The following is a 57,671-nucleotide window of genomic DNA, read 5'->3' as shown; positions in this document are numbered from 1 at the left end:
TTTATGGTCAGGATCGCGCATCGGAAAGTCCTGAGACGACCACCTGGGTCTTTGCCAGAAATCGCCAGTCGTGATCGCCCGCCCCAGAGCCCCCGCAAAGGTAAATATCATTCCCACTGATATTTACCTTCGTCGCATTCGATTCGTGCAATAAAACCCCCGAGAACAGAATCCGCCAATCTCAATAAACATCGGCGGATTTTCCCATGGTTCAGTCACTTACTCCTTTGCGCTACCCCCTTGCCGCGCTGGCACTGGTGGTGCTCAGTGCTTGCGGGAAAGGCCCGGAATCGGCAGCACAGGCGCCCGCAGCGGCCAAGGTCAATGTGGCCAAGGTGCTCGAGCAGCCGGTCAACGAATGGGATGAAGTTACCGCACGTCTTGAAGCCCCGGAAACCGTTCAGGTGCGTCCACGGGTTTCCGGCCAGATCGACTCGGTGGCCTTCACCGATGGCGAGCTGGTGAAGAAAGGCGATCTGTTGTTCCAGATCGACCCGCGTCCGTTCGAAGCCGAAGTGCATCGTCTTGAAGCCCAGCTGCAACAGGCCAAGGCGGCGTCGGTGCGCAGCAACAACGAAGCCCAGCGTGGCGAGCGTCTGCGTACCAACAACGCGATCTCGGCGGAGCTGGCGGACTCGCGGACCACCACCGCACAGGAATCCAAGGCCGCCGTGGCTGCCATTCAGGCCCAGCTGGACCTGGCGAAACTGAACCTGAGCTTCACCCGAGTCACCGCACCGATCACCGGCCGCGTCAGCCGCGCGGAAATCACCGCCGGCAACATCGTCACCGCCGATCAGTCGATCCTCACCAGCGTCGTCTCCACCGACAAGGTGTACGCCTACTTCGACGCCGACGAGCGCGTGTTCCTCAAGTACAACCAGTTGGCTCGCGACGGCAAACGTGGCGCGACTACCCCGGTGTACATGGGCCTGTCCAACGAGGCTGAAAACCCGCACCTGGGCCAGATGAACTTCGTCGACAACCAGGTCAACCCGCGCACCGGCACCATCCGTGGCCGCGCCGTGTTCGACAACAGCAAGGGCGAATACACCCCGGGCCTGTACGCACGCCTGAAACTGGTCGGCAGCGCCACCTACTCGGCGATGCTGATCAAGGACGAAGCCGTGGGCACCGACCTTGGCAAGAAGTTCGTGCTTGTCGTCGACAAGGACAACAAGGCGGTCTATCGCAACGTTGACCTGGGGCCGAAACTCGAAGGCCTGCGCATCGTGCGCAGCGGCTTGCAGAAGGATGACCGCATCGTGGTCAACGGCCTGCAGCGTGTGCGCCCGGGCTCGCCGATCGACCCGCAGGACACCCAGATGGCCAGCCCCGAGACGCTCGCCGCCCTGCAGCAACAACGCCAAGCACTTGAAGCCAGCAACCAGCCTGCCGCCCAGAAGAAAGTGGACGCCAAGGTTGCCGCTGCCGCTTCGCCACGCGGTTAAGGGACAGACTCGATGAATTTCTCCAAATTCTTTATTACCCGGCCGATCTTCGCAGCGGTGCTCTCGCTGCTGATCCTGATCGCCGGTGCCATTTCGCTGTTCCAGCTACCGATCAGCGAATACCCGGAAGTCGTGCCGCCGACCGTGGTCGTGCGCGCCAACTTCCCCGGCGCCAACCCCAAGGTGATCGGCGAAACCGTGGCCGCGCCACTGGAGCAGGCCATCACCGGTGTGGAGAACATGCTGTACATGTCCTCCCAGGCCACCGCCGACGGCAAACTGACCCTGACCATCACCTTCGCCCTGGGTACCAACCTGGACACCGCGCAGGTACAGGTGCAGAACCGCGTGACGCGGACCGAACCCAAGCTGCCAGAAGAGGTGACGCGCATCGGTATCACCGTGGACAAGGCCTCCCCCGACCTGACCATGGTGGTCCACCTGACCTCGCCGGATCAGCGTTACGACATGTTGTACCTGTCCAACTACGCGGTGCTGAACATCAAGGATGAGCTGGCTCGTCTGAACGGTGTCGGCGACGTGCAGCTGTTCGGTATGGGCGACTACTCGCTGCGCGTCTGGCTGGACCCGAACAAGACTGCTTCGCGCAACATTACCGCCACCGACGTGGTGACCGCGATCCGCGAGCAGAACCGTCAGGTTGCGGCCGGTCAACTGGGTGCACCGCCCTCGCCGAGCGCCACCAGCTTCCAGATGTCGATCAACACCCAGGGCCGTCTGGTCTCTGAGGAAGAGTTCGAAAACATCATCGTGCGCACTGGCGAGAACGGCGAGATCACGCGCGTCAGGGACATCGCCCGGGTCGAGCTGGGCTCCAGCCAGTACGCCCTGCGCTCGCTGCTGAACAACCAGCCGGCGGTCGCGATCCCGATCTTCCAGCGCCCGGGCTCCAACGCCATCGACATTTCCAACGAAGTGCGCGATGAGATGGAACTGCTCAAGAAGAACTTCCCCGAAGGCATGGACTACAGCATCGTCTATGACCCGACCATCTTCGTGCGCGGCTCCATCGAGGCGGTGATCCACACCCTGTTCGAAGCACTGATCCTGGTGGTGCTGGTGGTGATCCTGTTCCTGCAGACCTGGCGCGCCTCGATCATCCCGCTGGCCGCTGTGCCGGTGTCGTTGATCGGTACATTCGCGGTCATGCACCTGTTCGGCTTCTCGCTCAACGCCCTGTCGCTGTTCGGTCTGGTACTGGCCATCGGTATCGTGGTGGACGACGCCATCGTGGTGGTGGAAAACGTCGAGCGGAACATCGAACTCGGCCATCAGCCGATGGAAGCCACGCAGATCGCCATGCGCGAAGTGACCGGCCCGATCATCGCGACCGCACTGGTGCTGTGTGCGGTGTTCGTACCGGCGGCTTTCATCTCCGGCCTCACCGGGCAGTTCTATAAACAGTTTGCGCTGACCATCGCCATCTCGACGGTGATCTCGGCCTTCAACTCGCTGACCCTGTCGCCTGCCCTGGCTGCGGTGTTGCTCAAGGGCCACGACACGCCGAAGGACGGTTTCTCGCGCTTCCTCGACAAGCTTTTGGGCGGCTGGCTGTTCCGTCCGTTCAACCGCTTTTTCGTCAAGGCCAGTAACAGATACGTCGGCACGGTCGGCCGGGTAATCCGTATCAGCGGCGTCGCGCTAGTGGTCTATGCCGGTCTGATCGTCCTGACTTGGCTGGGTTTCTCGACCACGCCGACCGGCTTCGTGCCGCAGCAGGACAAACAGTACCTGGTCGCCTTCGCGCAACTGCCGGACGCCGCCAGCCTCGACCGCACCGAAGCGGTGATCAAGGAGATGTCCGACATCGCCCTGAAGCAGCCAGGCGTGGCCAACTCGGTGGCCTTCCCGGGCCTGTCGATCAACGGTTTCACCAACAGCCCCAACTCCGGCATCGTGTTCACCCCGCTCAAGCCGTTCGACGAGCGCAAGGACCCGAGCGAGTCGGCCGGTGCGATCGCCGCTGCCTTGAACCAGAAGTTTGCCGGTATTCAGGACGCCTACATCGCGATCTTCCCACCGCCGCCGGTACAGGGCCTGGGCACCATCGGCGGGTTCCGCCTGCAGATCGAGGACCGTGGCAACCTGGGTTACGACGAGCTGTATAAAGAGACGATGAACGTCATCGCCAAGAGCCGCAGCGTGCCGCAACTGGCTGCCCTGTTCACCAGCTACACCGTGAACGTGCCGCAAGTGGACGCCGCCATCGACCGCGAAAAGGCCAAGACCCACGGCGTGGCCATCAGCGATATCTTCGACACCCTGCAGGTGTACCTGGGTTCGCTGTATGCCAACGACTTCAACCGTTTCGGCCGTACCTATCAGGTCAACGTCCAGGCTGAGCAGCAGTTCCGTCAGGACGCCGAGCAGATCGGCCAGCTGAAAGTGCGCAACAACCTGGGCGAGATGATTCCGCTGGCGACGCTGATCAAGGTCAGCGACACCTCAGGGCCGGACCGCGTGATGCACTACAACGGCTTCATCACCGCCGAGATCAACGGTGCCGCAGGCCCCGGCTACAGCTCGGGCCAGGCCCAGGCGGCGATGGAAAAACTGCTCAAGGAAGAACTGCCCAACGGCATGACCTACGAGTGGACCGACCTGACCTACCAACAGATCCTGTCGGGCAACACCGCGCTGCTGGTCTTCCCGCTCTGCGTACTGCTGGCCTTCCTGGTACTGGCGGCACTGTATGAAAGCTGGAGCCTGCCGCTGGCGGTGATCCTGATCGTACCGATGACCCTGCTGTCGGCCATCGCCGGTGTGATCATTGCCGGTAGCGACAACAACATCTTCACCCAGATCGGCCTGATCGTACTGGTGGGCCTGGCGTGCAAGAACGCGATCCTCATCGTCGAGTTCGCCAAGGACGAACAGGACAAGGGCAAGACCCCGCTGGAAGCCGTACTGGAAGCCTGCCGCCTGCGTCTGCGTCCGATCCTGATGACCTCGGTGGCGTTCATCATGGGCGTGGTGCCTCTGGTGCTGTCCAGCGGTGCCGGTGCCGAGATGCGTCATGCCATGGGCGTGGCGGTGTTCTCCGGGATGCTGGGGGTGACCTTCTTCGGTCTGTTGCTGACGCCGGTGTTCTACGTCCTGATCCGTAATTACGTGGAACGCAAGGAGGCCCGCAAGGCCGCCAAGGCAGCACGCGTTCAGTCCATCGCTCCGGAGGCTCATTGATGAAGGCTGTAAAACTCTTCCTGCCGAGCCTGTTGGTCCTGGCGCTGGCGGCCTGTGCCGTCGGCCCGGACTACAAGAAGCCGGACACCGCAGCGGCCAACATCCCGGCCGCAGCGCAGGGCAACTATGACCGCAGCCACATCGAAAGCATCTGGTGGCAACAGTTCGAAGACCCGACCCTGAACAAACTGGTCGCCCAGTCGCTGCAGGGCAACCGTGAACTGCGCGTGGCGTTCGCCCGCCTGAAAGCCGCTCGCGCCATCCGCGACGACATCAGCAACGACGCCATGCCAGTGGTCACCAGCCGTGCCAGCAGCCAGATCGGTCGCGCCCAGGTGCCGGGTGAAACCGAGCACCGGGTCAATCAGGAGCGCTACGATCTGGGCCTGGACATGGCCTGGGAGATCGACCTCTTTGGCCGCATCCAGCGCGAGCTGGAAGCCAGCGAAGCCGATCAGCAGGTCGCCGAAGCCAACCTGTATCAGCTGCAGGTGACCATGATCGCCGAGCTGGTCGACGCTTACGGCCAGCTGCGCGGCGCGCAACTGCGTGAGGACATCGCCCGGGCCAACCTGAAGAACCAGCAGGAATCCCGTGGCGTCACCGTGCAGCTGCGTGACGAAGGCGTGGGCAACGAGATCGACGTGGTGCGCGCCGATGCGCGTCTGGCGGCGGTCGAGGCGACCATCCCGCAACTGCAGGCCGAACAGACCCGCGAACGCAATCGTATCGCTACCCTGCTGGGCGAACGCCCGGAGGCGATGGCTGTGCTGCTGGCGCCGGCCAAACTGCCGGCGATCTCCAAGGCACTGCCGATCGGTGATCCGACCAAACTGCTGGAAAACCGCCCCGACGTGCGCAGCGCCGAGCGGCAACTGGCGGCACAGACCGCGCGGATTGGCGTGCAGACCGCCGACCTGTTCCCACGGGTCAGCCTCAGCGGCTTTCTGGGCTTCACCGCCAGCCGCGGCTCGCAGATCGGTTCCAGCGCCGCACAAGCCTGGGGCCTTGGCCCGAGCATCACCTGGGCGGCGTTCGACCTGGGCAGCGTGAAAGCGCGGATCCGTGGCGCCAACGCCGATGCCGAAGGCGCACTGGCCAACTACGAGCAGCACGTGCTGCTGGCGCTGGAAGAAACCGACAACGCTTTCAGCGACTACGACAAGCGTCAGCAGCGTCTGGTCTCGCTGGTGCGTCAGAGCGAATCCAGCCGCAAGGCCGCGGACCTGGCCAACATCCAGTACCGCGAAGGCACGGCGGACTTCCTCGTCCTGCTCGACGCCGAACGCGAGCGTCTGGCGGCCGAAGACAGCCAGGCCCAGGCGGAGATCGAGCTGTACCGCGGCATCGTCGCGATCTACAAGGCCCTGGGTGGCGGCTGGCAGCCGAACGCCTGATCCACGCGTCAACTGCGCAGCGCTCGACCAGCGCTGCGCTCAAGCCCCGGACTCACAAGGTTCGGGGCTTTTTATTGCGTGCAAGGCAAACCTTGATAACGCTGTCGCTGGCAAGCCGGACTGCTACGGTTCACACCATTTACGAGTTGCCTCGTACCCGTAGCAGCCGAGCTTGCTCGCGGGACGATTTCAAGGTCGGCGGCGATCTTGAGATTGTCCCGCCGGCAAGCCGTGCTGCTACGGGGGTAAAGCGTTCGCGGAATTGACGGTATACCTCGCCCTTGTAGGAGCCGTTTACCGCTTTGCCACACGATTGCCGTTTGACACCTGGCCATCGCTCCCCGAAGCTTCCCCTTCATGCAGAAACGGAAATCGGTATGTCCAAAGCTTCGCCGCAACTCGCCCCCTTGAAGGTCCGCCGTCGCAGGCAAGCTGCAATCGCCCTGTTTGTCTTGCTGCTGCTCGCTGGCGCCGGCTGGCTGGTGCGCGGCTGGTACGCGCCCCCTGCCCCAGTGGTGGTTAATCACAGCTATGCCGAGGCGCTGGAGCAGGCCCACAACGGCAAGCCAGGCGCGGCGCGGGTGCTGTATCAGCAACTGAGCCGCACCGATCTGTCGGACATCCGCCGCGCCGGCCTGCTGGCCGAACTGAGCAACTACCCCAGCGCTCAGGCACTGAAGATCCTCGACGGCGACCTCAAGCGGCCCGTGCCACTGGTGCAGCAAGCCGCCATCGACGCCGTGGCCAACATGGTGCCCAACGCCCAGCGCAGCATGCTGATCGGCCCGCTGCTGGAAGATGCCGACCAGAACGTGCGCTTCAGTGCAGTTCGCGCCTTGACCGGCCTGAACCCGGATGATCTGGGCTTGTATTTCAGCAACTTCCAGGAAGCCGCCGAGCAGTATCAGAACACCCTGGCCTCCCAGCCGCCCAGCGGCCAGAGCCAGATCCAACTGGCCAGGGTGCTGGCAAGCCAGGGCGATACCCATAAAGCCCTCGACGCGCTGGACCTTGCACTGAAACTCGAACCCAACAACATCGAAGCCGGGGTCGCCCGGGTGCAATTGCTCGATCGCCAGGGGCAGATGGAGCAATCACGCCAGCAACTGGCACTCTTGCTCGACAAACGCCCGCAGTCCTCCTTCCTGCAGCACGAACTGGGCATGTGGCTGCTGCGCCATCAACAGAATGAGTACGCCCTGCTGGCATTGGCCAAGGCGGTGGAGCTGGAGGCCGACAACACGCAGTATCGCTACGACCTGGCCGTGGCGCTGCATGACCTGCAACAACTCGAACCGGCCCAGCGCCAGCTGGAAGACATTCTGCAACGGCAACCGGCCAATCGCCGCGCCAGGACCCTGCTGATCGACTACTGGAAAGAGAACGGCCAGTTGCAGAAAGTGCAGGTGCTGCTGGCTGAGCTCGAGCAGCTCAATCCGGACGATCCCGCGCTGCAACAGGGCCTGTAATCTCTTACCAGCGCCTGTGGCAACAGTGATCTTTTCCGCAAATTGCCTAGTTTGGGAAATGACTTACAAGGTTTTTTCCCTGAGACGGTGTTTTCTGTCAGACCTGTTAATTTCACATAGATGTTTCATCTAACAATTGCCCCCTGGCTATTTTACAACTCGCAAAAAAAGTGCATTATTTACCCGTCGCGCATCACAACTACCCCATCGCTGATGTTGAGCTGACCGCTTGACGTTATTTTTTTGATGTATGACGTTCAAGGCACGGGGTAGCCATAAAACGAGCGCAGGGCACATGTAGCGTGTCCATGTTGCTTGCGTTGGGCTGACAACAGCCACTAATTGCCGGAGTACTATTTTTGTCCAGACTTGCCGAGTTTCGCGCAGCAGAACGAGCCCTTCAGGAACAGCTGGCCCAGCTGGAAAGCCTGAAAAACGATGCCGGACTGAAAAAGGAGATCGAATTCGAACAGAAGCTCCAGGACCTGATGAGCAGCTACGACAAGAGCCTGCGTGACGTCATCGCCATCCTCGATCCCAACCCTTCGGCCGCGACCGCCGCGCCAGCCGGCCCGAAACGCCGCCGCGCCCGCGTCGTCAAGGTCTATCAGAACCCGCACACCGGTGAGCTGATCGAGACCAAGGGCGGCAACCATCGTGGCCTGAAGGCCTGGAAAGAGCAGTACGGCGCGCAGACCGTCGACTCCTGGCTGCGCGGCTGATTATCGCCCGCAACGCCCGGATGTTCTAAAAAGCCCCGCTCGTCGGGGCTTTTTTTATAAGCGCTTAGTAAGTAGTCAACATTGCCGGATCGGGCCATTCAACTTCATACAAAGGCCTCTCGGCGACATCCTCCTTTCGACTAGTTGCCTGGCAGAGATTCATGCATTCGAAAGCAGTAATGAGTGGGTGTTATTGCTGACACTGATAGTGGCGACAAAAGAACGTCACCCACAGACTATTGACGTCAAATGACGAGCGGTCAGCAAATATCGGGTTTATCTGCCCAAGGGAAGCGCTCTTCACGTTTTTTTCACAAGGATTTGTACAGGATGAAGACTGCTAAAGGATTAGCGCCCCACGCCCGCTTCGGCGGGCTTCTTTATGCCTGATGCCTGGAACTCGAGTGTCGAGTGGCGAGCGTTGCGCTCACGGCGCTACATTGAGTTTCAGGCTGTCGCGGATGCGCTGGACTTCATCCTTGTTGGCCGCGTAGCCGTCCGCAGACCCCGCGTAAGACAACGACCAGGCCGTCTCCTTGTTGGCAGCAGCCACCAGGGTCTGGGTCATAACGTGGGCGCCGTTCTGGGTGATGGTACACGTGGTTTCCATCGCCGGCACCTCGCTCAGGGTGCTTTCCTTCATGCGCGTGCACACGCTCTGAAAACCGCCGTGGACGAAATTGACCTGCACGGCCTTGCGCATCTCCAGGAGCACGCCTTCGACGTTCACTTCGTGGCCCGGCTGCAGGCGGGTCTGGGTCAACTCCACGACCATCGCCGGATCGCCATTGTCGTCGTTCTTCACCGCGCGCTGGCGCACCTGCACCGAGGGGCCCTGAGGGCTCGGCGGCGGAGTCGGCAGTGCTTCGACTTCCCAGTCGCTGGGCCAGACGATCATGGCGTCTGCGGCCAGCGCATGACCGCCACACAGCGTCAGAGCCAGGCCCGCCAGACCCACCCGAATCAGAGAAACCGCACGCAACCTGGAAACCATGACCAATACCCGAACCTTGAGCGGCGCAGTGTGGGCCTGTCATCGCGGCGGTACAAGCGCTGGCGCACGCTTTGTGCACATTTGCGGTTTGGCTCGGGCGCCGCGTCCCGTATCATTGTGCAACATTTACAGGACCTATCCGGAGCCATCCATGAGTCTGCAAGAACTGAACACCTTCCCGGGCGTGACCGCCCAGCCGGACGCCGCCACTGCGCAATTCGTGTTCAACCACACCATGCTGCGGGTCAAGGACATCACCGCGTCGCTGGATTTCTACACCCGCGTGCTGGGCTTCAGCCTGGTGGAGAAGCGCGACTTCCCTGAAGCCCAGTTCAGCCTGTACTTCCTGGCGCTGGTCGACAAGGCACAGATCCCAGCCGATGATGCCGCGCGCAATGTCTGGATGAAGGGCATTCCGGGCATTCTGGAGCTGACCCACAACCACGGCACCGAGAAGGACCCGGAATTTGCCTACCACAACGGCAACACGGATCCGCGCGGTTTTGGCCACATCTGTGTGTCGGTGCCTGACGTGCATGCCGCCTGCGCACGTTTCGAGGAGCTGGGCGTGGAGTTCCAGAAGCGCCTGAGCGACGGGCGCATGAAGAGCCTGGCGTTCATCAAGGACCCGGATGGCTACTGGGTCGAGATCATTCAGCCGACGCCGGTAGCTGAATAAGAAGCGCGAGCTTGCGAGCCTCACACCTGTGGGAGCCGGCTTGCTGGCGAATGCGGCGTGCCATGCAGTACAGCATCGAATGACACACCGCTTTCGCCAGCAAGCCGGCTCCCACAAGGAACATCGCGAAGCTGACACAAAAAAACCTCATGATCGCTCATGAGGTTTTTTGTTTTGCGCCGCCGTATCAGCCCGGCATCACGCCGGTGCGCTGATGCGGATCAGGTGGTCGAATGCGCTCAGCGATGCCTTGGCGCCCTCGCCCACCGCGATCACGATCTGCTTGTACGGCACGGTAGTGACGTCGCCCGCCGCGAAAATACCCGGAATCGAGGTTTCACCGCGGTTGTCGACCACGATCTCGCCACGGGGCGACAGCTCGATGGTGCCCTTGAGCCACTCGGTGTTGGGCAGCAGGCCGATCTGCACGAAGATCCCTTCCAGCTCGACGCTGATCTCTTCGTTGGTGACCCGGTTCTTGTAGCGCAGGCCGTTGACCTTCTGGCCGTCGCCGGTCACTTCGGTGGTCAGCGCGCTGGTCAGCACGGTCACGTTCGGCAGGCTGTGCAGCTTGCGTTGCAGCACGGCGTCGGCACGCAGCGAGCTGTCGAATTCCAGCAGGGTCACGTGAGACACGATGCCCGCCAGGTCGATGGCCGCCTCGACACCAGAGTTGCCGCCGCCGATCACCGCCACGCGCTTGCCCTTGAACAGCGGGCCGTCGCAGTGCGGGCAGTACGCCACGCCTTTGTTGCGGTATTGCTGCTCGCCCGGCACGTTCATTTCGCGCCAGCGGGCGCCGGTCGCCAGGATCACGGTCTTGCCTTTGAGCACGCCGCCGCTGGCGAATTTGACCTGATGCAGCTCGCCATCCTTGCCAGGAATCAGCTGATCGCCGCGCTGCAGGTTCATGATGTCGACTTCGTATTCCTTGACGTGCTCTTCAAGGGCCACGGCCAGTTTCGGGCCTTCGGTGTGCTGCACCGAGATGAAGTTCTCGATGGCCATGGTGTCCAGCACCTGGCCGCCGAAGCGCTCGGCGGCGACGCCGGTGCGGATGCCTTTGCGCGCCGCGTAGATCGCCGCAGCTGAACCGGCCGGGCCACCGCCGACCACCAGCACGTCGAAGGCGTCCTTGGCGTTGAGTTTCTCGGCCTGGCGATCACCGGCGCTGGTGTCGATCTTCGCCAGAATCTCTTCCAGGCCCATGCGGCCTTGGCCGAACAGTTCGCCGTTCAGGTAGATGCTCGGCACCGACATGATCTGACGGTCGGTGACTTCCTGCTGGAACAGGCCGCCTTCGATAGCCACGTGCTCGACGTTCGGGTTGAGCACGGCCAGCAGGTTCAGCGCCTGGACCACGTCCGGGCAGTTCTGGCAGGTCAGCGAGAAGTAGGTTTCGAACTTGAACTGGCCGCTCAGGGAGCGCGCCTGTTCGATGGTCTCCGCGCTGGCCTTGGACGGGTAGCCGCCCACTTGCAGCAATGCCAGTACCAGCGAGGTGAATTCGTGGCCCATGGGCAAGCCGGCAAAACGCAGCTTGATGTCCTGGCCCGGGCTGTTCAGGGCGAAGGATGGGGTGCGTGCGTCAGTGCCATTGGTGTTCAGGGTGATCTGGCTGGAGCTTGCAACGATGTCGTTGAGCAGGGCCAGCATCTCCTGGGATTTCGCGCCGTCATCGAGGGACGCGACGATATCGATCGGGCGAGTGATTCGCTCCAGGTACGATTTCAACTGGGCTTTGAGATTGGCGTCCAACATGATCGGCTTTCCTTTTCTACTGTTTCAGGTCTTCAAAAAAAAACGCCCAGGCGATGACCGCCCGGGCGTTTTTTGGGGGCGATGCGGCTTACGTGCTCAAGAGCTCATCGCTCCCGGTCCAGTCACGCGTGACATGGAGTTAGATCTTGCCAACCAGGTCCAGGGACGGAGCCAGAGTGGCCTCGCCTTCCTGCCATTTGGCTGGGCAGACTTCGCCCGGGTGAGCAGCGACGTACTGAGCAGCCTTGATCTTGCGCAGCAGCTCGGAAGCGTCACGGCCAACGCCGCCGTCGTTCAGCTCGACGATCTTGATCTGACCTTCAGGGTTGATCACGAAAGTACCGCGGTCAGCCAGGCCAGCTTCTTCGATCAGCACGTCGAAGTTGCGGGAGATGGTCAGGGTCGGGTCGCCGATCATGGTGTACTGGATTTTGCCGATGGCTGGCGAGGTGTTGTGCCAGGCAGCGTGGGCAAAGTGGGTGTCGGTGGAAACGGAGTAGATTTCTACGCCCAGCTTTTTGAAGGCTTCGTAGTTGTCAGCCAGGTCTTCCAGTTCGGTCGGGCAGACGAAGGTGAAGTCGGCTGGGTAGAAGAACACCACAGACCATTTGCCTTTGAGGTCAGCATCCGAGACGTCAACGAAAGAACCGTTTTTGAAAGCGGTGGCTTTGAACGGCTTGACTTGGCTGTTAATGATAGGCATCGGGTGGATCTCCTTAGGGTTGAATGAATCAGGTCATAAATTCGATAGGGAGGATCTTACGCACAATCACTGGCATCGGCTCATTGGCAAACCTGATGCCGGTAATTGGTTTTCGCTATAAGGGGACTCTATTAATAGAAGAAATCGCTTCATAGCAGTATTCGGTTACAGCATTGCGACGCACGTTCCGCGCAGCGCGGCTCCACACGCAAACCAATGCCCAGCCTACCCAGATCACACCCGGCACTTCAACCCGCAGCAGACATGAGGCGAAGAATGGCGCACAATGCGCGGCTTCAGTAGTACGTAATACTTAGTACGTACTCGTTACGAATCGATGGATTGTTTATGGCAAGAACCGGCATCAACAGAGCTGAAGTGCAGGCTGCGCGTAGTGCGATCATCGCCCGGGGCGAAAACCCCAGTATCGATGCAGTACGAATCGAGATGGGCAATACCGGGTCCAAGACCACCATCCACCGGCTGATGCGCGAGATCGACGCCGACCACAACGACGCCCCGGCCTCGGTTATCGATGAGGAGCTGACTGCTCTGGTGGCGCGACTGGCCCAGCGCCTGAAAGAGCAGTCCCGCGAACAGCTTGACCAGGCACAGGCCCGGCTGGATGCCGAGCGCAAGGCGATGCAGGAGCAATTGCAGGATACGCAGCGTCAATTGAACGAGCTGCGCGAGCGTCACGCGGCGCAGACCACGACACTGGGCAGCCAGACCGCCACCCTGCTGCAGACCCGCGAAGCACTGCAGAGCGAGCAGAAAGATAACGCGCGCCTGACACAAGCCGCCCAGGATGCCGCCACTCGCCTGCAGGACAAGGACGCGCAGATCCAGTCACTCAAGGAGCAGCATCTGGAAGCCCACGGCCAATGTGCGCTGCTCAAGGAGCGGGTACGCAATGCCAAGCTGGAAACCGAGAAGCTCAAGCAGCAGCTGACCGAACGCGATCAGCAGAACCGGGTGCTGGAGCTGATCCTGATCAAGACCGAACTGGCGCTGGAAAACCTCAAGGGCGAGAAGCCCGCCCCGCTTCAGGACTGATCGGCGCGCTCGATCAGGCCCCGCACCCGCTGCGCCAGGTCGTCGATGCTGAACGGCTTGGTCAGCATGTCCATGCCTTCCTCCAGCACCTCACCCTGGGCCAGCGCGTTGCCTGCGTAGCCGGTCATGAACAGCACCCGCAGGCGCGGCCGGTGCTGCCGGGCGATTTCCGCCAGCTGACGGCCGTTGAGCCCCGGCAGCCCGACATCGGTGACCAGCAGATCGATGCGCCCGCCATCCTGCAGGAACGGCAGTGCCGCGGGACCATCCGCCGCCACCTCGACGCGGTAACCCAGCTCGCGCAGCACGTCGACCACCAGCATGCGCACGTCCGGCTCGTCTTCTACCACCAGCACCCGCTCGCCCTGGCTGGCCCGTGGCGGCGCAGCGTCTTCGTCATCGACCCGCGAATCACCCGCAGACTCGAAGTGGCACGGCAGATACAGATCGATCCGCGTGCCCTGCCCTTCGGCGCTGTCGATCAGCACCTGGCCTCCAGTCTGATTGATGAAACCGTAGACCATCGACAGCCCGAGACCTGTACCCTGGCCGATAGGTTTGGTGGTGAAGAACGGATCGAACGCCTTGGCGATGACCTGCGCCGACATGCCAACACCGGTGTCCTGCACCCGCAGGCGCACATAATCACCCGGCGCCAGCGCGTCGTGCAGCACCGCCACGTGCACGACTTCGGTCTGGATTAGCAGCCGCCCGCCATCCGGCATGGCGTCCCGGGCATTGATCACCAGATTGAGCAGCGCGTTTTCCAGCTGATGCTCGTCGGTATGGGTCAGGCGCAGCGCGTTGTTAAGGTCGATTTCCAGCTCGATGCTTTCGCCGGTGGTGCGGCGCAGCAACTCCTCCATGGACATCACCATGCGGTTGATATCCACCGGCTGGGTGTTGAGCGACTGACGCCGGGCAAAGGCCAGCAACCGGTGGGTCAGCGACGCGGCACGATTGGCCGAGCTCATGGCCGCATCGATGTAACGGTCGATCTCGGACACCCGCCCGGCTGCGACGCGGCGCTGAATCAAGTCCAATGCGCCCAGCACGCCAGTGAGCATGTTGTTGAAGTCGTGGGCGATGCCGCCGGTCAACTGGCCGATGGCGTCCATCTTCTGCGCATGGCGCAGCGCCTCTTCCGCCTGGGCGCGCTCGCTGATTTCCACTTGCAGGCGCTCGTTGATCTCGGCCAGCTCACGGGTACGCTCGGCCACCCGCCGCTCCAGGCTTTCATTGAGCTCGCGCAACGCGTCCTCGGCCTTGACCTGCGCCGTGATGTCGGTGCTGGTGCCGAGCCAATAGGTGATATTGCCCTGGGTATCGCGAATGGGCAGCGCACGGCAGAGGAACCAGCGATACAGGCCGTCATTGCCACGCAGCGGAAAGGTGTCTTCCCAGATCGAGCCGGTGGCAAAGCATCGCCGCATCCGCGCATCGACCCGCTCCAGGTGATCGGGGTGGTGCAGCGAGCGCCAGCCCAGCGCCATCATCGCCTCATGGGAGGTGCCGGTGTAGCTGTACCAGCGAGCGTTGTACCAGTAGATGCGCCCACTCGGATCGGCAATCCAGGCCAGCTGGCTCATGTTGTCGGCCAAGGTACGAAACTGGCGCTCACTTTCGCGCACTGCCTGGGCCTGCTCGGCGCTTTGCTCGCCAGGTTCTGCGGGATTCAGAGGCATGGATGCCGAAAAACTCTTTCTGGTCAAAAACTGGGTCCATCCCTGTCAAACATGATCAGCCCGGCCCCCATCCATGGGGCCGGACCCATTACCTTGATGCCGTCAGCCGATCAGCGAGTGGCCGTGCGCATGGTGACGAACTCTTCGGCGGCGGTCGGGTGCACGCCGATGGTGTCGTCGAAAATCTGCTTGGTCGCCCCAGCCTTCAGCGCAATGGCCAGGCTCTGAACGATCTCGCCAGCGTCCGGCCCCACCATGTGGCAGCCCAAGACGCGGTCGGTCTGCTTGTCGACCACCAGCTTCATCAGGGTGCGTTCCTGGTTGTCGGTCAGGGTCAACTTCATCGGGCGGAACGTGCTTTCGAAGATCTGCACATCGAAGCCCTCCTTCTTCGCTTCCTCTTCGGTCAGGCCCACGGTGCCGATGTTCGGCAGGCTGAACACGGCCGTTGCGATGTGCCGGTAATCCACGGGACGGTACTGCTCAGGCTTGAACAGACGGCGGGCGACCGCCATGCCTTCGGCCAGCGCCACGGGGGTCAATTGGACACGTCCGATCACATCGCCCACGGCGATGATCGACGGCTCGGTGGTCTGGTAGTTGTCGTCGACCTTGATGAAGCCCTTGTCGTCGAGTTCGACATTGACCGTTTCCAGCCCCAGGTTATCCAGCATCGGACGCCGACCCGTGGCATAGAACACGCAATCAGTGTTGAAAGAGGTGCCGTCATTGAGCGCCAATTGCAGCGTCCCGTCGGCGAGCTTTTCGATGCTGTCGATCTCGGTCTTGAAGCGGATATCCATGCCACGCTTGGCCAGCTCTTCGTGCAGGTGCGTGCGCAGGCTGCCGTCAAAACCGCGCAGGAACAGCTCGCCGCGATACATCAGCGAAACGTCCGAACCCATGCCATTGAAGATCGAAGCGAACTCGACTGCGATATACCCGCCGCCCACCACCACCACGCGCTTGGGCAGTTGCTCCAGGAAGAACGCTTCCTGGGAAGTGATGGCATGCTCGCGACCTGGAATCTCCGGCACCTGCGGCCAGCCACCGGTGGCGATCATGATGCGCTCGGCGGTGTGCACCTGACCGTTGATCTCGACCTCATGAGGGCCGCGCAATTTCGCATGCCCTTCCATCAGCGTCACGCCACTGTTGGCCAGCAGCTTGCGATAGATGCCGTTGAGGCGCTGAATTTCCTGATTCTTGTTGGCGATCAAGGTCGACCAGTCAAATTCGGCCTCGCCTGCCGACCAGCCGAAGCTCCTGGCGTTTTCAAAGTCTTCGGCGAAATGGGCCCCGTACACCAGCAATTTCTTGGGGACGCAGCCGACGTTGACGCAGGTCCCGCCCAGGTAACGGCTTTCGGCAACCGCCACGCGCGCGCCGAAGCCTGCACTGAAACGGGCAGCACGGACGCCGCCAGACCCGGCACCGATGACGAAAAGGTCGAAGTCGTAGCTCATGTGTTTATCCTTGGCAGGCATGAATAAGTGCGAGTTCACAGCGAATCGCAACGCTGGCCGGGCCAGCAAAAGAGCCTAAGCATAACCGCTCCAGCGCACCGGGCAAGGGCCGGCAGCCAGAAACGAAAAAGCCACCCGAAGGTGGCTTTTTGCTTTGCTACAGTTACTTGGCTTTTTTCGGTGCAGTCACCGGATCCAGCGAAGTGCCTGTCTTGTAGAAGTGTTCGAAGCAGAAGTTGGTCGCTTCGACGTAGCCTTCGGCGCTACCGCAGTCGAAACGCTGGCCCTTGAACTTGTACGCCAGCACGTCGCCTTTGGCGGCCTGCTTCATCAGGGCGTCAGTGATCTGGATTTCGCCGCCCTTGCCTGGCTCGGTCTCTTCGATCAGCTTGAAGATGTCCGGGGTCAGGATGTAACGGCCGATGATCGCCAGGTTCGACGGTGCGTCTTCCGGTTTTGGCTTCTCGACCATGTGCGAGACGCGGATCAGGCCAGGCTTGATCTCTTCACCGGCGATCACGCCGTACTTGTTGGTTTCGTTCGGGTCGACTTCCTGGATCGCCACGATCGAGCACTTGTACTTCTTGTACAGCTCGACCATCTGCGCCAGCACGCCGTCGCCTTCCAGGTTCACGCACAGGTCGTCCGCCAACACCACGGCGAACGGCTCGTCACCAATCAGCGGACGGCCGCTGAGAATGGCATGGCCCAGACCTTTCATTTCGGTCTGGCGAGTGTAGGAAAAGCTGCACTCATCGATCAGTTGACGGATGCCGACCAGGTATTTTTCCTTGTCGGTGCCCTTGATCTGGTGCTCCAGCTCGTAGCTGATGTCGAAATGGTCTTCCAGGGCGCGCTTACCGCGACCGGTGACGATGGAAATTTCATTCAGACCCGCAGTCAGTGCTTCTTCCACGCCGTACTGGATCAGTGGCTTGTTGACAACTGCCAGCATCTCTTTGGGCATGGCTTTGGTCGCTGGCAAGAAGCGAGTGCCGTAACCGGCTGCAGGGAACAAGCATTTCTTGATCATATAAGTCCTTGATGGGGCTGGGGTGTTGCGGCGCAGTCTAATCAGGCGGCGATAACCTTACAATGCCCCCGACACTGGCCGTTTGCTGACTTGGTAGAGGAACGGATGCGCAGATAGTTCCGCGCGCGTCCCGGATTTGCGACCACCGTGTGTCCGCGTGCTGTCATTGGACAGTTCGCAAACGTTTTACCGCTCGGTGATCGCCTGTTGTCCTTCACATCATCCGTACGAGGACATCCGATTCCTCGAAACGACCGTGCGATGACTGGAGCAAGCGTAGCCGGATTCACTCGATTGCGTAGGAAAAATGCCCGATTGCGCCGTATCATGGCGGCCTGAATCCATGATCGAGAGAGATCGATGTCGCAAGTCAAAGTGGTAAACGGGTACGAGATCAAGAAACTGCACGACGGTTGGTGGCTGATCGGCCATGACGGCGAACAGGTTGCCGGCCCCTTCCCCAGCGAAAGCAGCGCAGTGGAAGTCGCCTCGGTGTTCGAAGACAGCGCCGCCCCTGCCCGCCGCTCGCAGAAGAAGCCCTGAGCGACGTTCAACGGGTTCAGCCCCGGCGTTATGGGGGCTGGACCGCTGAAAAGTTTCAGTGATGCCGGAACGATGGCACCGTCCGCCAGTCTTAGCAGAGCCATGCGCACACCCTGTGCGCACCCAGGCATTCTCTGGCCCTCATCGTGAAGCATCCGAAAATGATCAAGATCCTGTCCGTCATCGCTGTTCTGGGCCTGACCGGTTGCGCGACCGCGCAAAGCACTTACCTCAAAGATGGCAAACAGGCGCTGAGCATCGATTGCTCGGGCGAAGCCATGTCGTGGGCGGCCTGCTATGAAAAGGCCGAGGCGTCCTGCGCGGGCACCGGCTACAACATCGTCAGCACCAACGGCACCCCGCAACCCAAGGATGCCGACAAGACCCTAGGCGTGGATGTCGGCAATTACAAGACCCGCAGCGTGCTGGTGACCTGCAAATAAAGCCGCGATCACTCACCGGAAATGCACGCGTTGACCGCGTGCTGGATGTCCTTGGGCCGCAGCGGATTGTTGCCGCCGTCCTCGAACAGTTTGATGGCGCTGCCGCCGGAGCGTTTTTCGATGTCGACGATCGCCGTCGGCGTGCCACTGGAGAACTTACGCGGCACGATCACCCGCATGCCTTCCTTGTGCGGTTCGATCTGTGGCGGATTGCGGCTGTCGGTGATCCTGGCCACGAAGCAGTCGGCATATTCCTGTGGGGACTTGCCGGACATCACGTTCATGGTCGGCGGCGTATGCTCGATGTCCGCCACCGAGGCACAACCGGTCATCGCCAAGGCCAAAACAACAACAGCCAGTTTCATACAATCCCTCCAATAAAGCTGCTACGACAAGCCGGGGTCCGATTAAATCCCCGCCGCTTGTACTTTATTTGACGACCCGCTTGCCGTTCGGCACTCGCGCGGCGAGCATCGACCGGGCCTGGCGTGATATCGTTTCAGGTTTTCAAGCAGGCCCTGTTCCCGGAGACACCCATGAAATTCGTACACCAGCGCGAGCACCTCAACGAAGACGACATGGTCGTCATCGAGTGCTCCCAGCTCTGCAACATCCGCCTGATGAGCGACGCGAATTTCCGCAGCTTCAAGAACGGCGGGCGCCACACCTACCACGGCGGCGCATTCGATCGCTTCCCGGCGAAGATCACCGTGCCTAGCACCGGCTTCTGGAACATCACCATCGACACCGCCGGACGCAAAATGGACAGCCATGGCAACGGCCGCAAGACCACCTTCACCCATTCGATCAAGATCGTGCGCCGCACCTCGTCGCGCCTGAGCTGAGCCTTTCATTAAACCCCGACGCGTGTGAAAGCTTCGTTCAGCACCGCGCGCAAGACACCTGCCAAGGATTCAACCGTGAGCAACCAAGCCCCCGTGGTCAAATACGCCATCAGCTACAAACTCAACGGCGAGCGCCGCTTCGAGTTCGCCCTGCTGCAATCGCCGTCCGCTGATGAGGCCCTGGCCGCCCTGCAGAAGATGCACGGCGACAGCGGCGATGTGATCAGCGACGTCAAGGTCAGCAAGGCGCTCTAAGCCAACCCGCCCCACTCAGGCATGCCGCGATGATGCAACGCAAAGGCACCACCCCCGCCACCCTGGACCTGTTCGCCGACGACAGCCCGCAGCCGCCGTCGACCGAACAGATCGGCGAGCAGGCCTTTGTCTTTCGTGGTTTCGCCCTGCCCCTGGTGGACCGCCTGCTGCCCGCGCTGGAATCGGTGCTGACCCAGGCGCCCTTTCGCAACATGGTGACGCCTGGCGGTTACACCATGTCGGTAGCGCTGAGCAGTTGCGGCGAGTTTGGCTGGACCACCGACCGCAACGGCTACCTGTACAGCCCCATCGACCCGCAGACCGGCCAACGCTGGCCCGCCATGCCCACCGTGTTTCTGGCACTGGCGCGGGATGCAGCGATGGCGGCGGGATTTGCCGACTTCGAGCCGGATGCCTGCCTGATCAACCGTTACATCCCCGGCGCGAAACTGGCTTTGCATCAGGACAAGGACGAACGCGATCACCACTGGCCAGTGGTTTCGGTGTCATTGGGCATCCCGGCGATGTTCCTGTTCGGCGGCCACGTCCGCGGTGATGCGACTCAGAAGGTGCCGCTGTTTCACGGCGACGTGGTGGTCTGGGGCGGCGTCGACCGCCTGCGCTATCACGGCGTGATGCCGATCAAACAGGCGCAGCATCCGCAGTTGGGTGAGCAGCGGATCAATTTCACGTTTCGCAAGGCGCACTAATTCGGTATTGCCCAAGCCTGTGGGAGCCGGCTTGCTGGCGAACGCGGTGTGTCATTCAACACATCATCGTTTGACCCACCGCATTCGCCAGCAAGCCGGCTCCCACAATTACAGAGTCCTATTCGACAACCGCATCCTGCTGCGCCGCCCGCGCCTTGACCGGGCACACCGCCCGATGCAGATTCAACGCCGTGTTGATGATGCCGATATGGCTGAACGCCTGCGGGAAGTTGCCGAGCATGCGCCCCGCACGCGGGTCGAACTGCTCGGACAGCAAGCCGACGTCGTTGCACAGGCCGCACAGGCGATCGAACAGCGCAGCGGCCTCTTCTTCGCGCCCTTGTAGCACGTAGACATCCGCCAGCCAGAACGAGCAGACCAGGAACGTCCCTTCGCTGCCCGACACACCGTCCACGCTGCGCTCGCTGTCGTAACGCAACAACAAGCCATCTTGCATCAGCGCCTTTTCCACCTGCGCCACCGTGCCCGTAACCCGCGGATCGTCAATCGGCAGGAAACCGGTCAGGGCGATCTGCAACAGGCTGGCGTCCATTTCCTTGCCGCCGTAGGTCTGCACAAAGCTGCCCAACTCGGCGTCGTAGCCTCTGGCGCAGACATCGGCATGAATCGCGTCGGCCACCTCGCGATAATGCCGCCCGCGCTCGCGATCCTCCGGGTTGTCGCTCTGCGCCAGTACACCGGCATTGCGGTCGAACGATACCCAAGCCATGACCTTGGAGTGGGTGAAATGCCGGGGCTCGGAGCGGATCTCCCAGATGCCGGCATCGGGCTTGCGCCACACGCTCTCCAGAAACGGCATGATGACCTTCTGGATTTCAGTGCTGCGCGGCAAGCGCGGCAGCCCGCATTTCAGGGCTTGGGTCATGGCATCCGCCACTTCACCGTAGACGTCCAGTTGCATCTGGGTGGCGGCCTCGTTGCCGATCCGCACCGGGCGCGAGTGCTCGTACCCGGCGAGCCAGCCCAGTTCGTATTCCGGCAAGCGTCGCTCGCCACCCAGGCCATACATGATCTGCACCTGCTCCGGATTGCCCGCCACCGAGCGCAGCAGCCAGTTGCGCCAGGCCGTGGCTTCATCGAAGTAGCCCAGGTTCATGAAGGCCAGCAAGGTCATGGTCGCATCGCGCAGCCAGCAGAAGCGGTAGTCCCAGTTGCGCTCGCCGCCCAGCTGCTCAGGCAAGGAAGTGGTCACCGCCGCGACAATCCCGCCCGTGGGTGCGTAAGTCATCGCCTTGAGGGTGATCAGCGAGCGCTTGACCTGAGCCGACCACGGCCCGACATCCGGGCAGCGATCGGAAAACTCGCGCCAGAAGGCTTCGGTCTGTTCCAGGGCGCGTTCGCAATCGAAGCCTTTACGCACCGGCTCATGGGACGCCTGCCACGTCAGGCCGAAGCCCAGACGCTGGCCGGCCTTCACCGTGAACAGGCTTTCGGTGTGGTGATCCATCGGATGCAGCTCGGCCGGTGTGCGCAACACCAGCATTTCCGGGCCGGCCACGGCGGTCATGGTGTGCGGATCGCGCTTCTCGACCCAGGGCACGGTGCTGCCGTAATCGAAGCGGATGGCCAGGTCCATGCCGAACTCGACCGTGCCTTCCAGGCCCACGACCATGCGCACCACGCTGTTGTCGACGGCCATCGGCATGAAGTCGATGAGCACCGCGCGACCGGTGTCGGTGGTGAACAGGGTTTCGAGAATCAGCGTGCCATCACGGTAACGGCGAGTGATGCGGCATTCGGCATCTTTTTGCGGGGCGATTTTCCAGCGACCGTTGTCGCTGTCACCCAACAGCGCGGCAAAGCAGGCAGGGGCGTCGAAACGCGGGAAACACAACCAGTCCAGCGACCCGTCGCGGGCCACCAGCGCTGCGGTGCGGCAGTTGCCGAGCAGCGCGTAGTCTTCGATCGATACAGCCATAAGGTGCTTGTCCTTCTGGTGTGCGCCTTCACAACCCGACTCACTGACGGTGGCGATCTTGCAACCGCCCCCGCCGGCAAGCCGTGCTGCTACGGGCTGATGTTTCAATCAACGCGGCAGGATGTAACGTTCGATGGCCGCCGCCAGGCCGTCCTCCAGATTGCTGTCCGTCACGTAGTTGGCCTGAGTCTTGACCCCGACCTCAGCCTGACCCATGGCAATCGACAACCCCGCGCGCAGAAACATCGCCACGTCGTTGCCTGCATCGCCAATGGCGGCCGTGTGCGCCAAGTCCACACCCAGCGCCTGGGCCAACGTCGCCAGCGCGGTGCCTTTGTTGGCGTCCAGCGCCGTCACGTCCAGGTAGTAGGATTGCGAGCGCGAGGCGTGGGCCTTGTCCGAGATCAGCGGATTGAGCCTGGCTTCGAGCCGCTTGAGCAGCGCGAAGTCGGTGCTGGCGGCGACGATCTTGTCGATGCGATCGAGGTACTCCCCGAAGTGCTCGACCTGAACGAAGTCGTAACCCAGCGTGTTGCGCTCGTGCTCGACGTAATCCCCTTGCGGGTCGAGCAGCAGCCACTGATCGTCGGCGAACACCCACACCGACACCTTTTCTGCGGCGAACAGCTCAAGGCTGATCCGCGCAGCGTCGGGGTCGATGCGGTGCGCCGCCAGCAGGCTGCCATCCGGATTGACGATGTTCGCGCCATTGAAGCCCACGGTCGGCACGTCGATGCCCAGCGCCTTGATCTGCTCGCGCATGGCCCGCGGCGGGCGGCTGCTGGCGACCGAGAAATGAATCCCGGCCGCCTTCAGTTTGCCCACCGCGTCGATGTTGGCCTGGCTCAGGCTGTGATCGGGACGCAGCAAGGTGCCATCGATGTCGGACAACATGAAGCGGATGAGAGGTTGCGTCGCTTCACTCATCCCAGGCGTTGCCAACTGCGGCCATCGCGGGCCAGCAGCTCATCGGCACCGGCCGGACCGTCCTCGCCCGCCTTGTAGAACTCGACGTGCGGATCCTTGGCCCAGGCATCGATGAACGGCTGCACGGCACGCCAGCCGTTCTCGATGTTGTCGGCGCGCTGGAACAGGGTCTGATCCCCGGTCAGGCAGTCGTAGATCAGGGTTTCGTACCCGGTCGACGGCTGCATCTCGAAGAAGTCCTTGTAGGCAAAGCCCAGCTCGATGGTCTGCATGTCCAGGGTCGGCCCGGGCTTCTTGGCCTGCAGGTCGAACCACATGCCCTCGTCGGGCTGGATCTGGATCTTCAGGAAGTTGGGCGCGACGCTGTCCACTTCGGTGTCACGGAACTGCGCGTAGGGCGCAGGCTTGAAGCAGATCGCGATCTCGGTGTCGCGCACGCTCATGCGCTTGCCGGTGCGCAGGTAGAACGGCACGCCGACCCAGCGCCAGTTGTCGATGAAGACCTTGAGCGCGGTGAAGGTTTCCGTGTTGCTGTCCGGGGCGACCCGGTCCTCTTCACGGTAACCGGCCACGCTCTTGCCGCCGATGGTGCTCTCGGTGTACTGCCCGCGCACCGAGTTGGCCAGCGCCTCCATCTCCGACCAGGGCCGGATCGCCCCGATCACCTTGGCCTTTTCGCCACGCACCGCATCAGCGCCGAAAGCGGCCGGCGGTTCCATGGCGACCATCGCCAACAGCTGGAACAGGTGGTTGGGCACCATGTCCCGCAAGGCGCCGGTGGTCTCGTAGAAACTGCCGCGGGTTTCGACACCCACGGTTTCGGCGGCGGTGATCTGCACGTGATCGATGTAGTGATTGTTCCAGAACGACTCGAACAGGCCGTTGGAGAAGCGGCTGACCAGAATGTTCTGCACCGTCTCCTTGCCCAGGTAATGGTCGATCCGGTAGATCTGCTTCTCGCTCATCGCTTTGAGCAAGCAGGTGTTCAACGCCACCGCGCTGGGCAGGTCGTGGCCAAACGGCTTTTCGATCACCACGCGACGGAAATGATCGTCGCCTTCCACCATCAGGCCCGACGAGCCCAGCCGCTTGGTCACTTCACTGAAGAAGCGCGGCGCGGTGGCCAGGTAGAACACGGCGTTTTGCGTGCCGGTGCTTTCAATCTTCGCGGCGATGTCCTGGTAGGTGGAGTCGTCGAGAAAATCCCCGGTGATGTAACTGATGCGTTTGGCCAGACTGCCCCACAACGCGGGATCCAGAGGCTCTTCACCGCCCTGGGCGACCTTGCTGGCCGCCTCCTGGCGAATGAAATCCTCGAGTTTCTTGGCGAAGTCGGCGTCACTGACGGTGTTGTGGTCCACGCCGACGATGTGCAGGTGCTCGTCGACCAGTCCGTCACGGAACAGGTTGTAGAGCGCCGGCATCAACAGCCGCTTGACCAGGTCACCATGAGCGCCGAACAGGAACAGCGTGGTCGCGGGTGCGACCGGGGCTTTCTGCTTGCTTCGCGATAATCCCATTATTTTGGTTCCTTATGACCACCAAATCCGAAACGCATGGCCGACAGCATCTTGTCGCCGTACGTGCTTTGTTGACGGGAGCGGAAACGGGCGAACAGCGAGGTGGACAGCACCGGTACCGGAACGGCCTGCTCCATGGCCGCCTCGATAGTCCAGCGCCCTTCGCCGCTGTCGGCGACCGAGCCCGAATAGGCGTTGAGCTGCGGATCGGTGGCCAGCGCGTCGGCGGTCAGGTCCAGCAGCCAGGAGGACACCACGCTGCCGCGGCGCCAGACTTCGGCGATGTCGCCCAGGTTCAGGTCGAAACGCTGGTCGGCCGGCAGGTTTTCCGAGTTTTTGGTCTTGAGGATGTCGAAGCCCTCGGCGAAGGCCTGCATCATCCCGTACTCGATGCCGTTGTGGATCATCTTGACGAAGTGGCCGGCGCCCGGCGGGCCCGCGTGGATGTAGCCCTGCTCGGCGCGCGGGTCGGCATCCTTGGCGCGATCCTTGGTCCGCGGAATGTTGCCGATGCCCGGGGCCAGGGTCTTGAAGATCGGATCGAGGCGGTTCACAACCTCGGTTTCGCCACCGATCATCATGCAGTAGCCGCGTTCCAGGCCCCAGACGCCGCCGGAGGTGCCGACGTCGACGTAGTGCAGCCCTTTTGCCTGCAAGACCTGGGAGCGACGCACGTCATCCTTGTAGAAGGTGTTGCCGCCGTCGATGATCACATCGTCCGCGTCCAGCAGGTCGGCCAGCACGTTGATGGTGTCTTCGGTCGGCGCGCCCGCAGGCAGCATGACCCATACCGCGCGCGGTTTTTCCAGTGCAGCCACCAGTGACGCAAGGTCGCTGGCTGGCGTCGAACCCTCGTTGGCGAGCACGGTGCGAGACTGCTCGTCGCGATCATAGACCACTGTGGTGTGGCCATTGAGCATCAGTCGACGTGCGATGTTGCCGCCCATGCGGCCTAGTCCGACAATCCCGAGTTGCATGTAGAGGTGCTCCTTGATCAAAAAACAGGTGCCTCATTTTATAGCCCAGCAGCGCCTGATGGGTTAGTCCGGGGAGGCAAACGAAGGTTTCCCGGTGAAAAATGTTTCATCTTGGTGCGACACAACCGCTCTGAAATGCCGTTTGTCGCAAGGCGCGCACCTTAGCGACAATTCAAAATAAAAAAGTTCCCTTTTGCGTCAAAAGAAATCAGAATCCGCGCCGACAAAGGTAGGAAGCAGGACAAGTCGGGTCGCGATGCTGTCATTGCTTGAACCTTACGAAGTTGAATCCCGCCATTTGCGAGGTGAAGCAATGGGCACCGTTCTATCTGCAAACGTTCCACAGACGCTGTACGTTACCGTTCGTCGCGATGATCTGAACCAGCTCAAGGAAGAACGCGAACAGCTGAAGAAGAAAGTCGCCCAGCTGACCCAGATGCTGCAACACGCCCAGCTCGCAGCGCCAAACGCCCTGCACGCCTGATCCACCCGCCTTCCCCTGTTTGTGGCAAGCCCGATTCGCTGGCTTGCCCTTCTGTCGTTCCCCCTTCTGCTGGTTATCACTGCGTACGACCTGCCCTGCGTCGGACCCACCGCCTGCTGTAACGTTCAACCCGCCTGAAAAAGCGCGTCTGTGCGCACTTCGACACTCTACCGACACCTGTCTCACATTTTTTTCACCTGCCCATCACCATACTGCCGCCCCTCTGTAACGCGCGCGAACCTCTCTGTGCCGCGAACGACCCATAGCTGGAGCGCCTGATGGCAACAACGCAACGGAGCACCCCGACTCCGAAAAAATTCGACTGGACCGGCCTGGTCTGGCTGTTCGTCTTCTTCTGGTACTTTTCCGGAATCACCCAGCTGCTGATTCAGCTGACCGGTATCACCGGTTTTGCGGGCTTTCGTCAAGCATTCGTCATGAGCGGCATCTGGCTGGCACCGATGCTGCTGTTCCCCAACAAGACCCGGATCATGGCCGCCGTCATCGGCGTGGTGCTATGGGCCTGCTCCATGGCGAGCCTGGGCTACTTCTTCATTTATCAGCAGGAGTTCTCCCAGAGCGTCATCTTCATCATGTTCGAGTCGAACATCTCTGAAGCCGGCGAGTACATGACCCAATACTTCGCCTGGTGGATCGTGCTGGCGTTCATCGCCCACACCGCCTTCGCGATCTTCCTGTGGACCCGCCTGCGCCCGGTGTACATGCCCCGCGGCCGCGCCTGGGTAACGGCCGTTGCGCTGCTGGTGGCGATCATCGGCTACCCGCTGGCCAAGCAGATGTCGCGTTTTGACACCACCGCGGCGGGCCTCGAAGCCTTCGAATCGCGCATCGAGCCCGCCGTACCATGGCAGATGCTGGTGGCCTACCACCGCTACACCCAGCAGTTGAACAGCATGCAGGACATGCTGACCACCAGCAGCAACATCGCGCCGCTTAAGAACCTCAAGGATCAACAGGCCGGCCTTCCGACTACCCTGGTGCTGGTCATCGGCGAGTCCACCAACCGTGGCCGCATGCACCTGTATGGCTACCCGCGCCAGACCACGCCGAACCTGGATGCGATGAAGGATCAGCTAGAGGTGTTCAACAACGTCATCACCCCGCGCCCTTACACCATCGAGGCGCTGCAGCAGGTGCTGACCTTCGCCGATGAAGAAAACCCTGATCTGTACCTGAAGACGCCATCGATCGTCAGCGTGATGAAGCAGGCCGGCTACAAGACCTTCTGGATCACCAACCAGCAGACGATGACCAAGCGCAACACCATGCTCACCACCTTCTCCGAGCAGGCCGACGAGCAGGTGTACCTGAACAACAACCGCAACCAGAACGCCCGCCAGTACGACGGCGACGTGCTGGAGCCGTTCGCCAAGGCGCTGAACGATGCCGCACCGCGCAAGCTGATCGTGGTTCACCTGCTCGGCACGCACATGAGCTATCAGTATCGTTACCCGCAGGACTACGAGAAATTCACCAATCGTGATGGCGTGCCTGCCGACATCGATGACAGCAAGCTTGAGCTGTACAACAGCTACGACAACGCCGTGCTGTACAACGACTACGTGGTGTCGAGCCTGATCAAGACCTACAGCAAGGCGGATCCGAACGGGTTCCTGCTTTACCTCTCCGACCACGGCGAAGACGTGTATGACTCGCCCGGCCGCGATGTGCTAGGCCGCAACGAAGCCAAGCCGACGATTCCGATGTACACCGTGCCGTTCATTGCCTACGCCTCGCCCAAGTGGCGCGAAACCCACAACTGGAGCTTCGACAGCATCCACAGCCGCCCCTATACCAGCTCCAACCTGATTCACACCTGGGCACAACTGGCAGGCCTGAGCTTCGACGAACTGGACACCACCAAGAGTCTGGTGAGCCTGGACTTCAAGGCACGGCCACGGCTGATTGGCGACCCGTATGCGCAGAAGGGTCTGAGTGATTTCGCGATGATGGAAAAGGCCGCCAAGTCGCAAAATCCGCCGGAGGTGGCGACCAAATAACCAGCGATCAAGATCGCTCTATATAAAGAAGGCCTGCGCAATGCAGGCCTTTTTTATGGAACCCCGCCCCGTAGCAGTCCGGCTTGCCGGCGGTCGCCCGGGGGTGCGTCCGACCGCAGCGGCAGTAAATTCAAACGACTTGGCCGTGTCAGATAGACCGTGTCCGCAGCAAGATCAGGATCAAAAGCGCTCTTCCTAACGTCAGACCTGTTTCGACTTCGTCGAGTTACTTGAAAGGACCAAGTAACCAAGTCCTTCTGCTCCTGGTTTGGCCCGACTTCGTCGGGTCCCTTCATTCCGGTCCCGCTCCGTGGGCCCGGCGTGAAAGGGCCATCCATGGCCCACACGCCTCTCGCCGCATCCATGCGGCTCGACCCACTCCACGAGACCTCCATTCAGCCTGCACCCAAGTCGCGTTTTGTGGTGTCTGTGAGGTTTGCGCACGAAGATCAAAAGCAAAGTCAAGAGCGTGAGGGCGATGCCCTCCGTAGCAGCCGAGCTTGCTCGCGGGTCGCCCTCAAGATCGCCCCGCCGGCAAGCCGTGCTGCTACGGAGGGCACTGCCCTCGGGCTCTTGATCTGGCTTTTGATTTTTATGCGCGATAGTCCAGACGCCGCCAATCGCGACTTGGGTGCAGGCCGAACGCAGGCGATGTGGAGTGGGCCAAGCGGCAGGATGCCGCGCGAGGCGCGGGGCCATGGACGGCCCATTCGCGCCGGGCCCACGGAGCATCGCCGGAGAGAGGGAACCCGACGAAGTCGGGCCAAACCAAGAGCAGGACCCCTTGGTTACTTGGGGGTCTTTTCCAAGTAACTCGACGAAGTCGAAACAGGTCTGACGTTAGGAAGAACGCTCTTGATCTTGATCTTGATCTTGATCTTGATCCGCCAGGGCGACGCCAGTTTCAATCACACCTTACGCAACAACACCCGCGTCACCCGCCGTTCCTGAACCTGCACCACTTTTACGCGCCAGCCCTCCCACTCCAGTTCATCGCCGATCACCGGCAGACGGTCCAGCAGGCTCATGATCAACCCGGCCAGGGTCTGGTACTCGTCGGTGGCGCGCGCCTTGAAGCCGATGCGCTCACGCAGGTGGCTGAGGTTCATCGCTGCATTGACCAGCACGCCCTCGCCCTCCTCGACCAGATCCGGGCCGTCGATTTCGCTGGCGTCCGGCAGCTCGCCGGCGATGGACTCCAGGATGTCGGTCATGGTCAGGATGCCGGTGAAGTCACCGAACTCGTTGACCACGAACGCAATGTGGGTCGACTGGCTGCGCATCTGCTCCAGTGCATTGAGGATCGAGAAGCTCTCCAGCAGGTTCGGCGTAGGCCGCACCATGTGCTCCAGATTCGGCTCGACACCGGCAAGCAAGGCGGTGAGCATCTCCTTCTTGTGCACGAAGCCCAGGGGTTCGTCGACCCGGCCACCGCGAATCAGCGGCAAGCGGGAGTAGGACGAATTCATCAGGCGTTGTCGGATGCTTTCCTGATCGTCGTCCAGATCGATCATGTCCACGTCGTTGCGCACCGTCATCACGGTCCGGATCGGCCGCTGGGCCAGTTGCAGCACGCCATTGATCATCACTCGCTCTCGGCGGTCGAACACCACTTCTTCGGCGTCGCCGTCGAGCATGTCGGCGATGTCTTCGCCCACTTCCTCGACGCCAGGCTTTCTGCCGCCCATCAGGCGCAGTACCGCGTGAGCCATGCGTTCACGACGCGGCAAATCGCCCTTGAGGCTGCGTTTGCGGCGCGAGCGGGCCAGTTGGTTGAAGACTTCGATCAGAATCGAGAAGCCGATGGCCGCATACAGATAGCCCTTGGGAATGTGGAAGCCCAGGCCATCGGCGGTCAGGCTGAAGCCGATCATCATCAAGAAGCCCAGGCACAGCATGATCACCGTCGGATGAGCGTTGACGAAAGCGGTCAGCGGCTTGCTGGCGATGATCATGATGGCGATCGAGAACACCACGGCGATCATCATCACCGACAGTTCATCGACCATGCCCACGGCGGTGATCACCGCATCCAGCGAGAACACGGCGTCCAGTACCACGATCTGCGCGACGATGGGCCAGAACAGCGCGTACGTCGTGCTGCCCGACTGCTGGGCGACATGTCCTTCCAGTCGCTCGTGCAACTCCATGGTGGCCTTGAACAGCAGGAACACGCCACCGAACAGCATGATCAGGTCGCGGCCCGAGAAGCTCTTGCCGAACACCTCGAACAGCGGTTCGGTCAGCGTCACCATCCAGGAAATACTCGCCAACAGGCCCAGGCGCATGATCAGCGCCAGCGACAGGCCCAACACCCGCGCCTTGTCGCGCTGCTCGGGCGGCAGTTTGTCCGCCAGGATGGCGATGAACACCAGGTTGTCGATGCCCAGCACCAGCTCCAGCACGATCAGCGTCAACAGGCCCATCCAGGCCGTGGGATCAGCAAGCCATTCCATGGTCAGTGGTTCCTTGTGTCAGGCAAGTGGACAGGCACGACGAATCCCGGCGTGCCGACAGGCAGGCCGCTACGGGAGGGAATGATCGTGAAGCGGCGCGGATCAGCGCCAGAAGATGGGTGAAGACGATCTGCGTTCAGTGGGCAGGATCGGCGACTGGGAGGTTCCAGTGAAAGAGACATGGGGTTCCTGATATCAATTCGGGAGATGATCCTACCTTGCGCAACGAATTTTCCTACAGGACATAACTGTTACAAATATTTTGAAAGGTGTTGCTGTGGCAACATCGAAGGTTACGCAAGCCGATCGTTTCTGGCCGAAGGCCGTGGGAGCCGGCTTGCTGGCGAAAGCCATCTCGCCAGACACACCTGTGTGAATGAAACAACGCATTCGCCAGCAAGTCGGCTCCCACATTAAATCGCGATACGCCTTAAAGCGCCTTCTGCCAGAACAACGCCCGGCCCATCTGCGGATCGAGCTGATAGTCGCTGAAACCGAGCTTTTCATACGCACCGCGGGCCGCCACGTTGCCCTCGAGCACTTCCAGGGTGATCTTGCAGCAGCCGCGCTGGCGGGCGATCTCTTCGACCTTGCCCAGCATCTTCTGGCTGATGCCCTGGCCACGCGCCGAGGCGATCACCACCACATCGTGGACATTCACCAGCGGGCGGCAGGCGAAGGTGGAAAAGCCTTCGAAACAGTTGACCAGCCCCACCGGCTCGCCCGCGATGAACGCCAGCACGCTGAACGCGTGGGGACGCTTGGCCAGCTCGATCGCCAGTTGCTCGCGGGTGTCCATGGGCAGCGAATGGCCGCCGCCCATGGCGTCTTCGGCATATTGATTGAGCAGGAAACCGATGGCTTCGGCGTGAACCGGGTTGCTATAGCTGGCTTGCAGGACCAGCACCTCAGGGGCTTGCATTGACTTCCTCTACCACTAAAAAGGTGACTGGCGAAGGACGGATGCCCAATCGCCGGGTGACCCGGATTCTACCTTGAGCGCAGCCCAAAATGACCGGTACAAAAGTAGGATTTTTCTCCGAACGCACAAGAATCGATCGACAGCGCACCGAGAAAAGGCATCTCGTCGAATTTCCGTGACTGGGTGGTCGCAAAACAACCTTTAACCGCTATGCTCCGTCAGCCGCATTGGTTTGATTGTCGAACAATCCGATCAGCGGTAATCCAGCTGTTTTTCCCACTCACCGTGCGCCAAGGCGGCGCGATCAGCGGACATGGAGACTATGTAGTCAGATGAATTTTTTCCTACAAAAACTCGCCATCCCGCGCGCCAGACATTTCCCAGAAAAAAAGTCGAAACTTCTGCAAAACCCCCGGGTCAGCACAATAGAGCGCCTATGCTACTGGATGAAGCCCGAGCAGAGGCCGCTTTCACCCTGTCCTTCACTATGCAGTCGGTAAATGGGTATCGATTTTGCGTAGGTCTTGTGTGCCTGGCCATAGGACATGGCCAATTACAACTCTAGCGCTGTACCAACACTGCGTATCGAATGGGAGAAAACGATGATTAGTGCCGCTGTCAAAACCCAGAAGGGAGAGAGTTTTAACCAGCCGGCCAGCGAGCTGACCCATCTGCCGGTCTTCGCAACGACGAGCGCACCCCTGCTGCAACTGCCCCCAGTCCAACCCGCCATGTCGATGGTGAACAGAAAGAAGATCCTGTTCGTGACTTCGGAAATGGCCGATCTGGTGAAAACCGGCGGCCTGGGCGATGTGTCTGCCGCACTGCCGCGCGCCATGCGCCACCTGCACGATGTACGCGTGCTGATTCCCGGCTACCCACAGGTCATCAATAGCGGAAACCCGATTCACATCATCAGTGAACTCAGCGGCCATGCGGCCCTGCCTCCCTGCAAGATCGGCCGGATGGACATGAAGGACGGCCTGGTCATTTACGTCCTGATCTGCCCCGAGCTGTACGAACGTGAAGGCACGCCCTATGGCGACAACCACGGCCGCGACTGGTCAGACAACCACATCCGTTTCGCCCGTCTGGGCCTGGCAGCGGCAGACTTTGCCGCCGGTTACGTGAAGACACAGTGGTGCCCGGAACTGGTCCACGCCCACGACTGGCCAGCAGGTCTGGCCCCTGCCTATATGAAATGGCGCGGGCAGAACACGCCGAGCATCTTCACCATCCACAACCTGGCCTATCAGGGCTTTGTCAGCACCGCGTCGAGCCGTGAGCTGGGTATTCCGGATCAGGCACTGGGGCCGGACGGCATGGAGTTCTACGGTCGTCTGTCGTTCATCAAGGCCGGCATGGCCTATGCCAGCCACATCACCACGGTCAGCGCCACCTACGCCAAGGAAATCACCACCGCCGACTTCGGCTGTGGCCTGGAAGGCTTCCTGCAGAGCAAGGCCAATCGCGGCCAGCTCAGCGGCATTCCCAACGGCATCGATGAAAGCTGGGACGCGGCCACCGATGAGCACCTGATCTGCCGTTTCGCGCCCAACGAATGGACGCGCAAGGAGATCAACGCCGACCACGTGCGCGAGCTGTTCGAACTTGAGCCCTCCACCGGCCCGCTGTTCGCCGTGGTGTCGCGGTTGGTCTATCAGAAGGGTCTGGACCTGACCATCGGCGTGTCCGAGTTCATCGTCAAGAATGGCGGGCAGATCGCGATCATCGGCCGTGGCGAGCCCGATGAAGAGGACGCCATGCGTGCCCTCGCTGCGCGCTACCCGGGCCAGATCAGTGTGCGCGTAGGCTTCAACGAAACCGACGCCCGGCGCATGTTTGCCGGCAGCGATTTCCTGCTGATGCCGTCGCGCTACGAGCCTTGCGGCCTGAGCCAGATGTACGCCCAGCGCTTCGGTTCGTTGCCGGTGGCGCGCTGCACCGGCGGGCTTGCCGACACCATCGAAGACGGCTGCACAGGGTTTCTGTTCAACGAGTCCACCGTTGAAAGCTACACCGAAGCCCTGACCCGCGCCTTCAAGGTCTACGACAACCCGCCGCTGCTCAACGCCATGCGCTGCCGTGCAATGGCTGCCCCGTTTGACTGGCACAAGGCAGTCGAACCCTACGCCGACCTTTATCAGGAGCTGTTGAAAAAGAACGTGGGTGCTGCGCTGCATTACTGAGAGAAATCGAAAAAGGGGTAACGGATGCCTTCGCGCACGGATGAGAGCTGGCGCCACGGCGCCGTCTTGCTGGATCCCGAACACACCCGGTTCGCCCTCTGGGCGCCGGATGCCTGGTACGTCAGCGTCGAGTTGGATGAAGGGCCGTCACTGGCCCTGTTGCCGCAGGAAAACGGCTGGTTCGTCCTTGAGACTCGATGCCCGGCAGGGACGCGATACCGCTACACAATCGATGACAACCTCAAGGTACCTGACCCGGCTTCCCGGGCTCAGGTCAGCGAGGTGCATGGCCACAGCCTGGTCGTCGATCACAACGCCTTTGCCTGGCAGCACAGTGCCTGGGCCGGACGCCCGTGGCACGAGGCTGTCATTTATGAATTGCATGTCGGCGCCCTCGGTGGCTTCGCAGGTGTGGAGCAGCACCTGCAACGCCTGGTGGGCACCGGCATCACCGCCATCGAGCTGATGCCCATCGCGCAATTTCCGGGCGAGCGCAACTGGGGCTATGACGGCGTGCTGCCCTATGCGCCGCAGTCGTCCTATGGCACGCCGGAACAGCTCAAACACCTGATCGATACCGCCCACGGCCTGGGCCTGGCGGTGATTCTGGACGTGGTCTACAACCACTTCGGCCCCGACGGCAATTACCTGGGCGCCTACGCCAAACACTTCTTTCGCAGCGATAAAAAGACGCCCTGGGGCGATGCCATCGATTTTCGTCGCCGCGAGGTGCGCGACTTCTTCATCGACAACGCCCTGATGTGGCTGCTCGACTACCGCTTCGACGGCCTGCGTTTCGACGCGGTGCACGCTATTGAGGACCCGACCTTTCTGCAGGAAATGGCGCAGACGATTCGCCAGCAGATCCCGCCGTCCCGGCACGTGTGGCTGATGCTGGAAAACGAGTTCAACCAGGCCAGTCGCATGGCCCAGGGTTACGACGCGCAGTGGAACGACGACGGCCATAACACCTTGCACGTCTTGCTGACCGGCGAGACCGACGCCTATTACACCGACTTCGCCGAGCAACCGACCCACAAGTTGGCGCGGCTGCTGGGCGAAGGCTTCGTCTATCAGGGCGAAACCACCCGCCACGGCCATGCCCGCGGCGAGGCCAGCGCGCACCTGCCACCCAGCGCCTTCGTGCTGTTTTTGCAGAACCACGACCAGATCGGCAATCGTGCGCTGGGCGAACGGCTGATTCAGCTCTGCCCTGCTCCCGCCCTGCGCGCGGCCACGGCGCTGCTGCTGTTGTCGCCGATGGTCCCGCTGATGTTCATGGGTGACGAATGGGGCGCCAGCGAGCCGTTTCTGTTCTTCACCGACTTTCACGATGAGCTGGCCGACGCCGTGCGCGAAGGCCGGCGCGGCGAGTTTGCCGACTTCGCCGCCTTCGCCGACCCGGCCCAGCGCGAGCGGATTCCCGACCCCAACGCCTTGCAGACCTTCAACGCCTCGCGCCCGGCGCTGGACGCGCTGCTGCTGGAAACCGACCTGGGCCAGGACCATCGCAACTGGCGGGCGCTGTATCGCGAACTGCTCGCCATCCGCCACGCGCACATCGTCCCGCGCCTTCAAGGTGCCAAGGCCCTCGGCGCCCAGGTGCTGGCCGACAAGGCGGTCAGCGCGCGCTGGCAAATGGGCGACGGCCAGGTGCTGCGCATCGACCTCAACCTCAGCGCCCACAGCGTGCAGATCGACCCGCACGGCGTGCAGCATGTTCTTCATGAATCACATCCACAATCGGCAGAACTTTCAAGCCGGGGCAGCCTCAATCCCTACACGGCCATTGTCAGCCTGATATCGAGTGACGTTGCGGAGGATTTGGATGAGCAATGAGCAACTGGAAATGCTGGCAGCCGAAGCGGGATTGTCAGTGCACTGGAAAGACGCCAACGCACGACCGCAGCGGGTCAGCCCCGAGGTGCTGCGCAAGGTGCTCGAAGGCCTTGGCTACCCGGCCTGGGATGACCGCCAGATCGCCCACAGCCTGGAACGGCTGCAAGATCTGAGCTTGTCCGCCACCCCACCACCGCTGCTGACCGTCGACCACGGCAGCAACCTGGACCTCTCAGCCTGGTTCAAACCCGAAACGCCCTTCGTCCTTGAACTCGAAGACGGCTCGTGGCTCGACGCCCGGCTCACCGCCAACGCCGAACTGCCCGCGCTGGCCACCGTCGGCTATCAGCAGCTGGCAATCGACGGCCAGCACCTGACCATCGCCGTCGCCCCGAAAACCGCCTACAGCCTGGCCCAGGCCTGCGACGTCAGCGTCCCGCGCACCTGGGGCCTGACCCTGCAACTGTATTACCTGCGCCGCCCAGGCGATGGCGGGTTCGGCGACACCCAGGCACTGGAAAGCTTCGCCCGTGCGGCCGGCGAGCGTGGCGCAGCGGCCATCGCCATCAGCCCGGTGCACGCGATGTTCGCCAGCGACACCGAGCGCTTCAGCCCTTACTCGCCATCGAGCCGCCTGTTTCTCAACGCGCTCTACAGCGCGCCGGGCACGATCCTCGGTGAGCGCGCGCTGCGCATGGCCATCGACGAAACCGGTCTGGGCGAAGAGCTCAAGCGGCTGGCAGAGCTGCCCCTGATCGACTGGCCGGCCGCGGCGGCTGCCAAGTGGAAGATCCTGCGAGCGCTCTACGCCTCATTCATTGCCAGCGACAACCCGTTGCAGGAAGACTTCAACAGCTTCCGCCACAGCGGTGGTGAGGCGCTGGAAAACCACTGCCGCTTCGAAGCCCTGCGTGACCAAGCCGAAGTCTTGGGGATCAGTGGCAACTGGCACGAATGGCCGGAACAGTTCAAAAACCCGCGCAGCGCGGCCATCGATGATTTTGCCGCCCGCCATCGCGAGCAGATCGGCTTTCACGCCTTTGCTCAATGGCTGATCGCCCGGGGCCTGGAGCGCGCCCAGACCGCCGCCCGCAGCAGCGGCATGAGCGTGGGCCTGATCGGCGACCTGGCCGTCGGTGCCGATGGCGCCGGCAGCCAGGCCTGGAGCCGTCAGGACGAACTGCTCTCGGCGCTGACCGTGGGCGCACCGCCGGACATTCTCAACCGCTCCGGGCAAAGCTGGGGCATCTCGGCATTCTCGCCCACGGGCCTGAAACGCAACGGCTTTCGTGCCTTCATCGAGATGCTGCGGGCCAATTTCGCCCACGCCGGTGGCCTGCGCATCGACCATGTGATGGGCCTGCAGCGTCTGTGGGTGGTGCCGCTGGGATCTAAGCCGAGCGAAGGCGCCTACCTCAACTACCCGCTGGACGACATGCTGCGCCTGCTGTGCCTGGAGTCCTGGCGGCACAAGGCGGTGGTGCTCGGCGAAGACCTGGGCACCGTGCCCGAAGGCCTGCACGAAAAGCTCTCGGCGCGGGCGATTCTGGGCATGCGCGTGCTGCTGTTCGAACAGGACAACGCGCATTTCAAGCCGATCATCAAATGGTCCGACGATGCTCTGGCCACCACCAGCACCCACGATTTGCCGACCCTGACCGGCTGGCTCAGCGAGCTGGACATCGACTGGAACAAGACCCTGGGCCATATCGACGACGACACCGAGCGGCACTGGCGCGAAGCCCGCGAGCGCGAACGCGAGGGCCTGCGCGCCGCCCTGCGGCTGAACTACGGCATGCACGACGGCAGCGACAGCGACATGATCGACGGCAGCATCCGCTACCTGGGCCACACCCGCGCGCCGCTGGTGTTGCTGCCGATCGAAGACGCCATGGGCATCGAACAGCAGGCCAACCTGCCGGGCACCATCGACAGCCACCCCAACTGGCGCAGGCGCCTGCCCGGCGACAGCGAGGCGCTGCTGGACAACTTTGACGCAGCGCGGCGTCTGGAGATTCTCGCTGCGGCGCGGCAACAGGCAGCGGAGCGTGATCAATGAGTCATCCGGTCAACCCCGCTTTGAAATCCCTGCGCGCCACCCAGCGCCTGCAATTTCACAAAGACTTCACCCTGGACGATGCCGCGAAGCTGGTGCCCTACTTCGCCCGCCTCGGCATCAGCCACCTGTACGCCTCGCCGCTGCTCAAGGCCCGCGCCGGTTCCATGCACGGCTACGACGTGGTCGACCCGCGCGTCATCAACCCCGAGTTGGGCGGCGAGCCGGCCTTGAGAAGGCTGGTGGCAACCCTGCGCGAACACGGCATGGGGCTGATTCTGGACATCGTTTCCAATCACATGGCGGTGGGCGGGGCCGACAACCCGTGGTGGCTGGACCTGCTCGAATGGGGCCAGCGCAGCCCCTACGCCAAGTTCTTCGACATCCAGTGGAATTCCCCCGACCCGCTGCTCAAGGGCCAGTTGCTGCAACCCTTCCTGAGCACCGACTACGGCACCGTGCTGCAAAACGGCGAGGTGCCGCTGCGCTTCGATGCCGAGAACGGCAGCTTCCGGGTCGAGCATTACCAGCATCACTTTCCGATCAACCCCGGCACCTACGCGCCACTGCTCAACGCTGCGCGGCGCCATGAGCTGGAAGCGCTGGCGCAAGCGTTCTCAAGGCTGGACAACCATCCTCAGGCCTATGAGCAAGCGCAGCAGCTCAAGGAAGAACTGGCCGACCTGCTCAAGGCCAGGCCCGAGCTGATCGAGGCCATCGAGACCGGGTTGGCGCAGTTCGACTCGCGCCAGCCCGAAGGCTTCAAGCGCCTGCATCGCCTGCTCGAACAACAGGACTATCGCCTGGCCAGTTGGCGCACCGCAGGCGATGACATCAACTGGCGGCGCTTTTTCGACATCAACGAGCTGGGCGGGCTGAAGGTCGAGCGCTCGCAGGTGTTCGAAGCGACCCACGCGAAGATTTTCCAGCTGATTGCCGAAGGGCTGGTGGATGGCCTGCGCATCGACCATATCGACGGCCTGGCCGACCCGCGGGGCTACTGCCGCAAGCTGCGGCGCCGGGTCGACAGCCTGTTGCCGAGGCGCCCGGCCGGTACTGAGCTGACTCATCTGCCGATATTCGTCGAGAAGATCCTCGGCGCCGACGAGCCGCTGCGCAAGGACTGGAACGTCGACGGCACCACCGGCTACGAGTTCATGAACCAGGTCTCGCTGCTACAGCACGACCCCAAAGGCGAAGCGGTATTGGGCGAGTTGTGGAGCCGCATCAGCGGGCGCACCGCCGACTTCAATCAGGAGGTGCGCGAAGCCCGGGACCTGGTGCTGCACGGCAGCCTGGCCGGTGATTTCGAAAACCTCGCCCAGGCGCTGCTGCAGGTGGCGCGCAGCGACGTGATGAGCCGCGACCTGACCCTGGGCGCTATCCGCCGCGCCTTGCTGGCATTGGTCGGCAACTTCCCGGTCTATCGCACCTATATCACCGCCTGCGGCCGCACCGCCGAGGACGAGCGCTTCTTCCAGCAAGCCATGAACGGTGCGCGCGAATCGCTCAGCGAAGGCGACTGGCCGGTGCTCGATTACCTCGCACGCTGGCTGGGCGGCGAAAGCCTGCGCGATTATCCCACCGGCCCGTTGCGCGAAATGCGCCGCAAGGCCTGCAACCGCTTCCAGCAACTGACCTCGCCGGTGGCGGCCAAGTCGGTGGAAGACACCTCGTTCTATCGCTCGGCGGTGCTGTTGTCGCGCAACGATGTGGGCTTTCATCCGCAACATTTCAGTGCGCCGGTGGAGGCCTTTCACCAGGTTTGTGCGCAACGCGCGGCGAGCTTCCCCGACAACCTGCTGACCACCGCCACCCACGACCACAAGCGCGGCGAAGACACCCGCACGCGCTTGGCAGTGCTCAGCGAAAACGCCGACTGGTATGCCGAGCAGGTCGAGCGCTGGCTGCAGTTGTCGGCACCTTTGAAAGCCGGTGAGACCGCCATCAGCCCCGGCGACGAACTGATGCTGTACCAGGCGATGCTGGGCAGCTGGCCGCTGAATCTGGAGGGCGAGCAAGCCCTGCAGCACTACGCCGAGCGCCTGACCCGCTGGCAGGAAAAAGCCCTGCGCGAAGCCAAGTTGCAGAGCAGCTGGAGCGCGCCGAACGAGGCGTATGAAACGGCCTGCCGCGAATTTCTGCAGCAGTTGCTGCAAAGCCCCGATGCGCTGGCGCTGCGTCAGTCCATCGGCGCTACTGCCCATCGCATTGCGCCTGCAGGCGCCTTGAACAGTCTGGCGCAAACCTTGCTGCGAATGACGGCGCCCGGCGTGCCTGACCTGTATCAGGGCACGGAGTTCTGGGACTTCAGTCTGGTGGATCCGGACAACCGTCGTCCGGTGGATTATCCCGCTCGCGAACGCGCGCTGGGGCAATCCGCAGCCCCCGCCGAACTGCTGGCCCAGTGGCAGGACGGGCGAATCAAACAGGCGTTGATCGCGCAGGTGCTCATGCTGCGCAACCAGCACCCTGACCTGTTCGCCAGAGGTCGCTACACACCGCTTGAAGTGGTGGGCGAACAGGCCACCCACGTCATGGCGTTTGCCCGGGAATCGGAGGGTATCCGGGCAATCGTTGTGGTACCCCGTTTGCCGGCTGAACTATTGGGCACCGCGCAAACTCCATTCATCAACGCGGCAAATTGGGGAGATACACGCATCATCCTGCCGTTCGCTGATTCAGATCCAAATTGGAAGGGACTTTTTGCGCAGGCTACAGTCACAACCAACAAGGAATTGTCGCTCAGCGCAGCGCTCAAGGAATTTTCCGTAAATCTGCTAATACAAACCTTGTAATACCTGGGAGTGTCGAGATGAGTGCCGACGAGAAACGTATCAGCGAACTGGCCCACCAGATCTGGGAGACGGAGGGCAAACCCCACGGTCACGATGCGCGCCATTGGGAGATGGCCCGCAAACTGGCAGAAGCCGAAGCCAAGGCGCCGAAGAAAGCCGCCGCTGGCAAGGCCGCCGCCAAGCCCAAGGCAGAGCCAAAGGCCGCTGCTGCCAAACCTGCAGCAGCCAAGCCTGCGGCGAAACCCGCGGCCAAGGCTGCCGAAAAACCGGCTGCCAAACCCGCCGCCAAAGCCCCTGCCAAACCCAAGGCAGCGGTCAGCGCGGCAGACAAACCGACACCGGCCAAGCCTGCGGCAAAACCTGCCGCCAAACCGGCCGCGAAAAAGGCGCCGGCGGCCAAACCACCGGCGCCGTGATTCAGCGCTTCAGACGAGCATTGATCGTCTAGCACACCTCTGCCGCAGAGCCCGTCTCTGCGGCATTTACCCGCCTGTTTTTGATCATTGGCGCAGCCCTCCTGCGACAAAGGCTTTGTTCGCCTTCAGGAAATCATTCGAACGTCAGGAATCACCATGAGCAAGCAAGAGAAAAACACCGCCTCGCAGAATGAATCCGCGCAGTCCGACGGCCCGCAAACCAACGCATCGCGTATCCGTGAAGGCCTGCCCTTCCCTCTCGGCGCCAACTGGGACGGGCTGGGGGTCAACTTCGCGATCTTCTCGGCCAACGCCACCAAGGTCGAACTGTGTCTGTTTGACGCCAGCGGCGAGGTGGAGCTTGAGCGCATCGAACTGCCCGAATACACCGACGAGATCTTCCACGGTTACCTGCCCGACGCCCATCCGGGGCTGATTTACGGCTATCGCGTGTACGGTCCGTACGACCCGAAGAACGGCCACCGCTTCAACCACAACAAGCTGCTGATCGACCCCTACGCCAAGCAACTGGTGGGCAAGCTGAAATGGTCTGAAGCGCTGTTCGGCTACACCATCGGCCACCCTGACGGCGACCTCAGTTTCGACGAGCGCGACAGCGCGCCGTTCGTGCCCAAGAGCAAAGTGATCGACCCGGCCTACACCTGGGGCCGCGATCAGCGAGTCGGTGTGCCGTGGGAGAAAACCATCCTCTACGAAACCCACACCCGCGGCTTCACCATGCGCCATCCGGCGGTACCGGACGAACTCAAGGGCACGTTCTCGGGGCTGATGGTCGACGAGGTGATCCAGCACATCAAAGGCCTGGGCGTGACCTCGGTGGAGCTGTTGCCGATCCACGCCTTCGTCAACGACCAGCACCTGCTGCAAAAGGGCATGACCAACTACTGGGGTTACAACAGCATCGCCTTCTTCGCCCCCGACCCGCGCTACCTGGCCCACGGCAAGATCGCCGAGTTCAAGGAGATGGTCGCGCACATGCACCATGCCGGCCTGGAAGTGATTCTCGACGTGGTCTACAACCACACCGCCGAGGGCAACGAGCTGGGCCCGACGCTGTCCATGCGCGGCATCGACAACGCCTCCTATTACCGCCTGATGCCCGATGACAAGCGCTTCTACATCAACGATTCGGGCACCGGCAACACCCTGGACCTGAGCCACCCCTGCGTGCTGCAGATGGTCACCGACTCGCTGCGCTACTGGGCCAGCGAAATGCATGTGGACGGCTTCCGCTTCGACCTGGCAACCATCCTCGGGCGCTATCACGATGGCTTCAACGAGCGTCACAGCTTCCTCGTCGCCTGCCGTCAGGACCCGGTGCTGCGCCAGGTCAAACTGATCGCCGAGCCGTGGGACTGTGGCCCCGGCGGTTATCAGGTGGGCCGTTTCGCGCCGGGCTGGGCCGAGTGGAACGACAAGTTCCGCGACACCGTGCGCGCCTTCTGGAAAGGCGATGAAGGCCAGTTGGCTGACCTGGCCAGCCGCCTCACTGCGTCGGGCAACATGTTCAACCATCGCGGGCGCAGGCCCTATGCGTCGGTCAACTTCGTCACCGCCCACGACGGTTTCACCCTGCACGACCTGGTGTCGTACAACGACAAGCACAACGAAGACAACGACGAAAACAACCAGGACGGCAGCAACGACAACCGCTCCTGGAACCACGGCGTCGAAGGGCCGACCGACGATCCGGCGATCAACGACCTGCGCCTGCGCCAGATGCGCAACTTCTTCGCCACCCTGCTGCTGTCCCAGGGCACGCCGATGATCGTTGCCGGCGACGAATTTGCCCGCACCCAGCATGGCAACAACAACGCCTACTGCCAGGACAGCGAGATCGGCTGGGTCAACTGGGACTGGGATGAAGACGGCACTTCGCTGCATCGCTTCGTCCAGCGCCTGATCAAGCTGCGCAAGACCTACCCGGTGCTGCGCCGTGGGCGTTTCCTGGTGGGCGACTACAACGAGGAACTGGGGGTCAAGGACGTCACTTGGCTGGCGCCGAGCGGCGAGGAAATGACCATCGAACAGTGGCACGACAACAATGCCCGCTGCCTGGGGATGCTGATCGACGGCCGCGCCCAGGAAACCGGGATTCGCCGCCGAGGCTCGGAGGCCGCGATGTTGTTGCTGGTGAACTCGCACCATGAAGGCGTCAACTTCACCCTGCCCGAGGTGCCGGAAGGCCTGAGCTGGATCAGCCTGATCGACACCCAGCAGCCGGACATCAAAGGCCGTGACCATTTTGAATTCGGCAGCGAATACACCGTATCACCGCGTTCGCTGTTGCTGTTCGTGCTGGAGAAAGAAGACCAGAGCTGATTCGCTTGCTGTACTTGTGGGAGCCGGCTTGCTGGCGAATGCAGAATGTCAGCCAACGTTGCGTTGAATGACACACCGCATTCGCCAGCAAGCCGGCTCCCACGCTTTCAGAATGTATGTCTGATAAGAATGTCTTTGCGAATCACAACAACGCCGACAACCGCACATCCGCTGCCAACACACGGCTCAACTGACCATTGCCGGCAAAGATCGGCACCGACACGGTGATGCAGAAATCATCGGTCGCCGAGGATCGATACACCGGCGTGATGTGGCTCGCGGACTGTTCGGCCACCGCCCGAAACCACGGCCGCTGCGACCAGTTGCGCCCCCGGCAGCTCGGCCCTTTGGCGCCGCCTTCCAACCCGATGTTTTCGCTGATCTGCACGCCATTGCGATCGACCATGTAGAACAGCTCGAAACGCTGATCACGCTGCAGCGTCTCGCCCATGAAGCGCTCGGCCGTCGACACATCGCCATGCATCGCCGCCTCGCTGGCCAGGCGCTCGACACTGGCCTGAATGGTCTTGTGCATCTGCAGGCCAAAGCCACCCAGCCCGTCGAGCAGACGATCACCACTGACGCGCACGGCATCGCTGTGGGTCAGCACCTGCCCGGCGTTGCCCAGCAGCTCGGCGGCGACACCGGCGATGTTCTGCACATCGCGATTGATCGCATGCACGGCGATACCAATGTGCTCGGTGCCCGAAGCAATATGGCCGACCCGCTGATCCAGCTGGTCCATCGCCGCCTGAGTGCCGAGCAAATCCTCGCCCATGCGCGTCATGCCCGCACGGCCGTCAGCCACCGCCGCGTGCATCACCTTGCCTGCTGCGCCGAGCTGGTCCATGTCGGCGCGGAAACGCTCGATAATCAGGCTGACCCGCCCGGTGGACTCAGTGGTGTGCCCGGCCAGGCGCCGAACCTCGTCGGCCACCACCGCGAAGCCGCGACCGTGCTCGCCGGCCCGCGCTGCTTCGATGGCCGCGTTCAGGGCCAGCAGGTTGGTCTGCTGCGAGATGCTGGCAATCACGCCCAGCACCTGACTGACTTCTTCCAGTTGCCCGAACAGTTGCCCGATCACTTTGTCCAGGGTTTCTTCGCTGGCACCGATGGCGTTGACCTGATCGAGCACCTGGGAGCCGGTCTGCTGGCACTGGCGCAGGGTCAGCGCCACTTCGCTGGAGAGCTTGGCGACTTCGGCGGCGCCGGGCACCAGTTCGCTGTCCAGCGAGGTACTGACCTGTTCGCTGGCACTGGCGATCAGCTCCGAGGCCTGCGCCAGGGTCTGGCCGCTGTGTTCGGTGGCGCGGGCGATTCGCGCAAGCTCCGGTGCGTGGGCGGCGATATCCACCGACGCGGCCAAGCTTTCGCCCAAGCGTTGATGCAGGGTCTGGGTAAAGCCGTTCAGGCGCGCATTGAACGGCGACGGCCCGGACAGTTGCACGGTCAGATCGAGGCGATCGAACAGCAGGTTGAGCAGGTCATCGTCTTGCACCCGGTGTTTGTTGGCGCGCAGTGAAAACATTCGGCAGCTCCTTCGCAATGTGCGACTGACATTGCAAGCACAGTGCCACCATTGAACAGCCCCGATCTGCGCGCTCGTACCAACGTCCTCTGCACCTTTTGCGAGATCCAGCGCCATGGGCATACCCTTTTGGTGCATGGCGCAGGCCAGTGGTGTGCAGCCAGGCGTGTACACTGCGCCGGTCTTGCCTGTTTACCCTTTCTGGAGCCCTGCCATGGAACTGCGCCAGCTTCGCTACTTCGTGAAAATCGTCGAACTCGGCAGCCTCGGCCGTGCGGCGCTGGAGCTGGACGTCGGCGTTTCGGCCCTGAGCCAGCAGATCGGCAAGCTGGAGAGCGAGTTATGCACGCGGCTGCTCAACCGCACCAGCACCGGCGTTACGCCCACCAGCGCAGGCAGTGCGTTTCTGCACCACGCGCAACTGACCCTGCGCCAGGCCGACAACGCCATTCTTGCCGCCCACCGTGCGCGCATGAGCGGTTACGTCACCGTAGGCCTGCCGCCGACCACCGCCACGGTGCTGGCGCTGCCCTTGATCGACGCGATGCGCGAGCGTTACCCGGACATCCAGCTGCATCTGGTGGAAATGCTCTCCGGGCACCTGGCCGCACAGCTCAATGCGCGGCAGATCGACCTGGCGATCCTGTTTCAGCTCGAAGGCGGCAAACGCTGGAGCGTGACGCCGTTGCTGGACGAAAAGCTGTTCGTCATCGCCGCGCCTGGTCTGCCCGACGCGCCGACCGGCGAGAGCGTGCACCTGGCCGATCTCGGGCATCTTCCACTGGTCGCCCCCAGCGCCCAGCACGGCCTGCGCTCGACCCTGATGACCGCCTTCGAGCGGGCCGGCGTGGTGCCGAACGTGATCATGGAGGTCGACGGTTTGGCGGTGTTGATGAACGCCGTGCGCGCCGGCCACGCCGCGACCATCCAGCCCGGCGCGGCGGCGGCGCTCAAGGGCGAGTCGGGGCTGTCGCTGGTGCAGATCGCCGACAGCCACGTCGGCCGGCGCAACCTGCTGGCGACCCTGGCCGAGGATGAACTCTCCCCCGCCGCGCTGGCGACCCGGGTGGTGATCACCGACGTGGCGCGACGGCTGGTCAGCAGCGGGCAATGGCCGGGGGCGAGCTGGATCGGCGAGGCTTGAAGTTCGCAGACGCCACAATCTGCTTCTGGCCGAAGGCCGTGGGAGCCGGCTTGCTGGCGAATGGGATGTGCCATTCAAAATCGCTTTGCCTGATACTCCGCATTCGCCAGCAAGCCGGCGCCCACAGGATTGATACGCGTACCTTCCCCCTTTAGCAAAACTGAACACCCCACACCGAATCCGGTCTTTCGGCCCCTGCCCCGTTTTTCCTACTGTGCCCACTCGCCCGCTGCCCTGACGGCGGGCGCCGGAGGAGAAACGATGATCGATGTTCTAGTCATAGGTGGCGGCAATGCCGCACTGTGCGCCGCGCTGATGGCCCGGGAAGCCGGGGCCAGCGTGATGCTGCTCGAAGGCTCGCCCAAGGTCTGGCGCGGCGGCAATTCCCAGCACACGCGCAACCTGCGCTGCATGCACGACGCCCCGCAAGACGTACTGGTGGACGCCTACCCCGAAGAAGAATACTGGCAGGACCTGCTCAAGGTAACGGGCGGGCTGACCAACGAAAAACTCGCGCGCATCGCCATTCGCGCTTCATCCTCGTGCCGCGACTGGATGCGCGCCCACGGCGTGCACTTCCAGCCGCCGCTGTCCGGTGCGCTGCACGTGGCGCGCACCAACGCCTTCTTCATGGGCGGCGGCAAGGCGCTGGTCAATGCCTATTTCCGCAGCGCCGAGCGCCTGGGCGTGAAGATCCGCTACAACGCCCAGGTCAGCGACATTGAGCTTGCCGACGGCAAATTCGTCGCCGCGCACCTGGCCGAGCGCGAGGTCGACGGCCTGCGCTACCCCGCCGAACGCATCCAGGCCCGCAGCTGTGTGCTGGCCGCCGGCGGTTTCGAGTCCAACCGGGAATGGCTGCGCGAAGCCTGGGGCCAGAACGAGCGCGGCGAGTGGCCGTCGGACAATTTCCTGATCCGCGGCACGCGCTTCAACACCGGCGTGCTGCTCAAGCGCATGATCAATCTGGGCGCCGACGTGATCGGCGACCCGACGCAGGCGCACATGGTCGCCATCGACGCCCGCGCGCCGCTGTACGACGGCGGCATCTGCACCCGCATCGACTGTGTGTCGCTGGGGGTGGTGGTCAACCGTGACGGCGAGCGCTTCTACGACGAAGGCGAGGATTTCTGGCCCAAGCGCTATGCGATCTGGGGTCGACTGGTGGCCGGGCAACCGGGGCAACAGGCGTACTCGATCATCGATCAACAGGCCATCGGCCGCTTCATGCCGCCGGTGTTTCCGGGCACCCGCGCAGACACCCTGGCGGAACTGGCACGCAAGCTGGGCCTCCCCGAAGCCACCTTCGTCGAGACCGTCGAGCGCTACAACAACGCCTGCCGCGTCGGCACCTTCGACCACACGGCGCTGGACGATTGCCACACCCAAGGCCTGACCCCGGCCAAGACCCACTGGGCGCGGCCGCTGGTCAAGCCGCCATTCTATGCCTACCCGCTCAAGCCCGGTGTGACCTTCACCTACCTGGGCCTGGCCACCGATGAAACCGCGGCCGTGCACTTCAACGGCAAGCCCAGCCCGAACCTGTTCGTGGCCGGGGAAATGATGGCCGGCAACGTCCTGGGCAAGGGTTACACCGCCGGGATCGGCATGGCCATCGGCACCGCCTTTGGCCGCATTGCCGGCGTTCAGGCCGCCGCCTCGGCGGGTTTCGCCCCCTCTACTGTGAATTCGGAAGTGCAGCATGCAACTGTTTGATCCCCAATCGCCTGGCGAACTGATCCCGGTGCTGAACCTGGATGAAAGCGAAGTCCAGCGGCAGATGACCATCTGCAACGCCTGCCGCTACTGCGAAGGCTTTTGCGCGGTGTTCCCGGCCATGACCCGGCGCCTGGAATTCGCTCAGGCCGACATCCATTACCTGGCCAACCTGTGCCACAACTGCGGCGCCTGCCTGCACGCCTGCCAGTACGCCCCGCCCCACGAGTTCGCGGTCAATGTGCCCAAGGCCATGGCCAAGGTGCGCCTGGAAACCTACGCCGAGTACGCCTGGCCCAAGCCACTGGGCAAGCTGTACCAGCGCAACGGCCTGACCCTGGCACTGGCCAGCGGCGCGGGGCTGGCGCTGTTCCTGTGCCTGACGCTGCTGGTGATGGGCAACCTGACCACCGCCATCGCCGGTGGCAATTTCTACGGCATCTTCCCGCACAACACCCTGGCGCTGATGTTCGGTGCGGTGTTCGGCTTTGCCGTGCTGGCACTGGGGATCGGCGTTCGACGCTTCTGGCGCGAGGTCACTCCGGGCGATGCATCGGCCGCGCTGAAAACCTCGGCGGCACTGGAGGCCACCGCCAACGTCGCCCAGCTCAAGTACCTGGACGGCGGCCACGGCCAGGGCTGCAACAACGCCGATGACCGCTTCACCCTGCTGCGCCGGCGCTTCCACCACCTGACCTTCTACGGCTTCATGCTGTGCTTCGCGGCCACCGGCGTCGCCACGCTGTATCACTTCCTGCTGAACTGGCACGCGCCCTACCCGGTGTTCAGCCTGCCAGTGTTGCTGGGCATTGCCGGTGGCATCGGCCTGCTGATCGGCCCGGCCGGCCTGCTGTGGCTGAACCTCAAGCGCAACCCGGAGCACGGCGACAGCCAGCAGAAACCCATGGATTGCGGCTTCATCGCCCTGCTGCTGGCGGTCAGCGCCAGCGGCCTTGCGTTGCTGGCCCTGCGCGAGACGGCCTGGCTGGGCCTGATGCTGGCCACTCACCTGGGTTTCGTCATGGCGTTCTTCCTGACCATGCCTTACAGCAAGTTCGCCCACGGGATCTTCCGCAGCGCGGCCTTGCTCAAGTTTTCCATCGAAAAGCGTTTACCCAACCCGATCAATGCCGGCAGCGATTGATCGCACCCTCTCTAATTCCAATAACAAGACCGAGCACACCCAAGCCATGATGAACTCCACACCCGCCTCGACAGGGGCAAAACTGGCCGCGATCCTGCGCGTGACCAGCGGCAACTTCCTCGAACAGTTCGACTTCTTTCTGTTCGGTTTCTACGCCACCTACATCGCCCAGACCTTCTTCCCGGCCACCAGCGAATTCGCCTCGCTGATGATGACCTTCGCGGTCTTCGGCTCGGGCTTTCTCATGCGCCCGCTGGGCGCCATCGTGCTGGGCGCCTACATCGACAAGGTCGGGCGGCGCAAAGGCCTGATCGTCACCCTGTCGATCATGGCCAGCGGCACCGTGCTCATCGCCCTGGTGCCGGGTTACGCCAGCATCGGCCTGGCCGCGCCCGTGCTGGTGCTGCTCGGGCGCCTGCTGCAGGGCTTTTCGGCTGGCGCGGAACTGGGCGGCGTGTCGGTGTACCTGGCGGAAATCGCCACACCCGGACGCACCGGTTTCTACACCAGCTGGCAATCGGCGAGCCAACAGATCGCGATCATCCTCGCTGCCGCGCTGGGCTATGGCATCAACGCTTGGCTGGGCGCCAGCGAAATCGCCGACTGGGGCTGGCGCATCCCGTTTTTCGTCGGTTGCGTGATCATCCCGTTCATCTTCGTGATCCGTCGCTCGTTACAGGAAACCGAGGCGTTCAAGGCGCGCCGTCATCACCCGAGCGCCGGCGAAGTGTTCCGTTCGATGCGTGACAACTGGCGCACCGTGCTGGCCGGCGGGCTGCTGGCGTCGATGACCACCACCACCTTCTACCTGATCACCGTGTACACCCCGACCTTCGGCAAATCGGTGCTGCACCTGAGCACCACCGACAGCCTGATCGTGACCCTGTTCGTGGGCCTGACCAACTTCATCTGGCTGCCGATCGGCGGGGCGATTTCCGACCGCATCGGTCGGCGTCCCTTGCTGCTGGGCATTTCGCTGTTGTGCATCCTCACGGCGTATCCGGCGATGCATTGGCTGGCACTGGCGCCGAGTTTCGAGCGTCTGTTGACGGTGCTGCTGTACTTCTCGTTTTTCTTTGGCATGTACAACGGTGCGATGGTCGCGGCGCTGACCGAGGTCATGCCGCAGAACGTGCGGGTTGTCGGATTTTCCCTGGCGTTCAGCCTGGCCACGGCGATCTTTGGCGGTTTCACTCCGGCGATGTCGACCTATCTGGTGCAGAGCACGGGGGACAAGGCCTCGCCTGCGTACTGGCTGATGTTTGCGGCGGTGTGTGGGTTGTCGGCGACGTTTGTGCTTTATCGGCGGCAGCGCTCGCCTGTGGTCGGATCTTCGCAATTGAGGAACTGATCCGGGATTTTGGTCGCCTGTTCCGGTTCTGCCTTCGGCGGGTTACTTGGAAAAGTCGAATGCCGCCCCCCCCAAGTAACCAAGGTGTCCTGCTCCTGGCTGGGGTCCTCCTTCGTCGAGGTTGCTCACTCCAGCCTCCACCCAAGTCGCGATTTGTGGTGTCTGGGCCATCGCGCATGAAGAGCAAAATCAAAAGCCAGATCAAAGGCGCGTGTCTGGATGTTCGCGATCTGCTTCTGGCCGGAGGCCGTAGGAGCTCGGCTTGCCAGCGATCTGCCGCGCAGCGGCAGCAAAAACATGCAACCTCGTCGTTTCAGACACACCGCATGCACAGGATTTACTGCCGCTTCGCGGCAGATCGCTGGCAAGCCGAGCTCCTACGCCCTCCGGGCAGAATCAAAAGCAGATCGCACAACATCAGCCGTTGCCGTTGCCGTTGCCGTTGCTTTTGATCTTCATGCGCAAAACTCACAAACGCCACAAAACGCGACTTGGGTGCAGGCCGAACGCAGGCGATGTGGAGTGGGTCAAGCGGCAGGATGCCGCGCGAGGCCCCGCTCCATGGACGGCGCCGTGGATGGACCAGCGCGCCCAGCCCACAGAACATCGCCGGAGTGAGGGTACCCCGACGCAGGAGGGGCCCAACCAGGAGCAGGACCCCTTGGTTACTTGGGGGTCCTTTCCAAGTAACTCGACGAAGTCGAAACAGGTCTGACGTTAGGAAGAACGCTCTTGATCTTGATCTTGATCTTGATCTTGATCTTGATCTGGATTTTGATCTGCCGTTCAGCACCTGCCCACCAAGGACGAGCGCTAACGCCCAGCGCAGAGCGCCCCGCCCTCCCCATCATTCCCGTTAATGACGAACATAAAGACGATTGTCTTCAGCTTTTCACCCCCTCGCGTAACATCGCGCCATCACTTGCCCAACCGCCCTTTACCGAACAGGACCATCATCATGACCATCCACCTGATCAACGCCGCCGTTCTCACCGTCGTCACCGTTTTCCTGGTCAACCGCGCTTTCGCCCTGTACGACCTGGTCAACGCCGCCACCGTTTCCGAGCACATCTGAGGCGGCTCCTGCCGCCCCGTTGTTTGACACCGGAACCTCAGGCAAACGGATCCATCTGCCGTTTCAACTGCTCCCGCGCCCGCGACAGCCGCGAACGTACCGTACCGATCGGTACCCCCAGCGACAGCGCCGTTTCCTGATAATTGCCGTCCATCTCCAGCGACACCTCGATCACCCGCTGCATGTTCACCGGCAGCGTGCCGATCGCCCTGACCGCCCGCACCAGTTGCCGATGCCCGTCGACCTCATGGCCGATATCGCCGTGGCTTTCCAGCTCTGAATGGCTGTGGTCCTCCCAGCTTTCCTGATACGGCTGGCGATACATCTTGCGAAAGTGATTGCGGATCAGGTTCAGCGCGATCCCGCACAACCACGTCTGCGGTTTGCTGGCGTGCTGGAACTTGTGTTCGCTGCGCAGCGCTTCCACAAAGGTCGATTGCAGAATGTCGTCGACATCGTCCGGGTTCATCACCCGCTTCTGTATGAACGCTCGAATCATCTTCACCTGGTCACTGGTCAGATGCCGGATACCTTGCGCCTTGGGGTGACGGGTTGCCGGATCGATGTCGAGTATCGCGAGGCTTGGAAACATCAGGGCTCTTCCTTGTTTGGAGTGTATGAGCCCTATAGCGATATGCATGCCAGCCAATAAATACGTATAAATATATGATTTGAAACGGTTTTATTTTTAATCAAAAATCTGTCTGTGCAAGTTCTTGCGCGAACACACTGATTCTCGAACGACTTTTGGCACAGATTTCCGGGTTGTGAGTATTCATGGAACCGCAGGCGCGCAGCGGCCACTCAGAGGCCATGACCCTGCTCAGAATCGACCCATGAAGATCGTCTCGCCCGCTCCTTCGCAAGCGCTGCATACACCGGCCGATGCCGCTGCGCTCAATGCGGCGCGCAATCCGGCGCCCGTCGCCGCGCCGCGCAGCAATGCGCCGAACATCGGCGGGACGAGCCCGTTGCAGGTATCGCGTTTCGCCTCGGCGCTGGTGCAGCAGAGCCGCGGCCTGAACCAGCGTGAGCTGATCGCCAGCAGCAACGCCTTGCAGTCGCGGGCGGCGAAGCTGGGCGAGTTGTATCAGTTGTTGATGGGCAGCCAGGATGCGGGACTGGACGATGCCGCGCGCAATATGCGCAAACAGTTGCAGAAGCAGCGCGCCGCCAGCCTGGCCCAGGTGCTCAGCTATGCCGGCGGCGATCCGGCCAAGGCCCACGTGGTGTTGCAGGCCGCGCGCAAGCAGGCCCAGGCCGACGGCGCCACCGGCGAACACGTAGTGCTGACCCAGCAACTCAAGCTGTTGCGGCGCAAGTACGGCCAGCGCGCCCGCGCCGGGATCAACAGCGCCAAGGCGTTCGCCCCGCCCGGCATCGACAGCAAGCGCCGTGGCGCGCTGCGCAACCTGTATGGCGTGGCGGTTTCCGGGCAGCCGAACATCAGCGGGCTGATCGACGCCCTGCTCAGCGAGCAGGAAGAGCCCGGCCAGTTCGAGACCGACCTGCGCGACATGCGCAGTGCCATCGCCGACGACCTCTCGGCCCTGCAACCCTCCACCTCGCCCCAGCAACTGCGGACCCTGATGCACGGCCTCAACACCGCGCGCACGGTCGCGACCCTGCTACAGAGTTGCGACCACCTGCTGGGCCGCATGCGCAACAAGAACCCCGGCGTGCAGGTCGACTCGGCAGCCTTTCTCAAACACCTGCTGGCGCTCTCGGGCAAGGGCATGAGCCTGAACGAGACCCTGCAACTGACTCAGCACATCGGCGGCGGCAAACTCAAACACCAGTTGGCCTTTCTCAACGGCCTGCGGCCGATGCTGCAGCAACTGCCGATCCTGCTCTGGCGCGACATGAAAAGCCGCCAGACCGCGCTGGGCAACGTGCTCATTCTCATGGCCGAACTGACTCGGCAGGAACAGAACCAGCTTTCGGGGGGCCTTGCCTGATGGACCGCGTCATCGACCTGCTCAACCAACTGGCCCTGGCGGCCATGCGTCGCTCGGAAATCGTCGGTGCCTTCGTGGTCATCGCCATCGTGTTCATGATGATCACGCCGCTGCCCACCGGTCTGGTGGACGTGCTGATCGCGGTGAACATCTGCATCTCTTGCCTGCTGATCATGCTGGCCATGCACCTGCCGCGGCCGCTGGCGTTCTCGACCTTTCCGGCGGTGCTCTTGCTGACCACCATGTTCCGCCTGGCCCTGTCGATCTCCACCACGCGCCTGATCCTGCTCAACCAGGATGCCGGGCACATCGTCGAAGCGTTCGGCCAGTTCGTGGTCGGCGGCAACCTGGCGGTGGGCATGGTGATCTTCCTGATCCTCACCGTGGTCAACTTCCTGGTGATCACCAAGGGCTCGGAGCGGGTCGCCGAAGTCGGTGCGCGCTTCACCCTCGATGCGATGCCCGGCAAGCAGATGTCCATCGACAGCGACCTGCGCGCCAACCTGATCAGCGTGTATGAAGCGCGCAGGCGCCGGGCGGAACTGGGCAAGGAGAGCCAGCTGTTCGGTGCCATGGACGGCGCGATGAAATTCGTCAACGGCGACGCCATCGCTAGCCTGATCATCGTCGCCATCAACATGATCGGCGGCATCGCCATCGGTGTGGTGCAGCACAACATGAGCGCCGGCGACGCCCTGCAGGTCTACACCGTACTGACCATCGGTGACGGCCTGATCGCGCAGATTCCGGCGCTGCTGATCTCGGTCACCTGCGGCATGATCATCACCCGCGTGCCCGACGAAGAACGCGCCGAATCCAACATCGGCCGACAGATCGCCGAGCAGATCACCAGCCAGCCCAAGGCGTGGATCATCGCCGCCGTGGCGATGCTGGGTTTCGCCGCTCTGCCCGGCATGCCGACGGCGGTGTTCATCGTCATCGCGATCATCTGTGGCTGTGGCGGCCTGCTGCAGTTGCACCGGGCCAAACCCAAAGAGGAACAGGCACAAACGGTGGCCGTCGCGCCTGAGAACAATGGCCGCGAAGACCTGCGCACCTTCTCTCCCAGCCGCCAGTTCGTGTTGCAGTTTCACCCCAGCCAGAATGCGGCGCAGATCGAGGCACTGGTCAGCGAGATCCGCCAGCGCCGCAACCGCCTGGTGGTGCAATACGGCCTGACCCTGCCCTCATTCATCATCGAAACCGCCGAACACCTGCAACCGGACGAATTCCGTTTCTCGGTGTACGAGGTGCCGCTGCTCAAGGCCACCTTCACCCAGAGCCACGTCGCGGTGGATGCACGCATGCTCGAAGAGTCTCCGGACAGCGCCGTGTTCGGCAGTACCGAGCGCCAGGAAGGCCAGTGGCTGTGGCTGCCGGCCGATGCCGAACAGTTGCAGGATTTGCAGATGGAACGGGTCGATGCCATGACCCTGATCATCGAGCGCATGGAGCGCGCGCTGCAGTCCTGCGGGCCGCAGTTCATCGGCCTGCAGGAAACCAAGGCGATTCTCGGCTGGCTGGAAAGCGAACAGCCCGAGCTTGCTCAGGAGATGCAGCGGGTGCTGCCGCTGGCGCGCTTCTCGGCCGTACTGCAGCGCCTGGCCTCAGAGTGCGTGCCGCTGCGGGCGATCCGTCTGATCGCCGAAACCCTGATCGAACACGGTCAGCACGAACGCGAGGTGACCGTGCTCGCCGACTACGTGCGCATCGCCCTGAAATCGCAGATCTATCACCAGTATTGCGGCGCCGAGGGCCTGCTGGTATGGGTGCTGACGCCTGAGAGCGAAGGCATTCTGCGCGACGCCCTGCGCCAGACCCAGACCGAAACCTTCTTCGCCCTGGACAACCAGACCAGCCAGTTGCTGGTGCAGCAACTGCACATCGCCTTCCCTGTTCGTGCCGCCGAGCAGGCCGTGCTGCTGGTGGCGCAAGACCTGCGCAGCCCCCTGCGCACGCTGTTGCAGGAAGAGTTCTATCACGTGCCGGTGCTGTCCTTCGCCGAGATCAGCAACGCGGCGCAGGTCAAGGTGCTGGGCCGTTTCGATCTGGAAGAAGACTACGACCTGGAAGAAAGTCCCGATGCCCTCGACAGCGAGGACGCCGCATGAATGCCTGCCTGAACAACCGCCTGTGGAGAGCCCCGCATGTTTGAATTACGCGTACTGAGCGGGCTGCATCAGGGCGCCGCGTTGCCTTTGATCGGCGAACGCTGGGCGATTGGCTCAGACACCGAACAGGACCTGGCGCTGCACGACCCGGGCGTGGCCCAGGCCCACTGCCAGTTGCGTCGCGAAGGTGAACGCTGGCTGCTGGAAGGTACCGAGGGCGATATCCACGATCAGGAAGGCCACCGTCATGAGGCCACCGAGCTGGCACCGGACATGACCTTCGTACTGGGTTCGGTGTGGCTGTGCCTGTCGGCCGCCGAAGATCCCTGGCCGACGCTGCCCGCGGTGATCGCGCCGCCGGTGGCTGAACAGCCTTCGCCTGAACCACAACCGGAGCCTGCGGCCAGCTCGCCGCCGCTGGAAAAGGTCGCCTCACGCTCGCGGCTGCTCAACCGCACCACCGGCATCGTCGTCGGCGTGCTGCTGGGGATCGCTGGCAGCGCCTGGAGCCTGACCCGCAGCAGCACGCCGCAACCTATAGCGGCAGGCATCCCGGCGTCTGCCTCGACCCAAGTGGCAGAACCTGCTCACAAGCGCATTCGTCTGGCCAATGTCGACGACACTCGCCGCCAGCTCAGCACCATGCTCAGCGACCGCCTGCTGAGCAACGTACAGGTGCAGCAAACCCCAGAGGGCATCAAGCTTGCGGGCAACCTCGACGGCGAAGCGCAGCAGGTTTATCAGCGCATGCTGCGCCGTTTCAAGGAACGCTATGACACGCCGGTGCCGCTGATCGACGAGGTCACAGCGTCGAGCAACGGCCTGCCCTTCACCATCGTGCAGATCATGTCCGGGCCCCACGCGCACCTGGTCACGGCGGACGGCCACCGGCTGTACATCGGCGATGAACTGGCCGGGCTGCGCCTGACCCGCATCGACGACAACCGCATCCAGTTCGACGGCGATCGGCATTACGAGGTGAACTGGTGAACGCTGCCCTTGAACAATGGAAAGCCGCCCAGGCCAGGCGCCTCAACGGGTTTTCTGCGGTGCAGGCCAGCGGCCGGGTCAGCGCGGTCAGCGGCATCCTGCTGGAGTGCCAGATTCCGGCGGCCAAGGTGGGTGATCTGTGCGAAGTAAGCAAGGCCGACGGCAGCGGCATGCTCGCGGAAATCGTCGGTTTCACTCGCGATTGCACGCTGCTCAGCGCCCTGGGTACGCCGGACGGGATTCAGGTCGGCGCGCACATTCGCCCGCTGGGCATGGCCCATCGCATCGGCGTCGATGACGGTTTGCTGGGCAGCGTGCTCGACGGTTTCGGCAGGCCGTTGCTGGCGGATTCCCAAGGCGCGTTTGCCGGGCCCGGTGACCGCCGCACCACCCTGCCGGTGATCGCCGACGCACTGCCGCCCACCCAGCGCCCGCGCATCACCAACGCCCTGCCCACCGGTGTGCGGGCCATCGACAGCGCGATTCTGCTGGGCGAAGGCCAGCGGGTCGGCCTGTTCGCCGGTGCCGGCTGCGGCAAGACCACCTTGATGGCGGAACTGGCACGCAACATGGCGTGCGACGTGATCGTGTTCGGCCTGATCGGCGAACGCGGTCGTGAGCTGCGCGAGTTCCTTGACCATGAACTGGACGCCACCTTGCGCAGCCGCTCGGTGCTGGTCTGCGCCACGTCCGACCGCTCCAGCATGGAACGTGCTCGGGCCGCATTCACAGCCACCGCGATCGCCGAGGCCTATCGGGAACGCGGCCTGAAGGTACTGCTGCTGCTCGACTCGCTGACCCGTTTCGCCCGGGCCCAGCGCGAGATCGGCATCGCCGCGGGTGAGCCATTGGGGCGCGGTGGCCTGCCGCCTTCGGTGTACACCCTGCTGCCGCGTCTGGTGGAGCGCGCGGGGATGAGCGAGTCGGGCTCGATCACCGCGCTGTACACGGTGCTGATCGAACAGGACTCGATGAACGACCCGGTGGCCGATGAAGTGCGCTCGCTGCTCGACGGCCACATCGTGCTGTCGCGCAAACTGGCCGAACGCGGGCATTACCCGGCCATCGACGTACAGGCCAGCATCAGCCGGATTCTGAGCAACGTCACCGGGCGCGAGCACCAGCAGGCGAACAATCGATTGCGGCGGCTGATGGCGGCGTACAAACAAGTGGAAATGCTCCTGCGCCTGGGCGAGTACCAGCCCGGCGGCGATCCGGTGACCGATTGCGCGGTGCAATTGAACGAGCCGATCAACGCGTTCTTGCGCCAGGATTTGCGCGAACCGGTGCCGTTGCGGGACACCCTCGAGGCGTTGATGCAGCTCACTGCGCAGTTGCCGGAGTGAGAGAT

General features: G+C 62.6%; 42 protein-coding genes and 3 pseudogenes (1 of these 45 running past the window's edge). 29 read left to right on the top strand and 16 right to left on the bottom strand.

Annotation, left to right across the window (positions count from 1 at the left end):
* From AC1MEK_RS27100 to AC1MEK_RS27075, 6 genes are all read left to right on the top strand, one after another.
* Positions 1–74, top strand: partial view of an alpha/beta hydrolase gene (locus AC1MEK_RS27100; protein ID WP_480399324.1) — the final stretch only. Its footprint begins 844 nt before the window's first position; 74 of the gene's 918 nt are visible here — the last part of the coding sequence; its start codon lies off the left edge, out of view; the stop codon is at positions 72–74.
* A gap of 132 nt (positions 75–206) precedes the next feature.
* Positions 207–1,451 (top strand): multidrug efflux RND transporter periplasmic adaptor subunit MexE, encoded by a 1,245-nt coding sequence (gene mexE, locus AC1MEK_RS27095; protein ID WP_480399323.1) that lies wholly within the window; start codon positions 207–209, stop codon positions 1,449–1,451.
* 12 nt (positions 1,452–1,463) lie between these two features.
* Positions 1,464–4,655: an efflux RND transporter permease subunit gene (locus AC1MEK_RS27090; RefSeq protein WP_480399322.1), complete on the top strand. Its 3,192-nt coding sequence runs from the start codon at positions 1,464–1,466 to the stop codon at positions 4,653–4,655.
* Entirely contained in the window at positions 4,655–6,052 is a 1,398-nt protein-coding gene (locus tag AC1MEK_RS27085) for an efflux transporter outer membrane subunit (protein ID WP_480399321.1), read from the top strand. The genes AC1MEK_RS27090 and AC1MEK_RS27085 overlap by 1 nt, the downstream gene beginning before the upstream one ends.
* Before the next feature lie 377 nt (positions 6,053–6,429).
* Positions 6,430–7,521 carry a tetratricopeptide repeat protein gene (locus tag AC1MEK_RS27080; RefSeq protein WP_480399320.1) on the top strand — a complete coding sequence of 364 codons (1,092 nt, stop codon included), beginning with the start codon at positions 6,430–6,432 and terminating at the stop codon, positions 7,519–7,521.
* A 359-nt stretch (positions 7,522–7,880) separates the two neighbouring features.
* Complete coding sequence (locus tag AC1MEK_RS27075) at positions 7,881–8,243, top strand: histone-like nucleoid-structuring protein, MvaT/MvaU family (protein WP_480399319.1); 363 nt, start codon at positions 7,881–7,883, stop codon at positions 8,241–8,243.
* 427 nt (positions 8,244–8,670) lie between these two features.
* On the opposite strand, the gene AC1MEK_RS27070 is transcribed toward AC1MEK_RS27075, so the two are convergent.
* Entirely contained in the window at positions 8,671–9,237 is a 567-nt protein-coding gene (locus tag AC1MEK_RS27070) for a DUF4946 domain-containing protein (protein ID WP_480399318.1), read from the bottom strand.
* A 151-nt stretch (positions 9,238–9,388) separates the two neighbouring features.
* Here AC1MEK_RS27070 and gloA point away from each other — a divergent pair, with 151 nt between their 5' ends.
* Positions 9,389–9,916: a lactoylglutathione lyase gene (gloA, locus tag AC1MEK_RS27065; RefSeq protein ID WP_480399317.1), complete on the top strand. Its 528-nt coding sequence runs from the start codon at positions 9,389–9,391 to the stop codon at positions 9,914–9,916.
* Between the two features lie 198 nt (positions 9,917–10,114).
* Here the strand turns inward: gloA and ahpF are convergent, their stop codons facing one another.
* Together ahpF and ahpC are read right to left on the bottom strand one after the other, a co-directional pair.
* Complete coding sequence (ahpF, locus tag AC1MEK_RS27060) at positions 10,115–11,677, bottom strand: alkyl hydroperoxide reductase subunit F (RefSeq protein WP_480399316.1); 1,563 nt, start codon at positions 11,675–11,677, stop codon at positions 10,115–10,117.
* Between the two features lie 139 nt (positions 11,678–11,816).
* On the bottom strand, positions 11,817–12,380 hold the full coding sequence (gene ahpC / locus AC1MEK_RS27055) for an alkyl hydroperoxide reductase subunit C (RefSeq protein WP_274130835.1): 564 nt from the start codon (positions 12,378–12,380) through the stop codon (positions 11,817–11,819).
* 348 nt (positions 12,381–12,728) lie between these two features.
* Between ahpC and AC1MEK_RS27050 the strand changes: the two genes are divergently transcribed.
* Complete coding sequence (locus AC1MEK_RS27050; protein ID WP_480399315.1) at positions 12,729–13,436, top strand: DNA-binding protein; 708 nt, start codon at positions 12,729–12,731, stop codon at positions 13,434–13,436.
* Here AC1MEK_RS27050 and AC1MEK_RS27045 read toward each other — a convergent pair.
* The 4 genes and pseudogenes from AC1MEK_RS27045 to galU form a co-directional block, all read right to left on the bottom strand.
* Positions 13,427–13,780, bottom strand: a pseudogene (locus AC1MEK_RS27045) (response regulator); the annotation flags it as partial. The gene AC1MEK_RS27050 and the pseudogene AC1MEK_RS27045 overlap by 10 nt on opposite strands.
* A 72-nt stretch (positions 13,781–13,852) precedes the next feature.
* Positions 13,853–15,148: pseudogene (locus AC1MEK_RS27040) on the bottom strand (hybrid sensor histidine kinase/response regulator); the annotation flags it as partial.
* An 83-nt stretch (positions 15,149–15,231) separates the two neighbouring features.
* Positions 15,232–16,587 (bottom strand): glutathione-disulfide reductase, encoded by a 1,356-nt coding sequence (gene gorA / locus AC1MEK_RS27035; RefSeq protein ID WP_480399314.1) that lies wholly within the window; start codon positions 16,585–16,587, stop codon positions 15,232–15,234.
* A 163-nt stretch (positions 16,588–16,750) separates the two neighbouring features.
* Complete coding sequence (galU, locus tag AC1MEK_RS27030) at positions 16,751–17,620, bottom strand: UTP--glucose-1-phosphate uridylyltransferase GalU (protein ID WP_480399313.1); 870 nt, start codon at positions 17,618–17,620, stop codon at positions 16,751–16,753.
* Positions 17,621–17,980: 360 nt separating this feature from the next.
* Here galU and AC1MEK_RS27025 point away from each other — a divergent pair, with 360 nt between their 5' ends.
* Together AC1MEK_RS27025 and AC1MEK_RS27020 are read left to right on the top strand one after the other, a co-directional pair.
* Positions 17,981–18,163: a hypothetical protein gene (locus tag AC1MEK_RS27025; RefSeq protein WP_480399312.1), complete on the top strand. Its 183-nt coding sequence runs from the start codon at positions 17,981–17,983 to the stop codon at positions 18,161–18,163.
* 161 nt (positions 18,164–18,324) lie between these two features.
* Positions 18,325–18,606, top strand: a complete 282-nt coding sequence (locus tag AC1MEK_RS27020) for a hypothetical protein (RefSeq protein WP_480399311.1) — start codon at positions 18,325–18,327, stop codon at positions 18,604–18,606.
* Positions 18,607–18,614: 8 nt separating this feature from the next.
* Here AC1MEK_RS27020 and AC1MEK_RS27015 read toward each other — a convergent pair whose 3' ends face one another.
* Entirely contained in the window at positions 18,615–18,971 is a 357-nt protein-coding gene (locus AC1MEK_RS27015) for a hypothetical protein (RefSeq protein WP_480399310.1), read from the bottom strand.
* A gap of 171 nt (positions 18,972–19,142) precedes the next feature.
* On the opposite strand from AC1MEK_RS27015, the gene AC1MEK_RS27010 reads away from it, so the two are divergent.
* From AC1MEK_RS27010 to alkB, 3 genes are all read left to right on the top strand, one after another.
* Positions 19,143–19,451, top strand: a complete 309-nt coding sequence (locus tag AC1MEK_RS27010) for a DUF1883 domain-containing protein (RefSeq protein WP_480399309.1) — start codon at positions 19,143–19,145, stop codon at positions 19,449–19,451.
* A 75-nt stretch (positions 19,452–19,526) separates the two neighbouring features.
* Complete coding sequence (locus AC1MEK_RS27005) at positions 19,527–19,706, top strand: hypothetical protein (protein ID WP_480399308.1); 180 nt, start codon at positions 19,527–19,529, stop codon at positions 19,704–19,706.
* Between the two features lie 32 nt (positions 19,707–19,738).
* Complete coding sequence (gene alkB, locus AC1MEK_RS27000) at positions 19,739–20,416, top strand: DNA oxidative demethylase AlkB (protein ID WP_480399382.1); 678 nt, start codon at positions 19,739–19,741, stop codon at positions 20,414–20,416.
* Positions 20,417–20,534: 118 nt separating this feature from the next.
* Here alkB and AC1MEK_RS26995 read toward each other — a convergent pair whose 3' ends face one another.
* The 4 genes from AC1MEK_RS26995 to gnd all read right to left on the bottom strand — a co-directional run bounded on the left by AC1MEK_RS26995 (position 20,535) and on the right by gnd (position 25,779).
* Positions 20,535–22,355, bottom strand: a complete 1,821-nt coding sequence (locus tag AC1MEK_RS26995; RefSeq protein ID WP_480399307.1) for a glycoside hydrolase family 15 protein — start codon at positions 22,353–22,355, stop codon at positions 20,535–20,537.
* 108 nt (positions 22,356–22,463) lie between these two features.
* The gene (locus AC1MEK_RS26990) at positions 22,464–23,282 is read right to left on the bottom strand and encodes an HAD family hydrolase (RefSeq protein ID WP_480399306.1); all 819 of its coding nucleotides are present in this window, start codon (positions 23,280–23,282) and stop codon (positions 22,464–22,466) included.
* The gene (gene zwf, locus AC1MEK_RS26985) at positions 23,279–24,802 is read right to left on the bottom strand and encodes a glucose-6-phosphate dehydrogenase (protein WP_480399305.1); all 1,524 of its coding nucleotides are present in this window, start codon (positions 24,800–24,802) and stop codon (positions 23,279–23,281) included. Before zwf ends, AC1MEK_RS26990 begins: the two co-directional genes overlap by 4 nt.
* A complete protein-coding gene (gene gnd / locus AC1MEK_RS26980) occupies positions 24,802–25,779 on the bottom strand; it encodes a phosphogluconate dehydrogenase (NAD(+)-dependent, decarboxylating) (protein ID WP_480399304.1) in 978 nt (325 codons plus the stop codon). The genes zwf and gnd overlap by 1 nt, the downstream gene beginning before the upstream one ends.
* A gap of 313 nt (positions 25,780–26,092) precedes the next feature.
* Here gnd and AC1MEK_RS26975 point away from each other — a divergent pair, with 313 nt between their 5' ends.
* A complete protein-coding gene (locus AC1MEK_RS26975) occupies positions 26,093–26,263 on the top strand; it encodes a DUF6026 family protein (protein WP_480399303.1) in 171 nt (56 codons plus the stop codon).
* A 278-nt stretch (positions 26,264–26,541) separates the two neighbouring features.
* Positions 26,542–28,284 (top strand): phosphoethanolamine transferase CptA, encoded by a 1,743-nt coding sequence (locus AC1MEK_RS26970; RefSeq protein WP_480399302.1) that lies wholly within the window; start codon positions 26,542–26,544, stop codon positions 28,282–28,284.
* A gap of 908 nt (positions 28,285–29,192) precedes the next feature.
* Here the strand turns inward: AC1MEK_RS26970 and AC1MEK_RS26965 are convergent.
* Entirely contained in the window at positions 29,193–30,740 is a 1,548-nt protein-coding gene (locus AC1MEK_RS26965; RefSeq protein ID WP_480399301.1) for a TerC family protein, read from the bottom strand.
* 430 nt (positions 30,741–31,170) lie between these two features.
* Entirely contained in the window at positions 31,171–31,662 is a 492-nt protein-coding gene (locus AC1MEK_RS26960; RefSeq protein ID WP_480399300.1) for a GNAT family N-acetyltransferase, read from the bottom strand.
* A gap of 602 nt (positions 31,663–32,264) precedes the next feature.
* On the opposite strand from AC1MEK_RS26960, the gene glgA reads away from it, so the two are divergent.
* The 6 genes and pseudogenes from glgA to glgX all read left to right on the top strand — a co-directional run bounded on the left by glgA (position 32,265) and on the right by glgX (position 43,303).
* A complete protein-coding gene (gene glgA / locus AC1MEK_RS26955; protein ID WP_480399299.1) occupies positions 32,265–33,851 on the top strand; it encodes a glycogen synthase GlgA in 1,587 nt (528 codons plus the stop codon).
* A gap of 24 nt (positions 33,852–33,875) precedes the next feature.
* On the top strand, positions 33,876–35,690 hold the full coding sequence (gene treZ, locus AC1MEK_RS26950) for a malto-oligosyltrehalose trehalohydrolase (RefSeq protein WP_480399298.1): 1,815 nt from the start codon (positions 33,876–33,878) through the stop codon (positions 35,688–35,690).
* Positions 35,680–37,749 (top strand): 4-alpha-glucanotransferase, encoded by a 2,070-nt coding sequence (malQ, locus tag AC1MEK_RS26945; RefSeq protein WP_480399297.1) that lies wholly within the window; start codon positions 35,680–35,682, stop codon positions 37,747–37,749. Before treZ ends, malQ begins: the two co-directional genes overlap by 11 nt.
* Complete coding sequence (locus AC1MEK_RS26940) at positions 37,746–40,544, top strand: malto-oligosyltrehalose synthase (protein WP_480399296.1); 2,799 nt, start codon at positions 37,746–37,748, stop codon at positions 40,542–40,544. Before malQ ends, AC1MEK_RS26940 begins: the two co-directional genes overlap by 4 nt.
* Positions 40,545–40,561: 17 nt before the next feature.
* A pseudogene (locus tag AC1MEK_RS26935) lies at positions 40,562–40,954 on the top strand (DUF2934 domain-containing protein); the annotation flags it as partial.
* Positions 40,955–41,116: 162 nt separating this feature from the next.
* Positions 41,117–43,303: a glycogen debranching protein GlgX gene (gene glgX, locus AC1MEK_RS26930; RefSeq protein ID WP_480399295.1), complete on the top strand. Its 2,187-nt coding sequence runs from the start codon at positions 41,117–41,119 to the stop codon at positions 43,301–43,303.
* 142 nt (positions 43,304–43,445) lie between these two features.
* Here glgX and AC1MEK_RS26925 read toward each other — a convergent pair whose 3' ends face one another.
* Positions 43,446–44,831: a methyl-accepting chemotaxis protein gene (locus tag AC1MEK_RS26925; RefSeq protein WP_480399294.1), complete on the bottom strand. Its 1,386-nt coding sequence runs from the start codon at positions 44,829–44,831 to the stop codon at positions 43,446–43,448.
* Between the two features lie 214 nt (positions 44,832–45,045).
* On the opposite strand from AC1MEK_RS26925, the gene AC1MEK_RS26920 reads away from it, so the two are divergent.
* The 4 genes from AC1MEK_RS26920 to tcuC all read left to right on the top strand — a co-directional run bounded on the left by AC1MEK_RS26920 (position 45,046) and on the right by tcuC (position 50,186).
* Positions 45,046–45,975 carry a LysR family transcriptional regulator gene (locus tag AC1MEK_RS26920; RefSeq protein WP_480399293.1) on the top strand — a complete coding sequence of 310 codons (930 nt, stop codon included), beginning with the start codon at positions 45,046–45,048 and terminating at the stop codon, positions 45,973–45,975.
* Positions 45,976–46,236: 261 nt separating this feature from the next.
* Complete coding sequence (tcuA, locus tag AC1MEK_RS26915; protein WP_480399292.1) at positions 46,237–47,691, top strand: FAD-dependent tricarballylate dehydrogenase TcuA; 1,455 nt, start codon at positions 46,237–46,239, stop codon at positions 47,689–47,691.
* Positions 47,678–48,835 (top strand): tricarballylate utilization 4Fe-4S protein TcuB, encoded by a 1,158-nt coding sequence (gene tcuB / locus AC1MEK_RS26910; RefSeq protein WP_480399291.1) that lies wholly within the window; start codon positions 47,678–47,680, stop codon positions 48,833–48,835. Before tcuA ends, tcuB begins: the two co-directional genes overlap by 14 nt.
* Before the next feature lie 46 nt (positions 48,836–48,881).
* Positions 48,882–50,186 (top strand): tricarballylate/proton symporter TcuC, encoded by a 1,305-nt coding sequence (gene tcuC, locus AC1MEK_RS26905; RefSeq protein ID WP_480399290.1) that lies wholly within the window; start codon positions 48,882–48,884, stop codon positions 50,184–50,186.
* A 1,112-nt stretch (positions 50,187–51,298) separates the two neighbouring features.
* Here the strand turns inward: tcuC and AC1MEK_RS26900 are convergent.
* Positions 51,299–51,853 (bottom strand): RNA polymerase sigma factor, encoded by a 555-nt coding sequence (locus AC1MEK_RS26900; protein WP_480399289.1) that lies wholly within the window; start codon positions 51,851–51,853, stop codon positions 51,299–51,301.
* A gap of 244 nt (positions 51,854–52,097) precedes the next feature.
* Between AC1MEK_RS26900 and sctW the strand changes: the two genes are divergently transcribed.
* The 4 genes from sctW to AC1MEK_RS26880 are packed head-to-tail and all read left to right on the top strand — an operon-like array spanning position 52,098 to position 57,666.
* Positions 52,098–53,219, top strand: a complete 1,122-nt coding sequence (sctW, locus tag AC1MEK_RS26895; protein ID WP_480399288.1) for a type III secretion system gatekeeper subunit SctW — start codon at positions 52,098–52,100, stop codon at positions 53,217–53,219.
* A complete protein-coding gene (gene sctV / locus AC1MEK_RS26890) occupies positions 53,219–55,330 on the top strand; it encodes a type III secretion system export apparatus subunit SctV (RefSeq protein ID WP_480399287.1) in 2,112 nt (703 codons plus the stop codon). The genes sctW and sctV overlap by 1 nt, the downstream gene beginning before the upstream one ends.
* A 36-nt stretch (positions 55,331–55,366) precedes the next feature.
* Positions 55,367–56,320, top strand: coding sequence for a type III secretion system inner membrane ring subunit SctD (gene sctD, locus AC1MEK_RS26885; protein WP_480399286.1), 954 nt, complete (start codon positions 55,367–55,369; stop codon positions 56,318–56,320).
* Positions 56,317–57,666 carry a FliI/YscN family ATPase gene (locus AC1MEK_RS26880; protein ID WP_480399285.1) on the top strand — a complete coding sequence of 450 codons (1,350 nt, stop codon included), beginning with the start codon at positions 56,317–56,319 and terminating at the stop codon, positions 57,664–57,666. Before sctD ends, AC1MEK_RS26880 begins: the two co-directional genes overlap by 4 nt.
* The last annotated feature ends 5 nt before the right edge of the window (positions 57,667–57,671 follow it).

The organism is Pseudomonas sp. 2 (assembly GCF_056627435.1).
The sequence above is the reverse complement of the archived record's forward strand: the minus strand, read 5'-3'. Positions and strand labels throughout refer to the sequence as shown.

Bases quoted from the DNA above. Each gene is read 5' to 3' on its own strand.
- mexE (WP_480399323.1), top strand. From the start codon at position 207: ATGGTTCAGTCACTTACTCCTTTGCGCTACCCCCTTGCCGCGCTGGCA.
- AC1MEK_RS27090 (WP_480399322.1), top strand. From the start codon at position 1,464: ATGAATTTCTCCAAATTCTTTATTACCCGGCCGATCTTCGCAGCGGTG.
- AC1MEK_RS27085 (WP_480399321.1), top strand. From the start codon at position 4,655: ATGAAGGCTGTAAAACTCTTCCTGCCGAGCCTGTTGGTCCTGGCGCTG.
- AC1MEK_RS27080 (WP_480399320.1), top strand. From the start codon at position 6,430: ATGTCCAAAGCTTCGCCGCAACTCGCCCCCTTGAAGGTCCGCCGTCGC.
- AC1MEK_RS27070 (WP_480399318.1), bottom strand. From the start codon at position 9,237: ATGGTTTCCAGGTTGCGTGCGGTTTCTCTGATTCGGGTGGGTCTGGCG.
- gloA (WP_480399317.1), top strand. From the start codon at position 9,389: ATGAGTCTGCAAGAACTGAACACCTTCCCGGGCGTGACCGCCCAGCCG.
- ahpF (WP_480399316.1), bottom strand. From the start codon at position 11,677: ATGTTGGACGCCAATCTCAAAGCCCAGTTGAAATCGTACCTGGAGCGA.
- ahpC (WP_274130835.1), bottom strand. From the start codon at position 12,380: ATGCCTATCATTAACAGCCAAGTCAAGCCGTTCAAAGCCACCGCTTTC.
- AC1MEK_RS27050 (WP_480399315.1), top strand. From the start codon at position 12,729: ATGGCAAGAACCGGCATCAACAGAGCTGAAGTGCAGGCTGCGCGTAGT.
- gorA (WP_480399314.1), bottom strand. From the start codon at position 16,587: ATGAGCTACGACTTCGACCTTTTCGTCATCGGTGCCGGGTCTGGCGGC.
- galU (WP_480399313.1), bottom strand. From the start codon at position 17,620: ATGATCAAGAAATGCTTGTTCCCTGCAGCCGGTTACGGCACTCGCTTC.
- AC1MEK_RS27025 (WP_480399312.1), top strand. From the start codon at position 17,981: ATGTCGCAAGTCAAAGTGGTAAACGGGTACGAGATCAAGAAACTGCAC.
- AC1MEK_RS27020 (WP_480399311.1), top strand. From the start codon at position 18,325: ATGATCAAGATCCTGTCCGTCATCGCTGTTCTGGGCCTGACCGGTTGC.
- AC1MEK_RS27015 (WP_480399310.1), bottom strand. From the start codon at position 18,971: ATGAAACTGGCTGTTGTTGTTTTGGCCTTGGCGATGACCGGTTGTGCC.
- AC1MEK_RS27010 (WP_480399309.1), top strand. From the start codon at position 19,143: ATGAAATTCGTACACCAGCGCGAGCACCTCAACGAAGACGACATGGTC.
- alkB (WP_480399382.1), top strand. From the start codon at position 19,739: ATGCAACGCAAAGGCACCACCCCCGCCACCCTGGACCTGTTCGCCGAC.
- AC1MEK_RS26995 (WP_480399307.1), bottom strand. From the start codon at position 22,355: ATGGCTGTATCGATCGAAGACTACGCGCTGCTCGGCAACTGCCGCACC.
- AC1MEK_RS26990 (WP_480399306.1), bottom strand. From the start codon at position 23,282: ATGAGTGAAGCGACGCAACCTCTCATCCGCTTCATGTTGTCCGACATC.
- zwf (WP_480399305.1), bottom strand. From the start codon at position 24,802: ATGGGATTATCGCGAAGCAAGCAGAAAGCCCCGGTCGCACCCGCGACC.
- gnd (WP_480399304.1), bottom strand. From the start codon at position 25,779: ATGCAACTCGGGATTGTCGGACTAGGCCGCATGGGCGGCAACATCGCA.
- AC1MEK_RS26975 (WP_480399303.1), top strand. From the start codon at position 26,093: ATGGGCACCGTTCTATCTGCAAACGTTCCACAGACGCTGTACGTTACC.
- AC1MEK_RS26970 (WP_480399302.1), top strand. From the start codon at position 26,542: ATGGCAACAACGCAACGGAGCACCCCGACTCCGAAAAAATTCGACTGG.
- AC1MEK_RS26965 (WP_480399301.1), bottom strand. From the start codon at position 30,740: ATGGAATGGCTTGCTGATCCCACGGCCTGGATGGGCCTGTTGACGCTG.
- AC1MEK_RS26960 (WP_480399300.1), bottom strand. From the start codon at position 31,662: ATGCAAGCCCCTGAGGTGCTGGTCCTGCAAGCCAGCTATAGCAACCCG.
- glgA (WP_480399299.1), top strand. From the start codon at position 32,265: ATGATTAGTGCCGCTGTCAAAACCCAGAAGGGAGAGAGTTTTAACCAG.
- treZ (WP_480399298.1), top strand. From the start codon at position 33,876: ATGCCTTCGCGCACGGATGAGAGCTGGCGCCACGGCGCCGTCTTGCTG.
- malQ (WP_480399297.1), top strand. From the start codon at position 35,680: ATGAGCAATGAGCAACTGGAAATGCTGGCAGCCGAAGCGGGATTGTCA.
- AC1MEK_RS26940 (WP_480399296.1), top strand. From the start codon at position 37,746: ATGAGTCATCCGGTCAACCCCGCTTTGAAATCCCTGCGCGCCACCCAG.
- glgX (WP_480399295.1), top strand. From the start codon at position 41,117: ATGAGCAAGCAAGAGAAAAACACCGCCTCGCAGAATGAATCCGCGCAG.
- AC1MEK_RS26925 (WP_480399294.1), bottom strand. From the start codon at position 44,831: ATGTTTTCACTGCGCGCCAACAAACACCGGGTGCAAGACGATGACCTG.
- AC1MEK_RS26920 (WP_480399293.1), top strand. From the start codon at position 45,046: ATGGAACTGCGCCAGCTTCGCTACTTCGTGAAAATCGTCGAACTCGGC.
- tcuA (WP_480399292.1), top strand. From the start codon at position 46,237: ATGATCGATGTTCTAGTCATAGGTGGCGGCAATGCCGCACTGTGCGCC.
- tcuB (WP_480399291.1), top strand. From the start codon at position 47,678: ATGCAACTGTTTGATCCCCAATCGCCTGGCGAACTGATCCCGGTGCTG.
- tcuC (WP_480399290.1), top strand. From the start codon at position 48,882: ATGATGAACTCCACACCCGCCTCGACAGGGGCAAAACTGGCCGCGATC.
- AC1MEK_RS26900 (WP_480399289.1), bottom strand. From the start codon at position 51,853: ATGTTTCCAAGCCTCGCGATACTCGACATCGATCCGGCAACCCGTCAC.
- sctW (WP_480399288.1), top strand. From the start codon at position 52,098: ATGAAGATCGTCTCGCCCGCTCCTTCGCAAGCGCTGCATACACCGGCC.
- sctV (WP_480399287.1), top strand. From the start codon at position 53,219: ATGGACCGCGTCATCGACCTGCTCAACCAACTGGCCCTGGCGGCCATG.
- sctD (WP_480399286.1), top strand. From the start codon at position 55,367: ATGTTTGAATTACGCGTACTGAGCGGGCTGCATCAGGGCGCCGCGTTG.